Source organism: Streptomyces sp. NPDC051738 (assembly GCF_044453205.1).
Classification (GTDB): domain Bacteria; phylum Actinomycetota; class Actinomycetes; order Streptomycetales; family Streptomycetaceae; genus Streptomyces.
The window spans coordinates 57,210-114,880 of record NZ_JBITCM010000024.1 but is presented as its reverse complement, the minus strand read 5'-3'; the positions used below and the strand labels follow the sequence as shown (position 1 = coordinate 114,880).

The following is a 57,671-nucleotide window of genomic DNA, read 5'->3' as shown; positions in this document are numbered from 1 at the left end:
CGCCTCCAGCGCCACCTTCTTCGGCGTGCACAACGGTCTGGCGATGTACAGCATCTACCGCGGTGGCGACCAGGAACAGCGGGACCGCTGGCTGCCCTCGATGGCCGCGCTGGACACCATCGGCGCCTTCGCGATGACCGAACCGCTCGGCGGCTCCGACGTGGCCGGCGGCATGCGCACCACCGCCCGCCGGGACGGCGAGAACTGGGTGCTCAACGGTGCCAAGCGGTGGATCGGCAACGCGACGTTCGCCGACCTGGTGGTGGTCTGGGCCCGCGACGAGGCGGACGACAAGGTCAAGGGCTTCGTGGTGGAGAAGGGCACCCCGGGCTTCTCCCCGGTCAAGATCGAGAACAAGATCGCGTTCAGGATCGTGGAGAACGCCGAGATCACCCTGACCGACGTCAAGGTGCCCGAGGCCAACCGGCTGCAACGGATCGACTCCTTCCGCGATGTGGCCGAGATCCTCCGCGCCACCCGCAGCGGGGTCGCCTGGCAGGCCCTCGGCGTGATGATCGGCGCCTACGAGCTGGCGCTCGACTACGCCAAGCAGCGCCGGCAGTTCGGCCGCCCGATCGCGCGGTTCCAGATGGTGCAGGACCTGCTGGTCAAGAGCCTCGGCAACATCACCGCCTGCTGGGGCATGCTGGTCCAGCTCGCGCGACTGCAGGACGCGGGCGTCTTCCGGGACGAGCACTCCTCGCTGGCGAAGGCGTTCGTCACCTCGCGGATGCGCGAGGTGGTGGGGTGGTGCCGGGAGATCTTCGGCGGCAACGGCATCGTCCTCGACTACGACATCGCCCGCTTCTTCGCCGACGCCGAGGCGATCTACTCCTTCGAAGGCACCCGCGAGATGAACACCCTCATCGTCGGCAAGGCGGTCACCGGCGAGAGCGCCTTCATCTGACCGTCGGCTCCCACAGGCCCCGCGCCGGCTCCGAGTGCAGTGTCCTCGGGGTCGGCGCGGACCAGTGCGCAGGCGCTGCCGTGGCCATGAGGTGGGCTTGTGCCGGGCCGCGAGGGGGTGCATGTGCCCCCGGTCGCGGGCTGTGCTGTGGTGCTTGGGCCAGGAGCCGCGCATGTGCGTATCCGGCCACGATCCCCTGCTGCCCGCGCGGCCGGAAGTCGCGCTCGAGGCCATCCGGCCGGGAGGTGCACTCTTGCCGTTCCAGCCGGGAAGTCGCGCTCGCGTTGCCGCGCCCCGGAGTGCGCGTGTTCTGCCGCGCCCAGGAGTTGCGCTTGTGCTGCCCGTCCCGGAGTCCCGCTCATGCTGCCGCATCCGGAGCAATGCGGCCCTCGGCGCGGTGCGCGACCGGCGCCGCCCGGCACCCGCCCTGTGCGCTGCGCACAAGTGCCGCCCCGAGCATCGTCGTCCGCGCCCATGGGCCGGGAGCACCGCCGATTCGTACCGTCTCTCCTCACGTACCGGACATCCGTCCCGCCTTCCCAGGGACGCGAACCCCGTCCGGCCGACGTCCGTCGACGTACTTCGAGGAGCCGACATGCACATCGCGGAACTGCCAGATCTGCGAGCCCGGCGGGACGCGGACGGTCCCTGTATCGCTGATGATGTGTCAACTCTCGACAATGCGGCGTTCATTCGCCGCGTCCGGCGAGCCGCAGCGGCTCTGCGGGCGCGGGGCGTCGGACGCGGGGACGTGGTGGCGCTGCTGTTGCCCAACACAGCCGACTTCGTCGTCGCGCTGTTCGCCGCCTGGCGGCTCGGCGCGACGGTGACCCCGGTCAACCCGGCGCTGGCCGAGACCGAGAGGCGCCACCAGCTCGATGACGCGGACGCCGTCGTGGTCGTCACCGCAGAGCCGTCGCCGCTCACCGGGGCGGTCACGGTGGCCGAGCTGGCCACCGGGCCCGAAAACAGGGCCGCGCCGGAGACGGACGCGGACGCGCTCGCCCTGCTGATCTACACCAGCGGCAGCACCGGGCGCCCCAAGGGCGTGATGCTCGACCACGCCAACCTCGCCGCCATGGCGGGGATGATGATCGGCGCCGCCCGGCTGTCCGAGACCGACCACAGCCTGCTGATCCTGCCGCTGTTCCACGTCAACGGGATCGCGGTCGGCGTGCTGTCCCCGCTGCTGGCCGGCGGCCAGGTCACGGTGGCCGGACGGTTCCGGGCGGAGACCTTCTTCGATCTGGTCGCATCGGTCCGCCCGACCTACTTCTCCGCGGTTCCGGCGATCTACTCGATGCTCGCCGAACTGCCGGACCAGGCCGCGCCCGACACGTCCTCGGTGCGGTTCGCCGCCTGTGGCGCGGCCCCGATGCCGCCCGCGCTCATCGAGCGGTTCGAGCGGCGCTACAGCATCCCGATCCTGGAGGGCTACGGACTGTCCGAGGGCACCTGCGCCTCCACCACCAACCCACTGGACGGTCCGCGCAAGCCCGGCACGGTCGGATTGCCGCTGCCCGGCCAGCAGGTCGCCGTGATGGATCCGCAGGGCCGGATCACGCCGCCCGGAGCGACCGGCGAGGTGGTGGTGCGCGGGCCCAACGTGATGCGTGGCTACCTGGGCCGCCCGCTGGAGACCGCCCGCACCGTGGTCGATGGCTGGCTGCACACGGGTGACGTCGGCCGCTTCGACGAGGACGGCTATCTGGTGCTGGTCGACCGCATCAAAGACATGATCATCCGAGGTGGGGAGAACATCTACCCCAAGGAGATCGAGACCGTCCTCGGCGACCACCCCGACGTGCTCGAAGCCGCCGTGGTGGGCGCCGCCGACGAGCGGCTCGGCGAGGTGCCGGTGGCCTTTGTCGCACTGCGCCCGGGCGCGGCGGCAGATACCAGCGACCTGCTCGAACACTGCCGGGCCCGGATGGCCAGGTTCAAGGTGCCCACCGAGATCACCCTCGTCGACCGACTGCCGAGGAACCCCGTCGGCAAGACGGACAAACCCGCACTGCGGGCCAGGGCCGCCGCCACCAGCGCCCTCACCACGGCCGGCTGAACGGGAACGGGAGGCAGTCATGGGATTCCTCGCACCGAACACGGCGGACATCGACGTACGGCAGTGGCGCACCCGCCCCTACCACCAGCGCATCAGGCCGCTGGCCCAGCACTGGGCCATGCACGGCTTCGGCACTCCCGGCGTCGTTCACCTGCTGTACCTGGTGAAGATCACCGCGTACGCGCTCGGCGGCATCGCGGTCGTCTCCGCGACGCCCGGTATCGGCGGCATCGCGGACTTCGGTTCCTGGTGGGCGGAGCCGATCGTCTATCAGAAACTCGTCGTCTGGACGCTGTTGTACGAGGTTCTGGGCCTCGGCTGCGGCTCGGGCCCGCTGAGCTCGCACTTCCTGCCGCCGGTCGGCGCCTTCCTGCACTGGCTGCGCCCGGGCACCGTACGGCTGCCTCCGTGGCCGGGCAGGATCCCGTTCACCTCCGGGACGCGGCGTACGGCCGCCGATGTGACGCTGTACGCCGCGGTGTTGGGCGCGGCGGTGTGGCTGCTGTTCACGCCGGGCGACGGCGGCGGTGGTGGCGTGTTGGCGCCGTGGCGCGTCGCCGTCCTCGCGACGCTGCTCGCGCTGCTCGGGCTGCGCGACAAGACCGTCTTCCTGGCCGCCCGCGCGGAGCACTACGGGCTGACGCTGCTGGTCTTTCTCTTCCCGGTGACCGACCAGACCGCCGCGCTGAAACTGGTCATGCTCGCCTTGTGGTGGGGCGCTGCCTCCTCCAAGCTCAACCGCCACTTCCCGTTCGTGGTGGCGGTGATGATCAGCAACAGTCCGCTGCGCCCGGCCTGGTTCAAGCGCCGGCTGTACCGGCACTACCCCGACGATCTCCGGCCGTCCGCTCTCGCCGCCGCGGCCGCGCACGGCGGCACGGTCATCGAGTACGTGGTGCCCCTGGTCCTGGTGCTGTCGCACGGCGGGCCCGTCACCACGATCGCCCTGACCGTGATGGTCGTCTTCCACCTCCACATCATGTCGACCTTCCCGATGGGCGTGCCGCTGGAGTGGAACGTCTTCTTCATCTATTCCGCGCTCGTCCTCTTCGGCCACGACGCCGCGGTCGGCGCCTTCGCCCTGCACTCCCCGCTGCTTGCCGCGGTGCTGGTGCTGAGCCTGGTGGCGGTCCCGGTGCTCGGCCATGTCCGCCCCGACCTGGTGTCGTTCCTGCCCTCGATGCGCTACTACGCCGGCAACTGGGCCACCAGCCTCTGGTGTTTCCGCAAGGGCACCGAGCACCGGCTCAACGAGCACATGGTCAAGGCGTCCGGTCTGCCCGTCGACCAGCTCACCCGCCTGTACGGTGCCGAGGCCGCCGAGCTGGTGCTGCACCAGGGGCTGGCCTGGCGGGCGATGCACAGCCACGGCCGGGCGCTGGTCGGACTGCTGCCGCGGGCCCTGGACGACGTGGAGGCCTACGATGTGCGGGACGGCGAGACGGTGGCGGGAGCGGTCCTCGGCTGGAACTTCGGCGACGGCCATCTGCACGACGAGCAGCTGATCGCCGCCGTCCAGCAGCGGTGCGGCTTCGCGCCGGGCGACCTGCGCGTCGTCCTGCTCGAGTCACAGCCGACGCACCGTCAGAGCCAGCACTACCGCATCGTGGACGCGGCGACCGGCCTGATCGAGGAGGGCCATGTGAAGGTAGGGGAGATGGTGACCCGGCAACCCTGGCTCGACGAGACGTCGGCGTTTCCCGTCGAGCCCGTCGCCACACCGCGACCGGCGACCGAGGTGGCGGCCGCGCATGAGTGACGCGATCGTGGTGGGGGCCGGCCCGAACGGGCTGGCCGCCGCCGTAGCCCTGGCCCAGCGAGGCCTGAAGGTGACCGTCCTGGAGGCCGCCGACGAGATCGGCGGCGGCACTCGCAGCAGCGAGCTGACCCTGCCCGGACTGCTGCACGACCACTGCTCCGCGGTCCACCCGCTGGGCGTCGGCTCGCCCTTCCTGCGGACACTCGGCCTGGAGCGGTACGGCGTCGACTGGGCGTGGCCCGAGGTCGATCTGGCCCACCCGCTGGACGGCGGGCGGGCCGGGGTGCTGGTCCGCTCCCTGGAGGCGACCGTGCGCGGGCTCGGCGCGGACGGCCCGGCCTGGCAGCGGCTGTTCGCCCCGCTGGCCGCCGACTTCGACGCGCTCACCGCAGATGTGCTGCGCCCGGTGCCTCATCTGCCCGCCCACCCGGTGGCGCTGGCCCGCTTCGGGCTGCGGGCGCTCCAGCCGGCCACGGCGGTGGCCCGGCGCTGGCGCACCGAGGAAGCCAGGGCGCTGTTCGCGGGAGCGGCGGCGCACCTGATGTATCCGCTGACCGGGCCGGCCAGTTCCGCAGTCGGGCTGATGCTCGTCGGCGCCGCCCACCGCTTCGGCTGGCCGGTCGCCCGCGGCGGGTCACGGACCATCACCGATGCCCTGGCCGCACTCCTCGCCCAGCTCGGCGGGACCATCCAGACGGGCGTGCGGGTCGCCTCCCTGGCCGAACTCGCCCCGGCCCGGATCGTCATGCTCGACACCGCGCCCGGCGCCGCGGCCCGCATCTGCGGCGACCGGCTGCCCGGACGGGTGCGCCGGGCCTACCGCGGGTGGCGGCACGGCCCTGCGGCCTTCAAGGTGGACCTCGCCGTTCAGGACGGCATCCCCTGGACCCATGAGGCATGCCGCCGCGCCGGCACCGTGCACCTGGGCGGCACCCTGGAGGAGGTCGTCCGCACGGAGGCGCAGACCGCCGGCGGGCGGATGCCCGAGCGCCCGTTCGTCCTGGTCGGCCAGCAGTACCTGGCCGACCCCGTCCGCTCCCGCGACGACGTCCACCCCGTCTGGGCGTACGCCCACGTCCCGCATGGTTACTCCGGTGACGCCACCGAGGCCGTGCTGCGCCAGATCGAGCGGTTCGCGCCGGGCTTCAGAGAACGGATCGTGGGGCTGGCGGTGCGCTCGACCGCCGAACTGGCCCAATACAACACGAACTTCGTCGGCGGTGACATCGTCGCCGGTGCCAACAGCGCACGGCAGGTAGTGCTGCGCCCCCGCCTGGCCGCCGACCCCTACAGCACCGGCATCCCCGGCGTCTATCTGTGCTCGGCGGCCACCCCGCCCGGCGCCGGCGTGCACGGCATGTGCGGTGCGAACGCCGCCCGCTCCGCGCTGCGGTATCTGGCCCTGTGAACGGCCCCGTGCAGCGGCCGGCGGACGGGGCACCCGATCCGGTCGTCCTCGCGGCCCAGGTGGTGCAGGCGCACCGGGACGAGTTCATCGCCAAGCTGGTCGCCACCACCGAGGCGGAGATATCCCAGCTGGAACACGACGAGCCGCTGCACGGACTCCTGGAAGCCAGCATCACCGAGAACATCGTCACCGCCCTGCACGTGATCATCAACCGGATCGATCCGCTGACCGTGGACGCCCCCGCCTCGGCCGTCTCGTACGCACGCCGGCTCGCCCAGCGCGACGTTCCGCTCTCGGCCCTGCTGCGCGCCTACCGCCTGGGCCATGCGCAGAGCCTGGACCTGGTGCTCGGGGAGGCGGTCCGGCTCGGGCTGCCGGACCCGGCCGGCACCGTCATCGCCCTCGTCCACCTCACCTCCGCCTATCTGGACCGGGTCTGCGACCAGATCGGCCGCGCCTACGAGGAGGAGCGCGAGCGCTGGGTGGACACCCGCGGTGTGCTGCGCCAGTACTGGGTGGGTCAGCTCCTGGACAACCCGCGGGTCGATCCGCGGCAGGCCGAGACCGCCCTCGACTACCCGTTGTCTGGCAGCCACCTGGCCATCGAGGTCTGGCGCCACGACACTGAGGCAACCACCGACAACGCCGTCGTCTTCGACCGGCTGACCTCACTGCTGCACACCGTGCTGCGCGCCCAGGGCCGCCCCCTGCTCGTGCACACCGACGAGGCCCACGCACGGATATGGCTGGCCGTCAGACCCGACTGCCGCGTGGACCCCGACACGGCCGCCGCCGAACTCGCCGCCGCCGCGATCCCGGTCCGGGCCGCTCTCGGCATTGTCCGACCGGGACTCGACGGCTTCCGCCGCAGCACACGCGCCGCCGCCCGCGCCAAGGCCCTCGCCCTCTCAGCGGGGCCCGGCGCCCCGCGGGTGGTCGCCTTCGCCCGCGTCGCCCCCGTCGCCCTGCTGGTCGACGAGCCTCGCGAACTGGCCGACTTCGTCTCCGACACCCTCGGCGACCTCGCCGTGGACGACGCCCGCTGCGAACTCATCCGCGAGACGCTGCGCGTCTTCCTCGCCACCAATCGCAGCTACGCCGCCACCGCGGACCAGCTGATGGTCCACCGCAACACCGTCCACTACCGTGTCCAGCGGGCCGTCGACCACCACCACCTCAACCTGGACGCCGACGCTTTCGACCTCCACTTCGCTCTCAACGTGTGCCACTGGCACGGGGCGAAGGTCCTGCGCCGCAAGCGGCGATGACGGGGCGCGGGCGGCAACACCAGCGGCCTGACCGGCCCGCACCTTCGGTCCCTGGTCGCGGGTCCGCTGGACGAACTCGGCGACGGCCGGGTGACGACGCGTCGGGGCGTATGCAGCCGGAGGGGGCGTCGGGCAGAAGCACCCGGGCGTGTGCGCCGCAGTGGCGCGGCGGGTCCGCCCAGGACTTGCCTGGCGTCCGACGCAGGGCTGTCGGCGACTACTTGGTGCGCAGCATGAGAGCGTGCCGGGTGTTGTCGCCGTAGACGCCGGTCTCGTCCCCGCGAATGCCGTACCGCTCCTGGAACCGGGCCACGGCCTGTTGCACCTCGGTGTCGAAGCGGCCGTCGATGGCACCGCCCGGGTAGGCGTGCGGGATCTGGAGCAGACGTACCTGCAACTCGTACACCCCATGGCCACTGTCGCCGATGCGCAGTACCCCGGTGCCCGGGATCTCGGGGAGAGAGGTGTTGCCAGGCGTCGGCCGGCCCGGTTGCCCGGAAGGCGGGGACGGGACCGCGGGTGCGGGCGTCTCAGGCAGGGGCAGGTCCGGCTGTCCCAGTGAGGCGGGGGGCACTGCCGGTGCCGAATGCCCGTTGCCGAGCAGCGAAGAGGCAACGATCAATCCGCTCACGGCACCCAGTCCGAAGACTCCGGCCACACGGGTGTGCCGCCGGTCGGTGATGCGCCGATGTCCTCGCCTTCCTTTCTGCTCATGCGTGCGAACGGGTTCGGGTCGCTGTGGCGCCAGGGAGGGCGGGGCGACAAGGCGGTCCGCTGACGAAGCCGAGCCTTGGCCGGCGGCCGAGTGGGGGGTGTCCGCAGGTGGGTCGGTCGTGCGGTGCGCGCCGTCCGGGGAAGTCGCCGAGGGCGGGAAGGCGGCCGGCGGCTCGGGGCGCGTCGGGCCTCCGTCGCTCGTGGCGGGAGGCCTTGCCGCCTCTGGTGGCGGGACTGCCTCCGGTCGCCTACCGCGTGACCACAGCGGCTCGACCGCGGCATCCTGCGGGGCCCGGTGCAGGCGACCGGGGTGCGGCAGGTCCGCGACCGACGGTAAGAGGCCTTGCGGGCCGACCGGAACCAGCTCAGGTCGAGGCCCCACCCCCTGTGTCCGTCGGTACGGGGGCGGCGACGGGAACGGGGTGGGATGAGCGGGGCCGCCGTTCCCGCCTGCTTCGCTTTGGTCATCGAAGGACGGCGGCCGGTTTGGCGGGTTTGCGGTCCGCCTGTACTCCTCCTCCATCGCGTACAGGTCGGCGCGTGCGGCATCCAGCGCGTCCAGGACCGTCTGAAAGGAGTCCTGGACTTCTTGCGCGGGGTCACGCCCCGACGTGCGGGCTCGGAGCGGTTCGGCCTCGTTGAATCCCATCGGCAGTCCTCCTCGACCAACCTCCGAGGATTCCGGGCCCGATCACACCAGCAATCTGTGAACTGGCCTGCGTGCCAGGAGCGTTGGGTCGTTGTCGCGTGTTGGGGGAGCCGTGCCGCCAGGGTGCTCACGGTTTCCTTGTGAAGCGATACGCAGTCCGTATGGCGTTGTCTCAATCCGCCGCCGGCTGACGGCCGCATCTCTCCGCTCGGAGTGGGCTTGGCGGTGTGCTGTCAGGGCACGTCGGGGCTCTGTCCAGCGACGACCTTCACCGAGGAGTACTTACGGCGTAGTTCCTTCAGAGGCTGGTACTCCGGCGAGTCCCAGAACTCCTGCAGCGCGGCCTTGGACGCGAACTCGTGGATGACCAGGGTGGCGGGCTCCCAGTCTCCTTCCAGGGCGACGGCATTGTCGTCGATCAGCAGGTTGCGGGCCCCGGACTGCTCGATGAGCGGAGTCACACCGTCGATGTACTGCTGGAATCCGGCGGGATCGGAAACATCAAGGTCTATGACGACGTATGCGGGCACGATCGATACTCCTGCGTGTCGAGGTCGGGATCTGTCGAATCGCGCAGCCCCTACGCCGGCTGGTGCGCCGCGTTGACCGATCCGGCGATCGCCGCTGCGCTCAACCACATTCACCGCCACACGGCGTACCCGTGGACGGTGCAGGAACTCGCCCATCGCGTCGGCATGTCGAGGACAGTCTTCGCGAGGCGGTTCACCCACTTGGTGGGACAGGCACCGATGGCGTATGTGCCCTGGTGGCGGCTGAGCACCGCGGCTCGGATCCTGCGCGGTGGAGACGATCCACTCGCAGCGGTGGCCCAAAAGGTCGGGTACACCTCCGAGTTCGCCTTCGCCAACGCCTTCAAGCGCGCTTTCGGCGTCGCTCCCGGACGCTTCAGGCGCGCACAACACGCGCCGCGACTGGTGCAGTAGGCGCCCCAGCAGTCGTTCATCACCGGCTGTCATCCTGCCGCCGGACAGCCGGTACGGCTGTCCGGCGACACCTCCGATCCGATCATTTCCCAGGGAGCTCCCGTGCTTCCCCAACCCGACGCCGGTGTGCAGCGCAGTACCGAACGAGTGGTTGATCAGGGGCAGTTGACGGCCGTGTCGCCGGTGTCGCGGTTGCAGGTGTCGAAGCCGAGGCCGCCGTCCAGACTGTCGTTGGCGATCATGTTGTCCACGGCGTTGAGGGTGTCGTTGCCCTCGCCGCCGAGGTGCGTGTCGTTGCCGCGGCCCCCGGTGAGGGTGTCGTTGCCGGCATTGCCGTTGAGGGTGTCGTTGCCGGCCAGCCCGGAGATCGTGTCGTTGCCGGGGCCGCCGTTGATGGTGTCGTTGCCCGGCGTCGCCCGCGGTCCGGTGGCAGCCGGGTCGTCGCCGACGAGCCGGTCCGCCCGGGGGCCGCCGTTGAGGCGGTCGTCACCCGCACCGCCGATCACCGTTCCGGCGGCCTCCAGGTTCGGGGAGATGGTGACGCTGTCATCGGCGTCGTCGGCGTTGACCCTTATCGATGTGACGGGCAGCGGACACTCTGCCGTGTGCGTCCCCGTCGACTGACACGGGGCTACGGCGGATACGGTGTCCCCCGCGTCCGTCACCACGACAACGTTGCCCTGACGCCGGACGGTGATGTCGTTCGCCACACCCTGGTCGGCTGTGACGACCAGGGCGTCGCCCACCTCCTGCACGACCGTGGTCCCGGCCAGGCTTGTGCCGGGGGCCGCACCGGGCGCGGCGAAGGCGGCGGTCAGCGGGGCGCAGGTGAGTGCGCCGATCGCCGCCACCGTGGTGCAGATGCTTCGTGTTCTCATCGGGGCCCGCCTTTTCGTGTTGTCTCGCCGTGTACGGGTACTGGCGTGCTGCTCACTCGCGCTGGTCAGGGGCATCCGCTGACGTTGTCGCCCAAGTCGGCGCGGCAGGCGTCCACGTCGGCGCCGCCTTCGACGTAGTCGTTGCCGCTGACGTTGTCCACGGCGTCGATGGTGTCCCGGCCGTTGCCGCCCTCGGCGTAGTCGTTGCCGGCGCCGGTGACGATCTGCTCGTTGCCGCCGCCGTAGATCACGTCGTTGCCGGCACCGCCGTCCACGATGTCCGAGCCGCCGCGTCCCTCGATGGAGTCATTGCCGGAGCCGCCGAAGATCCTGTCCGCCTCGGCTCCCCCGGTCAGCGTGTCGTTTCCTGCGCCGCCGGAGAGGAAGTCGGATCCCTCGTCGCCTTCGAGGGTGTCGTTGGCGGATCCGCCGTAGAGGTTGTCGTTGCCGGCACCGCCGATGAGGGTGACGCCGAGGGCCGCCAGCGAGGAGGTGACGTTGTCGTCCTGGTCGCCGGCGTTGACCACGAGTTCGGTGGTGTCGGCGGCCCTGCAGGCGACTTCGGTCGTGCTGCTGGCGGTGCAGTCGCCGGACGGTGCGACCGTGTCTCCGGTGTCCCTGATTCTGATGCTGCTGCCTGACTGCCAGACGCTGATCGTGTTGCCCCGGCCGACTCCGGCGGTGACCGTGATGGTGGTGCCGGTCTTGTTCACCAGCGTCGTGTCGAGAAGACGTGGCGTCGGTGCGTCGGCCGCGCGGGCCACGCCCGTGAGGCAAAGGGTAAGACCGGACACCGTGGCCAGAAGTGCCACGGTGCGATGGTGCGTTCGCTTCATGACCTGCTCCTGAAATAGGGCGCTGAATTTCGATATCGCAGCTGTGCGCATTGCTTCTCGGCCGGAATTTCCGGTGCTTGCGCAAAGGAGCGCTTCCTTTTGCGGTCTGTCGACCGCAGCCGGGACCGATAGCCGGCCCCGGCGCAGCACCGGGGAAATGGTGTGGCCGCAAGCGCCGAACGTGCGGCTGCGGCCCATCCCGGCGTGACACCCGGATGTCCTTGCTGCATTCAACAGTCCTCAGTCCGCGCAGACTCGTCCCATTCCGTCATGGCCGACGCCCGCTCGACCCGGTGATCGGCACCGGCGCCTGGGCACCCAGAGCATGTCTGAATGCGAAGCAGTGCTGAAGCCGAATTAGCGCCATTGCCGAATACAACGGTCTCCGCGCGTGGATCGTCCCCCTGGACGGTAATGGGATCATCTGCGGGCATGCCGGCCGTTTGATTTGCATCAGTCCCGGCTGTGTCAATTCACGATTCATCCGTAGCGCATTCAATTAGTCGCTGGTAACGCTGATTCGGCCCGCGGTCGATCTGCAAGGGTTCGGCCTGCCCCCAGGGCTTCGGCGTAGTCGCGGCTTGAGTGGGTTTTCGCGATGTGTGCCGGCGGTGGCCCGGACGCAGGACAGGCAAGCTTCCAAGATCATGTGGGTGTCGAGTCCAGTGATCCCTACGGAAGTCCGTGCCTGCCGTCGTATCCTCTCCGATCCCGCCCGTCCTTGACCAACTCCGTGACCAGCCCGACGCCGCGGAACACGAACTGCCCGGGCTGCTGACCCGGTTGGCCGCTGTCCCCGATCCGCGCAAGCCCCGCGGTGTGCGCCACGGCCTGGTGTATGTGCTGGCGCTGGCCGCCTGCGCCGTGCTGACCGGCGCGACCTCGCTCCTGGCCATCAGCGAGTGGGCTGCCGATGCGCCATCGGCGGTCTTGGACCGCATCGGCGCCCGTCGCTGCCCGTTGACCGGCATCCGGCCGGTGCCGTGCGAGACAACGATCCGCCGCACCCTGGCCCGCCTTGATGCCGATGCGCTTGACCGGGCGGTCGGCGCCTGGCTGGCCGATCGCCGCACTCAGCCCGGCCCGAAGACTCGCCGGGCAGTGGCGGTGGACGGCAAGAGCCTGCGCGGCGCCGCCAGAGCCGACGGCCGCAAGATCCACTTGCTGGCCGCACTCGACCACACCAGCCGTCTGGTCCTCGCCCAGCTGGACGTCGGAGACAAGACGAACGAGATCACGTGCTTCCAGCCCCTTCTGGACAACCTCGCCGACCTGGCCGACACGGTCGTGACCAGCGACGCCATGCACACCCAACGCGAGCACGCCGAGTACCTCGCCAGTCGAGGCGCCCACTACATCGTGATCGTCAAAGGGAATCAGAAGAAGCTCCGCAAGCAGCTCAAAGCCCTTCTCTGGCAGCGGATTCCACTCCAGAGCCGCATCCGCGAGAGCGGTCACGGCCGTGGCGAGATCCGCCGCATCAAGGTTTGCACCGTGAACAACCTGCTCTTCCCCGGCGCCCGCCAGGCCGTCCAGCTCAAGCGGCGCCGCCTGCACCGCAAGAGCGGCAAGGTCAGCATCAAGACCGTCTACGCGGTCACCAGCCTGAGCGCCGAGCAGGCCACACCCGCCCAGCTCGCCAACATGATCCGCTCGCACTGGCAGATCGAGGCCCTGCACCACGTGAGGGACACCACCTTCGCCGAAGACGCCTCGCAGCTTCGGACCGGCAATGCGCCCCGCACCATGGCGACCTGGCGCAACCTTGCCATCGGCGCCCTGCGCATCGCCGGCACCCAGAACGTCGCCGCCGCACTCCGGGCCAACTCCCGCGACCCGAAACGCCCGCTCGCCCTACTCGGCCTCACATGATCACGAACCGGACATCACGCGACTACGCCGAAGCCCTGGGCCTGCCCCCACGGCGTCCAGACCCTTGTCCCGGCCCGTGGGCTCCCCTACGGTGATGCGGAACATGCCGACCAGTTGGTATGCCGGACCGGGTGGAGGCCGTCGTGGCGGACAGCGCGCGCGTGCAGGAGTACTTGGCCGATGTACGGGCCCGCCAGCAGCGCGTATGGCCGGACTCGATGCCGAGGGAGGTGGTGCACCCGCTCGGGCAGCGGCAGCTCACCGACCATCTGCGGCACTGGGCCCGGCGCCATCCCGACCGCGTCGCGATCACCTTCTACGGCGAGCAGATCACGTACGCGGCGCTGGAGGACCTGACGGCGCGGCTGTGCGGCTGGCTGCGGCGCAGCGGCGTACGCCCCGGAGACCGTGTCGGGGTGTTCCTGCCCAACTGCCCCCAGTTCATTGTTGCCATGCTCGGCATCCTGCGCGCCGGAGCCGTGCACGTCCCGGTGAACCCGATGTTCCGGGAGTACGAGCTGCGGCACGAGCTGGCCGACGCCGGGGTAGAGGTCCTGATCACTCTGGACACCCTGCTACCGCTGGTCGAGGCGGTGCGGCCCGACACCGCCGTACGGAACGTACTCGTCACCAGCCTTGCCGACATGCTCCCCTCCGCTCCGGTGCTGCCGCTGCCGCCCGGCCTGGCACCCGTCGGCTCGGTCGGCAGCGGGTGGGCGCAGGCCGTCGGCGGCGAGCGCGGCCAGGACCAGCCGGCCGACCTGGACGCGCTCGCCGCCCTCAACTACACCGGAGGGACCACCGGCCTGCCCAAGGGATGCGAACACACCCAGCGGCACATGCTCTACACCGCGGCGACGGCGGCGGCCGCCAGCGGCATGGACCTCTCCGGCGACAACCCCGACGTGCTGCTGATCTACGTGCCGGTCTTCTGGATCGCCGGCGAGGACTTCGGCATCCTGCTGCCGCTGCTCACCGGCAGCGGCATCGTGCTGCTCACCCGGTGGGACCCCGAGGCCGTGCTGCAGGCGATCGAGCGGTACCAAGTGACGCTGATGCTGGGCACGGTCGACAACTACGTCGAGCTGATGGAGCACCCCGGCCTGCCCGGCACCGACCTGTCCAGCCTGGCGCAGCCGCGGGCGATGTCGTTCGTGCGCAAGCTGACACCGGCGATCCGGTCCCGGTGGAGCTCCCTGGTCGGCGAGCACAGCGTGCTGCAGGAGGCGGCGTACGGCATGACCGAGACGCACACGGCGGACTCCTTCACCACCGGGTTCCAGGACGGGGACCACGACCTGCTGACCGAGCCGGTCTTCTGCGGACTGCCCGTGCCGGGAACCGAGTTCATGGTGGCCGACGGGGACAGCGCCGAGCCGCTGCCGCTGGGCGAGCGCGGCGAGATCCTCGTACGCTCCCCGTCCCTGCTCACCGGATACTGGCGGCAGCCGGAGGCCACCGGCCGGGTCCTGCGCGACGGCTGGCTGCACACCGGCGACATCGGAATGATCGATGAGGACGGGTGCCTGCACTACCTCGGCCGCAACAAGGAGATGATCAAGGTCTCGGGTATGAGCGTCTTCCCGTCCGAACTGGAGGCGCTGCTGGCCCGGCACCCGGATGTGCTGACCGCGGCGGTGGTACCGATGGACGATCCCCACCGGGGCCAGGTGCCGCTGGCGTTCGTCCAGCCCCGCCCCGGTGCCGCGCTCGACGCCGAGGGCGTACGCGCGTGGGCGCGGGCGAACATGGCCCCCTACAAGGTGCCCGTGGTGCGGTGCGTCGACGCCCTGCCCATGACCACCACCGGCAAGGTGAAGAAGGGCGAGCTGCTGGAGCAGGCCGCGCGCACCGCCGTGTCTCCGGTGTCCCCGGCCGCTGCCGATGCCTACGGAAAGGACCGGTGACGATGGGTCTGGCCAAGCTGCTGGTCGCCAACCGCGGCGAGATCGCGGTACGGGTGATCCGCGCCGCCCGCGAGCTCGACCTGCTGACGGTGGCGCTGCGCTCCCGCGACGAGGCGGACGCGCTGCACACCCGCATGGCGGACGAGGTCGTGGTGCTCGACGGCGAGGGGCCGGGGGCCTTCCTGGACGCGGCGGCCCTGGTCGGCGCGGCGGTGCGCACGGGCTGCGACGCGGTCCACCCCGGCTACGGGCTGCTGGCCGAGAACGCCGACTTCGCGCAGCGGTGCACTGACGCCGGACTCACCTGGGTCGGGCCACGCCCCGAGGTACTGCGCACCCTCGGCGACAAGACCGCAGCCCGTGAACTCGCCGCGCGCCTTGGCGTGCCGGTGCTGCCGGCGACGTACGGCGACACCGGCATCGAGGAGGCGCGTGCGTTCATGGCCGGCCTCGGCGAGGGTGCCGCGGTGATGGTCAAGGCGGTCGCCGGCGGCGGCGGGCGCGGCATGCGGGCGGTGTACGGGGCAGGGCAGTTGGAGGAGGCCGTCCGGCGCTGCCGTTCGGAGGCCTCGCGCGCCTTCGGCGACGGCGCGGTCTACGTCGAGCAGTTGCTGCGGCGTGCCCGCCATGTCGAGGTGCAGGTGCTCGGCGACGGCACGGGCGCCGTCGTCGGCTACGGCGACCGCGACTGCAGCCTGCAGCGGCACCGGCAGAAGATCGTGGAGATCGCGCCGGCGCCCGGCCTCGACGAGGCGGTGCGGGCCGGGCTGCACGATGCGGCGCTGCGCATGGCCCGGGAGGTCGCCTATGCCGGTCTCGGCACGTTCGAGTTCCTGGTGGACACCGGCGAGGGCTCCTCAGGCTTCTACTTCCTGGAGGCAAACCCGCGCATCCAGGTCGAACACACCGTCACCGAGGAGGTCACCGGCATCGACCTGGTCAAGGCCCAGCTGCGGGTGGCCTCCGGCGAGAGCCTCCACCGCATCGGGGCGGGGCAGGCTCCAGTTCCCCGCGGCTGTGCGGTGCAGGTGCGGGTCAACGCCGAGACGGTCCGCCCCGACGGGACGGTGCTGCCCGCCGCCGGCACGCTGGACGTCTTCTGGCCGCCTGCCGGGCCGGGTGTGCGCGTCGACACCGCCGCGTTCCCCGGCGGCCGGGTCAGCCCGCGCTTCGACTCGCTGCTGGCCAAGCTCGTCGCCCACGACGGTTCCGGCAGCCTGCCCGACACGCTCGCCCGCGCCCGCCGCGCCCTGGCGGAGCTGAGGGTCGAGGGAGTCGCCACCAACGCCGAGGTTTTGCGGCGCCTGTTGGAGGCACCCGAGGTCGTCGCCGGGCGGCTGCACACGGCGCTCTTCGACGAACTCCTGCCCGCACTGGTCCCGCAGGAGACAGACGCGGAGAAGGACGCGGAGGTCCCCGACGCTGTCGAGCCGCAGGGCACGCTCACCGTCACCGCGCCCACGACGGCCACCGTCGTCGACGTCGCCGTCGCCGAAGGCGAGCGCGTAAGGGCCGGAAGCACACTGGTGGTCCTGGAGTCCATGAAGATGGAGCACCTGCTCCAGGCGCCGGGCGACGGCGTGGTCGTCGCCGTACGGGCAGAGCTGGGCGAGCTGGCCGAGAACGGTCAGCCGCTGGTGGTGATGGAGGCCACCGGCGCGGCGGACGGTGAGCCGCACCCCGAGGAGCGGCCGGACCCGGACGCCCCACGCGCCGATCTGGAGGAGGTGCGGGCGCGCAAGCGGTTCGGCGACGACGCCGACCGCCCCGAGATGGTCGCTCGGCGGCACGCCGAGGGTCGGCGCACCGCCCGTGAGAACATCGCCGACCTGTGTGACCCGGGCAGTTTCGTCGAGTACGGCGGCCTGGCCATCGCCGCCCAGCGCAGCCGCCGGTCCCTGGACGACCTCATCCGCCGCACCCCCGCCGACGGCCTGGTCGGCGGCGTGGGCACGGTGGGAGCCGACCGGTTCGGCCCCCGGACCGCCCGCGTGGTGGCGATGTCGTACGACTACAGCGTGATGGCCGGCACCCAGGGGGTGATGGGCCACCGCAAGAAGGACCGGCTCTTCGCGTTGGCCGAACAGGCGCACCTGCCCGTCGTCCTGTTCGCCGAAGGGGGCGGCGGCCGGCCGGGCGATGTGGACGGCACGGTGGTCTCCGGCCTGGACTGCATGGCCTTCGCGCTGTTCGCGTCCCTGAGCGGGAAGGTGCCGCTGGTCGGCATCGGCTCGGGGCGCTGCTTCGCCGGCAACGCCGCGCTGCTCGGCTGCTGCGACGTCATCATCGCCACGCCCGAGGCCAGCATCGGCATGGGCGGCCCGGCGATGATCGAGGGCGGGGGGCTGGGCAGCTACGTCCCGGAGGACATCGGGCCGGTCGAGGTCCAGCGGGCGAACGGCGTCATCGATCTCGAGGCCGAGGACGACGCGGATGCCGTCCGGCTGACGCGCACGTATCTGTCGTACTTCCAGGGCCCGGTGACGGACTGGGAGTGCCCCGACCAGCGTCGGCTGCGCCATCTCATTCCCGAGAACCGGCGGCGGGCGTACGACGTGCGTGCGGTCATCGCCACCCTCGCCGACGCAGACTCCGTCCTGGAGCTGCGACGGCACTTCGGACGCGGCGTCATCACCGCGCTGGCCCGGGTGGAGGGCCGCCCGTGCGGCATCCTCGCCAACGACCCGCGGCATCTGGGCGGCGCCATCGACTCCGACGCGGCCGACAAAGCGAGCCGCTTCCTGCAGCTGTGCGACGCGTTCGGGCTGCCGGTGGTCTCCCTGTGCGACACACCTGGGTTCATGGTCGGCCCCGAGGCGGAGAAGACCGCGACCGTCCGGCATGTCAGCCGCATGTTCGTCCACGCCTCGGCGCTCACGGTGCCCTTCGGAGTGATCGTGCTGCGCAAGGGCTACGGGCTGGGCGCCCAGGCCATGGCCGGCGGCGGCTTTCGCATCCCCCGGTTCACGGTGGCGTGGCCCACTGGCGAGTTCGGGCCGATGGGCATCGAGGGTGCGGTGCGGCTGGGCTACCGCCGGGAGCTGGCGGCCATCGAGGACGCGGACGAGCGCGAGCGGGAGTTCGCCCGCAGGGTCGCTGCCGCCTACGAGCACGGCAAGGCCCTCAACGTCGCCTCGGTCTTCGAGATCGACGACGTCATCGACCCGGCCGAGTCCCGACGCTGGATCACCGCACTGCTGCATGACCCTGACCCTGAGCCCGGGCAGCGCGGCTCGCGCCGCTGCGTCGACACCTGGTGAAGGCCCGCCGACGCCCGGCACACGGCCCGTGCGTCGGAGAACTGGGCGCCCACGACGGACCACACCAGCGGTCCCAGCGTCCCCACGAGCGTCTTGCAGGTCGCCGCGTCGCCCCGGGCAGCCGAACCAGCGCCTCGACATCGGCATGGTCCAGGTGAGTACACGTACGGGCCCCACGAGGCAGCGCCGGCGCAGGTGGCTGGTGGGGTTCCTGGCCTCGTGCGTGGTGTGGACGCTCGGCGCTCTCGCTTGGGCGGCCGTCGCGCTGCTCACGCCGGCCGGTGACGGTCCGAAGGAGGCAGTGGAGCGCAAGGCGGGGATGCACCACGATCAGCATCAACCCGCGGGGCGCTACTACATACCGACGTACGCGAAGGTGGAGAAGGACGGCACCGCGGTGCTCCGGTACAAGGTGGGCAACAGCCAGGACTCGAGGGTCAAGGACTTCCTTCGTACGTACGACATGACCGCCGAGCCGAAGCGCACCGGCCCGTCGAGGGTGACGTACTCCGACCGCTTCGGCGACGTACGGCAAACGTTCGCGATCATCTACAACCCGTCGCCTGAGCCTGGTGGGTACGACCACGCGCGGATCACCGTCCGAGTCAGAGCACCGACGCAAGCTGAAGGGCGCGAAACAGGCCGGCAGATCTGGAGCCGCGAGCGGCGGCCGCGCAGCTTGGCCGCAGCCCTGAACTCTCGTCCAGCCGCACGCATCGCGGCGAGGCCGACGCCCACGGTCGACCTCGCCGTCGAGCAACGCGACGAGGGATTACGAAGTGCCCCTGATGCGGCCGGTGCCGGATCGTATCGAGGTCATGGGAGTGGAGGTCCTCACCCCGGAGTACCGGCGGATCATGGAGATCGTGGAGCGGCTGTGCCGCCGGGGTGTGCTGAACCTCGCCCTGATGGCGGCGGGCGAGCGCAGCGCCGGGCACCGGCTGCTCGCCGCGGACCGGGTGAGCTGCGCGAGCTGGAGGGGGAGCCGTGGGTGAGGTTCGACCGGGACAGTGCGCTCGACGGTGTGCTGCTGAACGTGCTGCGGGACAACGATCTGACTCCGAACGCGGTCGCCCGCGTGTCCCAGACGGCGGCGGCCGTACGCTGGGCCGCCCACGGGCTGGGGATGACGCTTGTCCCGGCCCGCACTGGTCCCGCATCGTCCCCCGCGCCGACGTGGCTGTCGGCGCATGCCAGATGTGGGGTACCGGCCTGGCGGGACTGACCGTTCAGGACCGCACGTTGCGGAAGGGCTGGTGGAATCCGTAGGTCCGGAGCCACCGTTCGTGGCCGTGATGGCCTGCGGGGGAGTGGCCGTAGGGGCCCGTACGGCGACGATCATCTCGAAGACCCCGCGGCCCGTGACCATCGCCTGACGCATCGTTCGATGCCCACGTCCCCGCAGGAGTTCTGGTGCTGCTGACGGGTGCCCAGTTCCACGTCGAACTCTTCGAGGCGGGCCCCGGTGACCGCGGCCTGCCCCGCCCGCGGACCGGCCCCTCACGGGACAACCCCTGCCCGGCAGTGATCCGGTGTGAGTGCCCGCAGTTTGCTCGCCCTCGTCCGGTGGGGACTGGTGCGCGGCGCGGGGGGCGAAGTAATGGGCATCCTTTGGCCACTGGGCCCCCGGGCGTGGACGCGGCGCCGGCTCGAGGTGGGGGATGTGCCTGGAGCAGTGCACATACGCCTCCCCCACCGTGATGTGCACCCAGAATTCGGGCCTGCGTCCTGGGGCGGTTTCCACCGGAAGGCGGGGTAGGCCCGCCGCTGCTCCTCGTCCCGGTGGAGCCGAGCTGCGCCATTGACGTGCAGGCCGACGTGGTCATGGGTGAAGTCGACGAAGAGCAGGCCGATGTGAGGTTCTCGGCGATGTTTCCCGCGCTGGCGAGGACCCCGTTCCCACGGTATTCGGGGTAGGTGAGGGTGCCGTCGTCCAGCACAGTGACGAAGCCCGGGGGGCCGGCACGGAATGTGACGTCGCAGGCTCCGCCGGCGTCCGCCGTGGACAGGAACGCCATGGTCTGCCGCCCTATGAAGTCCACCATCCGCGGTGTGAGACGGCTCTGCACCTGGCGCTCGTACTTCACCACCCCGTCGATCGGGGACGCCCAGGTCACCCGCGTCTTCGACGTCGCCGCGGGCACCGATCTCCCGTACACCCTCGGCACGGACGGCAGGGTGACGATCGCCGGCATCAACCGCACCCGCACCCCCGAGGACGGCGTCGTCGGGGTCACACTGGACGGCTCCGTACAGCCGGCCGACATCGCCACCGGCAAGACCGCGACCGCCGACAGCGAGGAGACGTCCAAGAGCAACACCGCAGCCAAGGCGGTCGACGGAGCTACCGCCACCCGCTGGTGCGCGAACACCGGCAACACCGGCCACTGACTCAAGGTCGACCTCGGCTCGACCCGCCCGCTGACCGGCACCCGGATCGCCTGGGAACTGGACAAGACCAACTACCAGTACAAGATCGAGGGCTCCACCGACAACAGCACGTGGACCACGCTCGTCGACAACACCGCCAGCCCCGGCACGCGCCAGGTCCAGACGGCCGCGTTCCAGGCCCAGGCACGGTACGTCCGCACCGTCACCGGACTGCCCACCGGGGTGTACGCGTCGATCCGCAACCTGGAGGTCTACGACGTCCTTCACCGCGGACCTCGGCACCTACAAGGTGATCAACCGCAAGAGCGGCAAGGCCTAGCCCCGATCGAATGAGTTGTCGTACCACTCGATGGTGGTGCCGATGAGGCTGGCGGCGACGATGCGCTTGAGGCTGGCGGGGGGTGGGGGAGCGGTCGCGGGGGAGGACATCGGTACCACTTCCAAGCGGTTGGCGGACGTATGCGTGCCGCCATACCGTAGGAATCCGCAGGTCAGTGGCACATGTGGTGGGGCACCATAGTTCTGCGCGCGGAGGTGCGTGCGGTCACCATGAGGGCGCCGCCGGAGCCGCCGCGAGAGCCTCAATCGAGCCCGCGAGCGTGCCGCCCGAGTTGCACTATTCGATCACGATTTGAGAGGTGGGATGCTGACTCCCGTGCTGACTTGGTGCTGGCTACGCTGCGTCTGCTGGTGGTACACCGTCTACGTGGCTCTGACCAGCGCAAATCGGCACTCCGGCACGCGCCGGCACCGGTCAGGGCGCGCCGACCGGCTCCGTGGGACGATCGGCCCACTGGATCGTGGCTTCGGTATGCGAGGAGACCGCAGTGTGCGTTCTGGTCTTTGTTGATCGACGCGTCCCTGCCGGTACGTCGAGGCCCTGGCAGAGGTGTGCGGCCCGCGCTTCGGACGGGGGCGCGGCGTTGACTGACCGGGAACCAAGGGGCTCCGGCGCCGCCCCAGCGCCGCGTTCGGCGCGGCTCGTCGCCGACTTCGCGGCCGTCGGCCGGTGCGCTGTGGCGGTCAAAGCCCGCGGCTTGGGGTGGGTGTGAGTTGTGGCGCGTGAACTGGTGGTCGGTGTCGACGCGGGACACACCGTGACCAAGGCCGTGCTGTTCGATGCCACCGGCCGAGCGGTGGCGCGGGGCAGCGGCACACTGCCACTGAAGACCCCTCGGCCTCGCTGGGTCGAGCGGGACATGGACGAGGTGTGGCGGACGGCGCACCAGGCCATCGCCGCCTGTCTCGCCGAGGCCGGTCCGGACGCGGGGCGGGCTGTCGCCGCGGTGGGGGTGGCCGGGCACGGCGACGGACTGTATGCCGTCGACGAGCTCGGCCGGCCGGTGCGCGCCGCGATCGTGGCGATGGACACACGCGCCGAACCGGTGCTGGAGGAGTGGCGGGGCACTCCGGTCTGGTCCCGTGCCCTGGAGTTGTCGGGCACGGTGCCCTTCGCGGGTTCCCCGGCCGCCCTGCTGGCCTGGCTCGCCCGCCATGAACCAGGGGTGCTTCAGCGGGCGCGTTGGCTGTTGTCCTGCAAGGACTGGCTGCGCCTGAGGCTGACGGGTGTGGCGGCCACCGATCCCACGGACGCCAGTGCCTCATTCACCGACATGCGGCGCGGCGGATACTCGCTGGAGCTGCTGGACCTGTACGGCCTCGACGCGCTCGCCGACCTGCTGCCGCCCGTGCTGCCCTGCGACGCGGTGAGCGGAACCGTCACCTGTGAAGCCGCGGCGCTCACCGGGCTCACCGCCGGCACGCCCGTTGTCACGGGCGCCCACGACGTCGACGCCGCCGCGCTCGGGGTCGGCGGCACGACACCGGGCGAACTGTCCCTGATCGCCGGGTCCTTCAGCATCAACCAGGTGATCAGCGAGCGTCCGGTCGTCGATCCGTGCTGGCAGGTCCGTCACTTCGTCCGCCCGGGCCAGTGGATGACCATGTCCACCTCGCCCGCGTCGGTGGCGAACCTGGAGTGGTTCCTGCGGGTCACTGGCGCACCGACCGACCAGCGGTACGGCGTCCACGAGGCGATCGGCCGCGAGGTCGAGGCATGCCTGGACGGTCCGTCGGAGGTGCTGTTCCACCCGTTCGTCTACGGCTCCCCGCACCCGCATCCCGCGTCGGGGACGTTTCTCGGACTGCGTGGCTGGCACGGCCGCGGCCACCTGCTGCGGGCCCTGATGGAAGGCGTGGTCCTCAACCACCGCTGGCACGTCGACGCGCTCTGCTCGAAGCTGCCGGTCACCGGGGCGGCGGCCCGGCTGACCGGCGGGGCCGCACACAGTGCGGTATGGAGCCAGATGTTCGCCGACGCCCTACGGCGGCCGGTCGTGGTGACCGACGTGCAGGAGAGTGCTGCCCGGGGAGCGGCCCTGCTCGCCGCCACCGCCGCCGGACTGCTCGACGACGTGACGGACCCGCGCGCCACCCCCGCCGTACTCAGGCGCCACGAACCCCGTCCCGACCGGGTCGCCGTACTCGACGAGGCGTATGCGGTGTACCGGGAGGCGCTGGAGGCTCTCCGACCGGTCTGGGCTCGCCTGGACACGCCCGAGACTCCGGAGTGAGTGCCGGACGAGCCGGCGACATGAGTGATCGACAGGCATTCGGGCACGGCTGGTGCCGCTACACGGGGATCGGCTCGTCGTCGTGGTGGTACGGCGGCTGGGCGCCCGCGCGGGTGCAGGTGTCGGCAGCGATCTCCACGGCGTAGGACAGCAGCCGGGTGAGGTCGCCGGCCCCGGAGCGGCGACGCCTTCGCGGCTGAGCCGGCCGGCGTGGTGCAGGTGGGCGAGTACCCCGGCGGTGAAGGCGTCGCCCGCTCCCACCGTGCCGACGGCCTCGACCACCGGAGCGGGGCGCCCGGGAGCCGAACGTGATCAGGACGAGTCCCGCCCCGGACGCGATCCAGCGTTCGGCCACCGCCTCGTACGGCTCATGCGGCCGGAGCCAGGCCAGGTCCTCGCCGCTCGCCCTCACCACGTCGGCGAGCGCCACCCACTCGGCGAACCGCCGGAGATAGGCGGCGCGGTCGGGGATCAGGCCCGGCCGCACGTTCGGGTCCAGGGACACCAGCCGCCGGCCGGCCTCCCGGCGAATCAGCCCGTCGAGCGTGGAGCCCAGGGGTTCGAGCAGCAGACCCAGCGACCCGAGGTGCAGAGCCGTCCCCGCGGACAGTGCGCCGCCGTCCGGGAGAGCAGCGAGGTGTACAGAGCACAGGCCGCGGTCGGCGGTGCCGTTCGCGTAGAAGGAGGAGGCGGCCGACCCGTCCTCGCGCAGCTGCACAGCGGCGAGAGTGGTGGGGTCGGACGCAGGCAGCGCATGGGTGAGCCGGGTGCCGAATGCCGCGAGGTGCGCGCGTAGGAGATCGCCGAAGTGGTCGTCGGAGAGGCGCGCGAGCAGTGCCGTAGGGACTCGGAGCCGGCCGAGACCGGCGGCGACGTTGAGGCAGGAGCCGCCCCGACGTGGCTGGAAGGCCGCGGCACCCTCGGCCATGCGGGCGGGGGCGAGCTCCACCAGCGCGTCTCCGGCGACGACGACGGCAGGCTGGTCTGCGGGTTCCTGATCACCGGGTTCCGGTCCGGCGCTCATGTGGGTTCCTCGGGGACGGCGGCGGCAAGGTCGTGGGCTGGGCTGGGCTGTTCGGTGGACACCCGTAGCCCCTCAAAGGCTGCTTGACGATAAGTCCGCAGAGATTTTCTCGCAAAATGTGTTAACAACTGCGCAGTCTCCTGCTAATAATTCGGCCATCGAAACGCGCCCGACTCCCCAAGGACGCATCCACACCCCTGCTCGACCCGCCGCGCCTCAGTCGAGGTCCGGGCGAACCAGCACGAGAGGTCCCCGTCACATGGCATCGACCAGATACGCCCTCATAGCCGGCGCCGCCGCCACCGCCCTGCTCGCCACCGCCTGTTCCGGAGCCGGAGCCGGCGGGTCCTCGGGCGGCGGGAAGAGCATCAACGTCCTGATGGTCGGCAACCCGCAGATGGAGGACATCGCGAAGCTGACCAAGGACAACTTCACCAAGGACACCGGGATCAAGGTCAACTTCACGATCCTTCCCGAGAACGAGCTGCGCGACAAAGTCACCCAGGACATCGCCACCCAGGCCGGCCAGTACGACGTCGCCACCATCGGCGCCTACGAGGTGCCCATCTGGGAGAAGAACGGCTGGCTGCACGACTTGGGCTCGTACGCCGACAAGGACAAGAGCTTTGACAAGGCCGACCTGCTCAAGCCGATGGTCCAGTCGCTCACCGGCTCGGACGGCAAGCTCTACGCCCTGCCGTTCTACGGCGAGTCCTCGATGCTCATGTACAACAAGGACGTCATGAAGGCGCAGGGCATCACGGTGCCCGAACGGCCGACCTGGCAGCAGATCGCCGACATCGCGGCCAAGGTCGACGGCGCCGAGCCCGGCATGAAGGGCATCTGCCTGCGCGGTCTGGCCGGCTGGGGCGAGCTGGGTGCGCCGCTGACGTCCATGGTCAACACCTTCGGCGGCACCTGGTTCACCAAGGACTGGAAGGCGCAGGTCAACAGCGGCGGCTTCAAGGAGGCCACGAAATTCTACGTCGACCTGGTCCGCGAGCACGGTGAGGCGGGCGCCCCGCAGGCGGGCTTCACCGAGTGCCTGAACGCGCTGAGCCAGAAGAAGGTCGCGATGTGGTACGACGCGACCAGCGCGGCCGGGTCGCTGGAGGACCCCGCATCCAGCAAGATCGCCGGCAAGGTCGGCTACGCGTACGCGCCGACCGTCGAGACGGACAGCAGTGGCTGGCTGTGGGCCTGGTCGTGGGCCATGCCGAAGACCACGAAGAACGCGGACGCCGCCTCGCAGTTCATGCTGTGGGCCTCCAGCAAGAAGTACGAAAACCTCGTTGGCGAGAAGCTCGGCTGGTCGCGTGTCCCGGCCGGCAAGCGGGCCAGCACGTACGAGATCCCCGAGTACAAGAAGGCCGCCGCGTCGTTCGGTGACATCACCCTGAAGTCCATTGAGGGCGCCGACCCGGCCAACCCGGGCGTCCAGCCCAGGCCGACCGTGGGCATCCAGTACGTGGCCATCCCCGAGTTCCAGGACCTGGGCACCAAGGTGACCCAGGAGATCTCCGCCGCCATCGCAGGCAAGACCAGCGTGGACAAGGCGCTCGACGACGGCCAGAAGCTGGCCGAGGAAGTCGCCAAGCCCTACCAGAAGTGACCTTCAGCGCCCGGCCGGCCTCGTGTCGGCCGGGCGCCGCTCCCCGCGACCGCGGCCGTTACCGGCAGAGGAACCATTCATGACCACGCTCACCGCACCCCCCAAGACAGCACCCCCACCCGTCCGTATCCGGAAGTCCTCAGGCACGGCCGCCAAGTGGAAGCGCCGCATCCCGCTGCTGCCCGCGCTGATCTTCACCATCGTCGTCACGCAGTTGCCCTTCGTGGCCACGTTGATCATCTCCACCTTCCAGTGGAACATCCTCAGGCCGGGCGAGAGGCACTTCGTCGGTCTGTCCAACTTCTCGTTCGTCTTCACCGACGAGCGGCTGCGCACGGCCGTGCTCAATACCGTCGTGCTCACCGCGTCGGTGGTGGTCATCAGCGTGATCCTCGGACTCGGCCTGGCCATGCTGCTCGACCGCCGCTTCGCCGGCCGCGGGCTGGCCCGCACCCTGCTCATCGCCCCGTTCCTGGTCATGCCGGTCGCGGCGGCGCTGCTGTGGAAGCACGCCATCTACAACCCCGACTACGGACTGCTCAACGGCACGCTCAACGCCGTCTACCGCTTGTTCGGCGCGGACAACGGCCCCACGGTCGACTGGATCTCCTCCTACCCGATGCCCGCCGTCGTGATCTCGCTGGTCTGGCAGTGGACCCCGTTCATGATGCTGATCCTCCTGGCCGGCCTGCAGGCGCAGCCCGGTGACGTCCTGGAGGCGGCCCGCATGGACGGCGCTTCCGCGCTGCAGACCTTCCGCCACATCACGCTGCCGCACCTGCGCCAGTACATCGAGCTGGGCGTCCTGCTCGGCACGATCTACGTCGTGCAGACCTTCGACGCGGTCTTCACCATCACCCAGGGCGGCCCCGGCTCCCAGACCACCAACCTGCCCTACGAGATCTACCTGACCATGTTCCGCAAGTATGAGTACGGCGAGGCAGCCGCCGCCGGTGTCGTCGTCGTCCTCGGCGCGTTCGTCATCGCGACCTTCGCGCTGCGCACCATCGCGTCGCTGTTCCGCGAGGAGGTTTCCCGATGACCCATGCAGCAGTCGCCGCGCCCGGGACCAGGTTCAAGAAGCTCCTGCGCCGTAAGGACGACCATGGCGGTGCGCCGAAGCTGTCGCCGCTGTGGACGTTCGTCGCCTGGCTCGCCACGCTGGCGTTCTTCGCGCCGGTGGCGTGGATGGTGCTCACCTCCTTCCACCAGGAGGCCGACGCGGCCACCAATCCGCCCACCCCCTTCGCCGCCGTCACCTTCGACCAGTACAAACTCCTGTTCAGCCGGGACATCACCCCCTTCCTCCTCAACTCGGCCATGGCCAGCGTCCTTTCCACGATCCTGGTCCTCGCCCTGGCGGTGCCGGCGGCCTACGCGCTGTCCATCAAGCCGGTCGAGAAGTGGACCGACGTGATGTTCTTCTTCCTCTCCACGAAGTTCCTCCCGGCCATCGCGGCCCTGCTGCCGGTGTACCTGATCGTCAAGGACGCCGGGATGCTGGACAACGTGTGGACGCTGGTCATCCTCTACACCGCCATGAACCTCCCGATCGCGGTATGGATGATGCGCTCCTTCCTCGCCGAGGTCCCCAAGGAGATCCTGGAGGCGGCCGAGGTCGACGGCGCGGGCCTGCTCACCGTGCTGTGGCGGGTCGTCGCACCCGTCGCCATGCCCGGCCTCGCCGCCACCTCGCTGATCTGCTTCATCTTCAGCTGGAACGAGTTCATGTTCGCCGTGAACCTCACCGCGACGAAGGCGTCCACCGCGCCGGTCTTCCTGGTCGGCTTCATCACCAACGAGGGCCTGTTCCTGGCCCGCCTCTGCGCGGCGGCCACCCTGGTCTCGCTGCCCGTCCTCATCGCCGGTTTCGCCGCCCAGGACAAGCTCGTACGCGGCCTCTCCCTGGGAGCGGTGAAGTGAGGGCGGCCGTCATCACCCGGCCTGGCAGCGTCGAACTCGCCACCGTCGAGGACCCCGCTCCCGGCGCGCGCGAGGTCGTCGTCGAGGTCGCGGCCACCGGGCTGTGCGGCACAGATCTGCACATCCTCCAGGGGGAGTTCGCCCCGCAGCTGCCCATCATCCCCGGCCATGAGTTCGCCGGGGAGGTCGTGGCCCTCGGTAGCGAGGTCACCGAACTGGCGCTCGGCGACCAGGTCGCCGTGGACCCGTCGCTGTACTGCTTCGAGTGCCACTACTGCCGTCTCGGCCACAACAACCTCTGCGAACGCTGGGCTGCCATCGGCGTCACCCACCCGGGCGCCGCCGCCGAGTACGCCGTGGCGCCCGTCGCCAACTGCGTACGACTGCCCGACCACGTGGACGCCCAGGACGCGGCCCTGATCGAGCCGCTGTCCTGCGCGGTGCGCGGCTACGACGTCCTGCGCAGCCGCATCGCCTCCCGCGTGCTCGTCTACGGCGCCGGAACCATGGGCCTGATGATGCTCCAGCTCGCCAAGGCCACCGGCGCCGCGAGCGTCGACGTCGTCGACATCAACGCCGAACGCCTGGCCACAGCATGGCAGTTGGGCTGCTCCGCCGGTGCCGCGTCCGCCGACGAGCTCGACCGGCCGCCCTACGGATGGGATCTGGTCGTCGACGCCACCGGCAACGCGAAAGCCATTCAGGACGCCCTCGGCCGAGTGGGCAAAGGCGGCACGTATCTGCAGTTCGGGGTCGCCGACTACGCCGCCCGGGCCACCATCGAGCCGTACAAGATCTACAACCAGGAGATCACGATCACCGGCTCCATGGCGGTCCTGCACAGCTTCGAACGCGGCGCGGACCTCTTCGCCACCGGTGTCATCGACCCGCGCGTCTTCATCAGTGACCGCCTCCCCCTGGCGGCGTTCCCGGACGCCGTCGCCCGCTTCCAGGCCGGCATCGGCCGCAAGATCCAGATCCAGCCCGGCCTCGCCACCGCGTGAACGCCCGAACCGAACGGAACCCCCACATGACCGAGCAGATCCGCCGCGTTCTCGTCCGCTCCCTCGACGACATCACCCTCGAGGAGGCGCCCGCCCCCGTCCCCGGAGACGACGAACTCCTGGTGCGCACCACCGTCGTCGGCGTGTGCGGCTCCGACACCCATGCGGCGGGCGGCCACCACCCCTTCATCGACCTGCCCTACCGCCCCGGCCACGAGGCGGTAGGTGTCGTCGCCGCAGCAGGGAAGGGAGCCGAGGACTTCGCGCCCGGAGACCGGGTGATCATCGAGCCCAACCTGTACTGCGGCCGGTGCCCCCAGTGCCGCTCCGGCCGCTACAACATCTGCCAGGAGTTGAAGGTGTTCGGCTGCCAGACGCCCGGTGCCATGGCCGACCTGTTCACCATCGCGGCCGACCGCGTCCACCGCGTTCCCGACGGCATGACCGACATCGAGGCCGCTCTCGTCGAACCTCTGGCCACCCCGGTGCACGCCGTGGCGAAGGCAGGTGACCTCGCCGGACGCACGGTCGCCGTGCTCGGCGCCGGGCCCATCGGTCTGCTCGTCCTCGCCGCCGCCCGGCACGCGGGCGCCGCGAGGATCGCCGTCACCGACCTGCTGCCGGGCAAGCGGGACCGCGCCCTGCGTCTCGGAGCCGACACGGCCCTGCCCGCCGATGCCACCGACCTCGCCGACCAGGCCCACGCGGCGCTCGGCGGACCGGCCGACGTGGTGTTCGACTGCGTGGCGCGCGAACAGTCCATCGCCCAGGCCACCGACCTGGTCACCAAGGGCGGCACGATCGTCGTCGTCGGCGTCGGCGCCGCAGGGACCACCCCCGTCCGCCTCGATCTGATCCAGGACCGGGAGATCCGCATCGAGGGCACCCTGATGTACACCGGCGACGACTACCGCACCGCGATGTCCCTGATCTCGTCCGGCGCCATCGACAGCGCCGAGATCGTCACCGCCACCTACCCGCTGGAGGACGCCGCCAAGGCGTTCGCCGCTTCCGTCGACCCCGAGCAGGTCAAGGTGCTGGTCACGGTGGACGGACCGTAGCCCACGGCCGCGCGGGCAGGGACGCAGACATGGACGCGGACACGCACACGCACGTCGTACGCAGCAGCCGCCGCCGCACGAGCGGCCCGAGGCCCGCGAGCCGGACGGGCCCCGACCCGCACCGGCCCGTGTGGGAAACTGCGAGACCGGAGCCAGCGGGAAGGAGGGGCGCATCCGTGACCGCCCGTACGCGACTGTCCCAGGCGGCCGTCGAGGAGCGGCGCCAGGCCGTGCTGCGGTACGTCGCCGAACACGGCGAGACCCGCATCGACGACCTCGCCCGGCACTTCGCCGTCAGCCTGATGACGATGCACCGGGACCTGGACGACCTCACCGGGCGACATCTGCTGCGCAAGGAGCGCGGGCGGGCCGTCGCCTTCCCCGCCCTCACCATGGAGACGGCCACCCGCTTCCGCGAGAACAGCGCCCTCGCGGCCAAGAACGCCATCTGCGCGGCCGTCGCCGGCCGGATCAGGCCGGGCAGCACCGTGCTCATGGAGGACTCGACCACACTGTTCCCCCTGGTCCCGGCGCTGGCCGAGGTGGATCAGCTGCACGTCGTCACCAACTCGGTCGGCCTCGCACAGCGCCTCGGATCCGCCGCCCCCGTGGTGAACGTCACCCTGCTGGGCGGCCACTACCGCGGCGACTTCAACTCCTGCACCGGCCCCACCGTCACCCGCGCCCTGTCCCACATCCGGGCCGACCTCGCCTTGATGTCCGCCACAGCCGTCCTGGAAGGACGCCTCTTCCACCCCCTGAATGACTACGTCGAGGTGAAGCTGGCCATGCTCGCCTCCGCCGAACAGGCGCTGCTCCTGGTGGACCACTCGAAGTTCGGCAAGACCGCCACGTACGCGTACGGCACCGTTGCCGACTACCACACAGTCATCACCGACACCGCCACCCCCGACGCGGAACTCGCGGCCATACGCGACCTCGGAGTCCCCGTCGAGACGGTCGAACCCGAAGAGCCTTCCCTGTGACCCGCACCCTGTTCGAAACCCCGAGCGCCTACCGCCCCAGCGACGCCGAGATGGCCGCGCCGGTGCCCCCGGTCAAGGCCGTCCTGTTCGACTTCAGCAACACGCTCTTCCAGATGATCGACCTGGAGACGTGGCTGCGCCGGGTCGGCTCCGCCGCCGGCCGCCTGGTCGTGCTGGACGAGCCCGGCGCAGTGGCCAAAATCTCCGACCAGTTGCGCGCCGCCTTCCGGCTGCCCTCCGTCGTATCCCTCCAGGAAGGCCGTGATCTCTCTTCCGCACAGCACCGCCGCGCCATGTGGGGATGGTGGGAGCAGGTGGACTTCCTGCATGGCGCGGAGGAGGCGGCCTACCGGGAGCTCACCGCTCCGGACACCTGGGTTCCCTTTCCCGACACCGCACCGGTCCTGCGTACCCTGCACCAGCGCGGACTGCGCGTCGGCATCGTCAGCGACTTCGCCTGGGACCTGCGCACCCACCTAGCCCACCACGGGCTGAACGCCTTGATCGACACCTGCGTGATCTCCTACGAGCAGGGCCGCGAAAAGCCCGACCCGCAGCTGTTTCTCAAAGCCTGCGCCGATCTCGGCGCGGACCCCCGCGCCACCCTCATGGTCGGCGACAACCCGGTCCGCGACGGCGGCGCGGCCGCCTGCGGTCTGCGCACGTACATCCTGCCGGCGGAACACCGCACGGGAGAGCGCGGCCTGACGGATGTGCAGCGGCTCGTGATCTGAGGGTGGAGCCGTCTCCTTGAGGCGTGCCAGGAACCTGCCTGTCGCGCGGGGCCGGGCTTCGGGTAGCCGCGTGGTTTCGCGGGATGTCAGCGCTCACAGGACAGCACCGTCAGCGTTCGGAATAACTCTTCCAGCCGCCTTCATGGCGGCGGCCCGTCGAGGTCAGCTGACGGGGGAGGAGGCCGGCAGGTGCTGGTCGGCGGCCCAGGAGGCGAGGATGCGGAGCCGTTCGTGGGTGGGGGAGCCGGGCCCGGCGGTCCAGACGGTGAGGTGCTGGTCGGGGTCGGTGTTGGCGGTGAGGGTGTCCCAGTCCAGGACGAGTTCGCCGACGACCGGATGGTTGAGGGTCTTCGTTCCCACGGTGCGGGCGGCGACGTGGTGATCGCCCCACCAGCGGGCGAACTGCTTGTCACGCATGGACAGTTCACCGACCAGCTCGATCAGGCGCGGGTCTTCGGGATACTTCGCGGCCTCCATGCGCAGTTGGGCGACGGCGATGTGCGCGGAGCTCTCCCAGTCGGCGTACAGGGTGCGCATGGCGGGGTCCGTGAAGATGATCCGCGGGTAGTTGCGGTGCCTTTCCGCGAGGCGGGAGAAGTCGGTGACCAGGGCGGCGGCCAGCGCGTTCCAGGCAAGAATGTCCCCGCGCCGGCCCTGCACGATGGCCGGAGTGGCGGTGAGGTCGTCCAGGACCCGCTGCAGTTGTGGCTGGACCTTCTGCCGGCCGCGGCGCCGGGTGCGGGTGGTGGTCTTTCCGGCGAGCTGGAAGAGGTAGCCCCGCTCGTCGTCGTCCAGGTGGAGTACCCGGGCGAGGACATCCAGCACGGGCGCTGACGCCTGCATACGGCCCTGTTCCAGACGCGTGTAGTAGTCGGTGCTGATGCTGGCGAGCTGGGCGACCTCCTCGCGGCGCAGCCCCTCCACCCGGCGGGGCCTGTCGCTCTCGGGCAGTCCGACGGTGCGCGGGCTCAGCTCGGAGCGGCGCTTCTTGAGGAATTCTCCCAGCTCATTGAGGGGAACGTTGGCGGTCATGCTTCCCAGCATGACACCGATCGCACCTGTGTAAGGGGGGAGAATTTCCTCCCCGGATGTTTCCCTCCCGGGATAGTTCTCTCCGCTTTTCGCGCCTGCCCTCGCGTGTGAGGCTCGACCGTGAGCAGTCGCATTCCTCACCACGGCTGCGGTCCACAGACCCCCCACTGAAGGAAGCACCCCATGCGCGGAGCAGTCATCCACGCCCCCGGCGACGTGCGCTTCGAGAACCTCGACGACCCGAAGATCATTGAGCCGACCGACGCGGTGATCCGTACGGTCGCCACCTGTGTGTGCGGCTCGGACCTGTGGCCGTATCGCGGTCTCGAGCCGGTCGGCGACCCGCACCCGATGGGGCACGAGTACGTCGGCATCGTCGAGGAGGTGGGCAGCGAGGTCGCGGGCGTCGCGCCGGGCCAGTTCGTGGTCGGTTCCTTCGCCACCTCGGACAACACCTGCGTGAACTGCCTGAACGGCTGGCAGTCCTCCTGTCTGAACCGTGAGTTCATGAGCACCTGCCAGGCCGAGTACGTGCGCATCCCCAACGCCCACGGCACCCTGGTCGCCACGGACGAGCACCCGGACGCCGAGATGGTGCCCGGCCTGCTCGCCGTGTCCGACGTGATGGGCACCGGCTGGTACGCCGCCCTCGCCGCCGAGGTGAAGCCCGGCTCGACGGCCGTAGTGGTCGGTGACGGTGCGGTCGGCCTGTGCGGTGTCATCGCGGCGAAGGAACTCGGCGCGGAGCGGGTCATCGCCATGAGCCGTCACGAGTCCCGGCAGAGGCTCGCCCTCGAATTCGGCGCCACCGACATCGTGGCCGATCGCGGCGATGAAGGCGTCGCTCGCGTCAAGGACCTCACCGGCGGCATCGGCGCCGACTCGGTCCTGGAGTGCGTCGGCACCCCAGAGGCCATGCGACAGGCCCTGCACTCCGCCCGCCCCGGCGGCAACGTCGGCTTCGTCGGCGTCCCGCACGAGGTGGCCATCGACGGCGAGGAACTGTTCTTCTCCCACGTCGGCCTGCGCGGCGGCCCCGCCCCCGTCCGCCGCTACCTGCCCGACCTGATCGACCGCGTGCTGACCGGCCGCATCGACCCGGGCAAGGTCTTCGACCTCACTCTGTCCCTGGACCAGGTCGCCGAGGGTTACCGGGCGATGGACGAGCGCCGCGCCGTCAAGGCCCTGCTCAAGCCCTGAGCGCAGACGCGTCCACACCCGGGGCCGCACCGAGGAGGTGCGGCCACAGGACGGCAACCACCCCCGCTCACACAAGGACTGACCATGACGACCTTCGCCCTCGTCGGCGCCGGCCCCGGTCTCGGGCTGGCCACCGCCCGCCGCTTCGGAGCCGCCGGCCACACCGTCGCCCTCATCGCCCGCGACGCGGAGAAGCTGGACGGCCTGACGGCCGAACTCGCCCGTGACGGCATCCAGGCGCGCGGCTACACGGCCGACGTCCTCGACATCGAGTCCCTGACCGCGGCCCTGTACGCAGCCGCGGCCGACCTGGGGCCCATCGAGATCCTCCAGTACAGCCCGGTGCCCTAGGCCCACTTCATGAAGCCGGTCCTCGACACGAGCGCCGACGACCTCGACGCCCCGCTCGCCTTCTCCGTCAAGGGCCCCGTCACGGCGGTGAACACCGTCCTGCCCGGCATGCGCGAACTCGGCCGCGGCACCCTGCTCTTCGTCAACGGCTCCAGCGCCGTACGTCCCAACCCGAAGGTCGCCGGCACCTCGATCGCCTTCGCCGCCGAGAGCGCCTACGCCCGCATGCTCCACGACACGCTCGCCCCGGCGAACATCCACGCCGCCCAGCTGATCATCCCCGGAGCCATCCGGCCCGACGCCGAGCACAGCAGCCCCGACGTCCTGGCCCAGCGCCTGTACGACATCCACACCAAGCGGGACGGCTTCCGCCACTACTCCGAGCCTCTGCCCGACTAGCCACAGGACGATCCCGTGAACCCCGCCCCCCTCCGCGCTCTCGCCCGCGTGGTCCCGGCCGCCGCCCTGCTGCTGGTCATGACCGCCTGCGCCGACGATTCCCCGCCCCCCTCTGCCTCCTCCGCCGCCGCATCCTCCGAGCCCGCGTCGGCGCAGGCTTCGACGGCCCCGGCAGCCACCACACCGACCGGCAGGACAACCGCGATGAACATCCGGCTCACCCTCGACGGCCACCACATCGCCGCCACCCTGAACGACAGCCCCACGGCCCGCGACTTCGCCGCCGAGCTCCCCCTGACCCTCTCCCTGCGCGACCTCAACCAGGCCGAGAAGATCGCCGATCTGCCCCGGAAGCTGTCCACCTCCGGCGCCCCGGAAGGCGCCGATCCCGAGGTCGGTGACCTGGCGTACTACGCTCCCTGGAACCAGCTCGCCACCTACTACCGCGACGCCCCCTACGCGACCGGCCTGGTCATCCTCGGGCACATGGCCGACGGCGGCGCCGAGCAGCTCGCCACCGCCGACGAGATCACCATCGAAGCCGCGCCCTGACCCGCCCCACCGCTCGCCCGTGCATGAAGGGGGGAGGAGATCCTCCCCTTTTCGTCCGGTTCGCTGCATGGAACCGTCGAAGACGTGGCCGCGCCGTCCACTGTCCGCCGCGACGGCTTCAGCCGCCACCAAGATCGCCCGTTTTCCATGCAAGGAGAGACCACACGTATGCCTTCCGCGTCCGGGACCACCTCCGGCAAGCTTCCCTTCGTCGTCTGGGTGCTCGCCGCCGGCACGTTCCTGATGGGGACCACCGAGTTCGTCGTCGCCGGCCTGCTGCCGGAGCTGGCCGGTGACCTCGGTGTCAGCGTCTCCCGCGCCGGCCTGCTGATCACCGCCTTCGCCATCGGCATGATCGTCGGCGCGCCGACCATGGCCATGGCGACCCTGCGCCTCCCTCAGCGCCTGACGCTGATCCTGGCCTTGTCCGTGTTCTGCCTCGGACATCTCGTCGCCGCCCTCAGCACGTCCTTCATGATCGTCCTCGCGGCCCGCGTCGTCACGGCCCTGGCCACCGGAGCGTTCTGGTCCGTCGGCTTCGTCGTCGCCACCACCGCCGCAGGCCCGCACAACGCCACCCGCGCCACGGGCGTCATGATCGGAGGGCTGACCCTGGCCAACGTCGTCGGCGTGCCGATCGGCTCGTTCGCCGGCCAGTTCACCGGCTGGCGCGGCCCCTTCTGGGCCCTGGCCGTCCTCTCCGGGCTCGCCGCCGTGTTCATCGGCCGCTTCATCCCGGCCCGGGAGCAGCGAGTCGAGGTGTCCGTCCGGGCCGAGGTCCGGGCTCTGCGCCAGGGCCGACTGTGGCTGGCGCTCGGCGCCGCGATGCTGATCATGGGCGGTGTCCTGGCGACGTACACCTATGTCACGCCGCTGCTGACCGACCGCGCGGGCATCCCCGCAGGCGCCGTACCGCTCGTCCTCATCGCCTTCGGCGTCGGCGCCCTGGGCGGCACCACCACGGGCGGCCGCCTGGGCGACCGGCGTCCGATGGTCACCACCATCACGGCCGCCGCGGCTACGGCTCTGGTCCTGTTCCTGATGATCCCGCTGTCCGGCAATCCGGTGACAGGGACCCTCCTGGTCTTCCTCATGGGCCTGACCGGCTTCACGGTCAACCCGGTCGTCACCGCCCTCGCCATGCGCTTCGCGGGTGACGCGCCCACCCTCACCTCGGCGCTGACGACCTCCGCCTTCAACACCGGCATCGCCGCCGGTTCGGCGATCGCGGGTACGGCCCTGGACTCCTCCCTCGGCCTGACCGGCCCGCCCCTGGTCGGCACCGTCATCGCCCCCCTCACGCTGCTGCCCCTGATCGCCCTCGCCGTCCACGGCCCGTACCACAAGGGCCGGATCGTGGCCCGGAGCAGCGCTCCCGCGCAACAGCGACGCGACGAACCCGCGCAGGTGCCGACGCAGCACTGACTCAAGCCTGGATCCGCGTACTGCCGACGACGTACCAGCAAGCGAGAGGACTCCGCACATGACTGTGAGCAGCACGGGCTTCACCGGGAAGGCGGCCTTCGTGACCGGAGCCGGCTCCGGCATCGGCCGCGTGACTGCCGGCGCCTTCGCCCGCGCAGGTGCCCGCGTCGCCCTCGCCGAACTGTCCGCGGACGGCCTCCAAAGACCGCACGGCTCATCAAGGAAGCGGGCGGACAGGTCCTGGCCCTCGCTTGCGACGTCACCAGCGAAGACGATGTGCGGTCCGCGCTGGACGACACCACCCAGGCGTTCGGACGACTGGACGTCGCCTTCAACAACGCCGGCATCGAGCAGCCGGTCAAATCGGCCGCGGACATCACGAAGGACGAGTGGGACCGTGTCGTCGGCGTCGGCCTGACCGGAAAGTTCCTGTGCATGAAGCACCAGATCCCCCTGATGCTCCAGCCGGGGGGCGGCGCGATCGTCAACGCCTCGTCAGGCGCCGGCGGCAAGGGCTTCAAGGGACAGGCGGCCTACGCCGCCGCCAAGCACGGCGTCATCGGCCTGACCCGCTCCACCGCCCTCGACTACGCGGCGTCCAACGTCCGCGGCGACGCCGTCTGCCCCGGCATCATCGACACCGAGATGATCGAGCGCTTCGCCGAAAGCACACCCGGAGGGCGGGACGCCCTGGTCGTGGACGAGCCGATCGGACGCCTGGGCACACCGGAAGAGATCGCAGCCGCCGTCCTCTGGCTCTGCTCGGACGCCGCCTCCTTCGCCACCGCTCACGCCATGGTCGTCGACGGCGGACAAACCGTCTGACGGCGTCGCGGCAAGGCGTCGTGCCGCCGAGCAGTTCATCCAGGCACCCCTGACATCAGTCGTGCCGCCACATCTCCCCACCTGAAGGGACAACACCACGTGAATCCCACATACGACTTCAACGGCCAGGTCGCCCTCGTTACCGGCGCCGGCGCCGGTATGGGCCTGGCGACCGCCCGCGCGTTCGCCCGGTCCGGAGCCGCCGTCGCCCTCACCGACATCGACGAAGCGGCCCTGAACGCCGCCGCGAAGGAACTCACCGACGCCGGCCACCAAGCCCTCGCCCTCACCTGCGACGTCAGCGACGAGGACCAGGTCGCCGCCGCCGTCGACCGTACGGTCGAGACCTTCGGCCGCCTCGACATGGCCTACAACAACGCCGGCATCCAGATCCCGCCCAGCGACGCCGCCGACGAGCCCGCCGAGCGGTTCGACCGTGTCAACGCCGTCAACCTGCGCGGCGTGTGGGCCTGCATGAAGCACGAACTGCGACACATGCGTGCCCAGGGCAGCGGCGCGGTCGTCAACTGCTCCTCCCTGGGCGGCCTGGTCGGCCTGCCCGGCCGCGCCTCCTACCACGCCTCCAAGCACGGAGTCATCGGCCTGACGAGCAGCGCGGCACTCGAATACGCCCCCCGAGGCATCCGCATCAACGCCGTCTGCCCGGGCACCATCGACACCCCCATGGTCAGCGACATGATCGCCATGGGAGAACTCGACCGCGCCGAGGCCGAGGCCAACCAGCCCATCAACCGGCTCGGCACCGCCGAGGAGATCGCCCAGGCGGTCCTGTGGCTGTGCAGCCCCGGAGCGAGTTTCGTCGTCGGTGTCGCCCTCCCCGTGGACGGTGGCTACGTCGCCCGCTGAAGACAGCCCACGCAGGAAGGAGAGCTGAGAGACATCATGGAATTCATCAAGCAGCGGCCCAGCAGCAAGGCGCCGGCGGACTGGTTCACCGGCGACGTGTGGTGGGACGTCATCGTGGCCGGCCAGGAGCCGTCGAGGATGCGCGCCAACCTGGTCCGCTTCTCGCCTGGTGCCCGCACCAACTGGCACTCCCACGCCCTGGGCCAGACCCTGCACGTCGTTTCCGGCATCGCCCTGATCGGCACCCGGGACGGCACCGTCTTCGAGGCCCACCCCGGGGAGACCGTGGCCTGCCCGCCGAACGAGGAACACTGGCACGGCGCCGCCCCCGACCGGTTCATGGAACACATCGCCCGGTGGGAGGGCACAGGCGACGGCACCCCCGAGACCACTTGGGCCGAGCCGGTCACCGACCAGCAGTACAACGGCCGCCGCACCCGCGACCAGTAGCCCGGGCCCATCCATCACGCAAACCGGGGCTCACTCAGGGCATCACGGCGTCCCCGGGAGGGCCGCCTGCCTCGCCTCGCGCGCCAGGGCCCCGAAGACGTCGGTCAGTCGCTCCTGATGGGTTTGGTCGAGGCCGCCGCCAGACACTGGTCCAGCCGTGGAGGACCGCCATGCTGAACATCGCGGACACTTTGCACGGCTGGTGCCGCGAGGCACGCCCCTTCGCCCTGGCCACCGTCGTCGGCGTGCACGGCAGCGCCCCTCTGCCGATCGGTACGTCGGTCGCGGTGGACCAGGACGGCAACGCCGTCGGCAGGCGCCGTGGCACAGGTCGTGGACGGCTCGTGCTCTGTCGGTCCGCGAGCGTGACCGGCTGATCGCGCGTGGGACGAGCCAAGCGCCGCGTCAGCCAATGGCCGTAGTGCCGCACCCGATCGACTGGTCTGCGGCTGCTCGGAGTTGAGGCGGGGGCGTCTCGGAGCGGGTGGCGCGCATCAGCGCGAGTGCTGTCAGCGGTATGAGGGTGAGCGCGGCCGCCACTGTGCCGACCAGCGGGGGCCCGGCTTGCCCCAGTGGTGAGGCCAGGGCGACGCCCGCCGTCCAGGAGCCGATGGCGATGCCCACGTTGGGTGCCGCGCCGCTGAGGCCGGAGGCGAGGGTGGGCGCGGAACCGGCGAAGCCCAGGGTCAGCGCGCCCAGCACCGGGGTCGCGGCGAAGCCGGTCATCGCCATGAGTGTCACCAGGACGACGGCCGCCACGGGGCTCGGGGAGAGCAAGGTCAGCAACAGTAGGACCAGCGTGGTCGTGGCGGCGGCCGTGATGAGGGTGGCAAGGGGGCGACGGTCGCCCAGGCGCCCGCCGACCGTAGTGCCCACCAGGGCGCCCAGGCCGTAGCCGGTCAGGACCATGGGCACGGCTCCAGCGGAGATGCCGGCCCGCTCGGTGAGCAGGGGCGAGATGTAGGTGTACGTCGCCAGGACACCGCCCATCAGCAGCGTCATGGCACTCAGCGTCAGCCAGACCCGGACATCCCGCAGCGCGGCGAACTCGGCCCGGACGGAAGGCGCTTCGCGCCGCTCCTCGGCAGGGATGTACCGGCCGATGACCGCCGCCGCGCCGGCTGACAGCGCGGCCAGCACCCAGAACGGCCCGCGCCAGCCCGACAACTGCCCCAGCCACGCGCCCAGCGGCACGCCGGCCACGGTGGCCACGGTCGCACCTCCCAGGAGCATGCCCAGGGCCCGTGACGTCGCCGCCGGTCCTGCCGCGGTCGTGGCCACGACCGCGCCGACGGACCAGAACGTCCCGGTGGCCAGTGCGGTCACCACGCGGGCCGCGAGTACGAGCGCGAAGGACGAGCTGAGTGCGGCGACCAGGTGACCCAGGGCGAAGACGACCAGCGCGAGGATCAGCGTGGAGCGCCGGGGCAGGCGCAGCGTCGCGACAGCCATCACCGGCGCACCGGCGATCATGCCTGCCGCGAACGCCGTGATCAGCAGACCTGCCTGAGACAGGGAGACATTCAGATCATCGGCGATCTCGGGCAGCAGGCCCGCGATGACGAATTCGGTGGTGCCCATGAGAAACGTTCCGGCGGACAACGCCAGGACGACGAAAGGCAGTTTGCGGGGTCGGCCGTCGGTCGTGGGTGACATTCGGTGGGATTCTCTTTTCAGGGCGACGTGCGACCGCGGCGGGGTGGGAACGCCGTAGAGCATCGCACCGCACGGGCGTTCTGTGAGGGGGAGGAATTTCTCCCTGCTAGATGCGGTAGAGGGCTGCGTCGGCTTCAGACTGCCCCCGACATCGAAGGGCCGGACACTCACCAGTCGTCAGGACGCCGAGCGGGGGAAGTCCTTACGTCTGCCGGAGCCGAAGCCGGGCCGCGGAGCCTGCGCCGGGCGACCAGGGTCGAGCCTGCGACAAGCCCGAGGGAGACAAGGGTGAGCCGGCCGGCGATGGACGGGCAGTCCGACGGCGTGTCGTAGCCGCCGTCATCGAGCCCGGCCTGACGTTCGAAGTGGTTGAACGCACCGAAGAAGAATGCCTCGTCGAGGGCATACAACAGCGCGGGGAAGGCGGCAGGCCCACCGGCGAGCGAGAAGGCCGCCCACGGGTCGGCGTGCCGGGCCTCGTGTTCCGCCAGGCGCTGCGTGCGCGGCGAGTCCACCTGCATGCGCTGGTCGGTCAGGAAGACCGTGCCGAACATGGTGCCGGCGCGGACGACTCCGTCGTCCAGAACCACAGCGGTCGTCCCGTTGTCGCCCCGACGCACCTCGCCGCCCTTGCCGACGCCGTAGAGCAGGGCCGCTCCGGAGACCGGCGCGTTGACCACCACGCGGGTGGTCTCCCACAGACCTCCGTCACCCTCGGATCCTGCCACCGCGAAGGCACCGCCGGACGCCAGCTGCACCGCCGCCCCGGCCGTGACCACCCCGCGCCGCAGCCGGGACGGCGCCCGCCCGCGCAGCGTGCCGACGAGGGCGAGGACAAGGCCCACGAGGCCGCCACAGATCAGGCACGCCGCCCACCACAACGCCTGCGGGCTCTCCGGTTCCCCGGCCGCATGGCAGGCACCTGTTGCTCCGGGACGGCCGGCCGGCGCTCCGGCGCAACCGCGGGAGCGGGCATGGCGGTCAAGGTGTACGGGGATCCCAGGGTCGCGTTCCCCGTGATCCATACGACGCCGAGAAGCGCGGCGGCACCGGCCGACGCGCCGCCCCAGGCCTCGGCCCAGCACAGCGGACCGTTCGTCAGGAGCCGGCCGCGCAGCCAGTACGCGGGCCGTCGGCCCAGTGCGGCACCGAGGGCGGCCGGGAGGAGCACGGTGAGCAGGGCAGCCGTGTTCACGGTCGCCGAGGAGTGGCCGACTCCGTCGAGGACCCAGAGCAGAAGAGCCAGGTCGCTCCGGCGGAATCCAGGAAATGCAGCGGCGAGCAGTGGGATGTTTTCTCCCAGGAGCGCTTTTGTCCCAGGAGAGAATTGCTCAGCCTCCGATCGCTGACATCGGGCGGTCCGGCTGGACGAAGGTCGGGGCGTCCAGGCCCGCGCCCGCCTTCTTGCCCCACATCGCCTCGCGCCAGAGCCGCGCGATCTCCTCGTCCGGGGCGTCCGCGCGCAGGGCCGCACGCAGGTCGGTCTCCTCGCGGGCGAAGAGGCAGGTTCGTATCTGGCCGTCGGCGGTGAGCCGGGTGCGGTCGCAGGCGGCGCAGAACGGGCGGGTGACCGAGGCGATGACGCCCACGACGTGCGGGCCACCGTCGACCAGCCAGCGCTCCGCCGGGGCCGAGCCGCGCCTCTCCGCGCCCTCCTCGGTGAGCTCGAAGCGGGTGCGCAGGGAGGTCAGGATGTCGCCTGCTGTGATCATGCCTTCGCGCTTCCAGCCGTGCTGGGCGTCCAGCGGCATCTGCTCGATGAACCGCAGTTCGTAGTCGTGCTCGACCGCCCAGGCCAGCAGGTCGGGCGCCTCGTCGTCGTTCAAGCCCGGCATCAGGACCGAGTTGACCTTCACCGGGGTCAGGCCCGCCTGACGGGCCGCGTGCAGGCCCTCGATGACGTCCTTGTGGCGGTCACGGCGGGTGAGGGTCTTGAAGACGTCGGGGCGCAGGGTGTCCAGGGAGACGTTGACCCGGTCAAGGCCCGCCGTCTTCAGGGCGGCCGCCGAGCGCTTGAGGCCGATGCCGTTGGTCGTCAGGGACATCTGCGGGCGCGGGGCCAGGGCGGCGACCCGCTCAACGATGCCGACCAGGCCGGGGCGCAGCAGGGGCTCGCCGCCGGTGAAGCGGACCTCCTCGACGCCCAGCGAGGTCGCCGCGATGGTGATCAGGCGGACGATCTCGTCGTCCGTGAGCAGGTCGTTCTTGCCCAGCCACTGCAGGCCCTCCTCGGGCATGCAGTACGTGCACCGCAGATTGCAGCGGTCGGTCAGCGAGACCCTCAGGTCGGTGGCCTGCCGACCGTAGGTGTCGATCAGCACGTTCCTGAGACCATTCCTGCCACGTGCCGCGCTGTGTCCGGTACCGCCCCGGAAACGTGGTGGATCGGCCCGCTGACCCGGACCAGAGGCAAGCCACTCCCTCGGCCGGCGTGGGCGATGATCTCGGCGGTGATGGAGATGGCCGTCTCCTCGGGGGTGCGGGCGCCGAGGTCGAGGCCGATCGGGGAGCGCAGTCGGGTCAACTGCTCCTGCGTGACGCCGACTTCGCGCAGACGGAGCAGGCGCTCTTCGTGGGTGCGCCGGGAGCCCATCGCGCCGACGTAGCCGACGGGCAGGTCGAGTGCCAGTTGCAGCAGGGGGATGTCGAACTTGGCGTCGTGGGTGAGCACACAGACGGCGGTACGGGCGTCCACGGCCGTCTGTGCCAGGTAGCGATGGGGCCAGTCGACGACCACCTCGTCGGCGTGCGGGAAGCGGGCCTTGGTGGAGAAGACGGGGCGGGCGTCGCACACGGTGACGTGGTAGCCGAGGAAGCGGCCGGCCTGGGCGAGGGCGGCGGCGAAGTCGATGGCGCCGAAGATGAGCATGCGTGGGCGGGTGGCGGCCGCGTGGACGAGGACGGAGAGCGTCTCGGGGCAGGTGTCGGCGTCTCCGCCGAGGGCGAGGCGTGCGGTGCGTCCGGTGCGCAGTTGGGCGGTGGCCCGGTCAGCCATGGCCCGACCGGTCGGCCCGTCGCCGAGCGTGCTGTCGGCGATCCAACTGTCGCCGAGGACGCTCAAAGTGGCGCCGACCAATCCCTCAGGCCCGTCCACGACCTGGGCGACGGCGGCGGCCCGGCCCTCAACCACCTCGGCGAGCGCCGCGCCGAGATGCGGCTCGACGGCCGGATCGACACACTGCACGAGCACGTCGAGTTCCCCACCGCAGGTCAGGCCCACGGCAAAGGCGTCGTCGTCGGAGTAGCCGAACCGGGCACGCTGTGGAGCGCCTTGCTCCTGGAGGACCTGCTGGCAAAGTTCGTACACCGCTCCTTCGACGCACCCGCCGGAGATGCTGCCGATGGCGTTGCCGTCCTCGTCCACGGCCACCGACGTACCGATGGGCAGGGGTGCGCTGCCGGTGACGTCGACGACGGTGGCCAGGGCGAAGGGGCGTTCCTCGCGGCACCAGCGGTGCAGTGTGTCGGCGATGTTGAGCATGGAGGGCCTCCAGAGCAGACGGTCGCTGTCGCAGAAGGTGGGCCGGGCCGCCGCCGCGTCGACGGGGGCACATGCGCGGCGGCGGCCCGGGGAGGGGCCGGCAGCCGTACGGGGGGTTCGGCTGCCGGCCCCGTCTGGGGAGGCGGTGGTGTCAGAGCAACGCCTCGGCGGTGATGGGAAGTTGGCGGATGCGTCGGCCGGTGGCGTTGTAGACCGCGTTGCCGATCGCGGCCGCCACGCCGACCTGGACGACCTCGCCGAGTCCCTTGACGCCCAGCAGGTTGCCGGCGTTGTCCTCGCCGTCGAGGTAGATCGCCTTGATCTCGGGGACGTCGGCGTTGACCGGGACGAGGTAGTCGGCGAGGCTGGAGTTCACGATCCGCCCGTCGCGGTGGTCGGTGACCGTGTGCTCCAGCAGCGCCTGGCCGATGCCGCCTACGATGCCGCCGATCGCCTGGCTGTCGGCGAGCTTGGGGCTGATGATCCGCCCCGCGTCGTAGACGCCGAGCATCTTGCGCACCCGTACCAGTCCCAGGTCCGCGTCCACCGAGACCTCGGCGAAGGTCGCGCTGTAGGCGAAGTAGGCGGACCGCTCGGAGCCGGGTCCCTCGTAGGAGCCGTTCGCCTCCAGGTGGGAGCGGTCGTGGCGGGCCAACAGGCTCTTGTACGTCTCCCCGCGCACTGTGTTGTTCCGGTCGTGCAGTCGGCCGCTGCGCACGACCACGTCGTCCGCGTTCACCCCGTACAGCGGCGACTCGCGGTCCTCCACGGCCAGCTTGATCGCCTGCTGGCGCACTTTGTTGCAGGCGTCGACGACGGCCGAGCCGACACTGGCCATGGTCGACGAACCGCCGTGCGGCGAGGTGAACGGATACTCCGAGTCGCCCAGCCGGAAGGTGACCGTGCGCATGGTCAGCCCGAGGGCGTCGGCCGCGACCTGGGTCTGGGAGGTGTACGTGCCCGGCCCCATGTCGGTGGTGGCCGCCTCCACGACCGCCGTGCCGTCGGCATCCAGCCGCGCCCTGGCCTGCCCCGGATACCGCCCGCAGTCGTAGGCGCCGGCGGCCATGCCCAGGCCGATCAGCAGGTTCCCCTCCCGTGTGGAGCGCGGCTTGGGGTTGCGGCGATCCCAGCCGAACTCGCGGGCGCCGACCGTGTAGCACTCGCTCAGCCGGCGGGTGGAGAAGGGCTCGTTGGTCGACTCGTCCTCGGCCGGTTCGTTGCGGCGGCGCAGCTCGATCGGATCGATGCCGAGTTCGGTGGCGAGCTCGTCCATGGCCGACTCGATCACGAACGACGCGGGGGCGAAGCCGGGTCCGCGCATCCAGATCGGGGTGTTCACGTCCAGCGGGACCTGCCGGTACGCCTGGCGGACGTTGGGCATGCTGTACATCATCTGGCCCGTGCCCAGGACGGCCTCGAAGAACGTCTCGTACGACGAGGTCTCGTGGTCGATGTCGTGGATGGCGGCGTTCAGTCGACCGCGCCGGTCGCTGCCGAGGCGCAGCCGGTACTCGTAGGCCGGCCGGAATCCGGTGCCGTGGTACATCTGCTTGCGCGACAGCACCAGTTTCACCGGGCGCCGGGTCACGCGGGCGGCCAGCGCGGCGACGATGGTGTGCGGCCAGCAGCGCAGCCCGCTGCCGAACCCGCCGCCGACGAACGGGTTGATGACCCGCACCGCGTCCGCCGGGAGGTCGAAGACCGCGGCGATCTCGTCGTGCGTGCCTATCACCCACTGGGTCTTGTCCCACACCGTGAGCTTGTTGCCGTCCCAGCGGGCGACGGTGGCGTGCGGTTCCATCGGGTTGTGGTGGTTGCGGGCCAGTTCGTACTTCAGGTCCAGCCGTACGGCCGAGGAGCGCAGCCCTGCTTCCGCGTCTCCGCGCGCATAGGGCGTCGGCTCGCCCGGCTTGGCCTTGGTGATGTCGGTCGAGGGCTGTTCGGCGTCGTAGCGGACCTTGACCAGGCTCGCCCCATGCTGGGCGGCCTCCAGCGTGGTGGCCACGACGACGGCGACGGGCTGGCCGTGGAAGAGGACCTTGTCGTCCTGGAAGGCCCGGAGCCTGCGTCCGGCCGGGTTGTTGGACCCGGCGTTGTCGCGGTACGGGAGTTTCGGCGCGTTGCCGTGGTGGATCACCCGCAGCACACCGGCGTGTTTCTCGGCGGCGCGCGTGTCGATGGACCTGATACGGCCGCGGCCGATGCTCGCGTCGACGATGACGGCGTGCACGACACCCTTGAGGTCGTGCTCGGCGGCGTACTCCGCCTTGCCCGTGACCTTCAGCACGCCGTCCACCCGGGACAGCGGTGCGCCTACGGCTGCCTGCGGCTGGGGGCTCATTCCATCTCTCCTACGGTGCGCAGCTGGCGTTCGACGGTCCGCTTCAGGAGCTCGACCTTGAACCGGTTGTGCTGAAGGGGGCGGGCACCGTCGGCCGCGTGGCGGGCGGCCTCGGCCCACAAACCGTCCGAGGGGCGCTCGCCGATCAGGGCCCGCTCGACGGCCGGCAGCTTCCACGGCACGGTGGCCACACCGCCGGCGGCGACCTTCGCCTCGCGGATCACGCCGCCCCGGATGTGCAGGGCGACGGCCGCCGAGGCGAGCCCGAACGAGTAGGACTGCCGGTCGCGGAGCTTCAGATAGGCCGACTTCAGCGGACGCGGATAGGCCGGGATCTCGACCGCCGTGATCAACTCGCCCTGCCGGAGGTTCTGTTCGCGGTGCGGAGTGCTGCCGGGACGGAGCAGGAAGTCGGCGAAGGGGAGGCTGCGCTCCTTGCCGTCCGGGGCCTGCAGGTGGACCGTCGCCTCCAGGGCGGTGAGCGCGACGGCGAAGTCGGAGGCGTGGGTGGCCACGCAGTGGTCGGAGCCGCCCAGGATCGCGTGGCCGCGGTTGTAGCCGCCCAGGGCGGCGCAACCGGAGCCGGGCTCGCGCTTGTTGCAGTCGGCGGTGACGTCGCGGAAGTAGGTGCAGCGGGTGCGCTGCATGATGTTGCCGCCGATGGTGGCCATGTTCCGCAGCTGGGCCGAGGCGCCCCGCAGCGCTTGGGCGGCCACCGGGAAGAGGGAGTTCAGCTTGGGGTCGGCGGTGGCCACGGCCATCGGGACCAGGGCGCCGATGCGGATGCCGCCGCCCGCGGTGGCGGTGATCTCACTCAGGGGCAGGGCGCTGATGTCGACGAGCGTCTCGGGGGTTTCGACGCTCTCGCGCATCAGGTCGACCAGCGTGGTACCGCCGGCGATGTAACGACCGCCGCGTCTGCCGGCGGCCAGGGCTTCCCGGACGCTGTCGACGCGGGTGTAGGAGAAGGGGTGCATGCTGGCCGCTCCTTACTTGCGGGCGGCGGTCTGCTCGACCGCGCGCACGATCTTGGCGTAGCAGCCACAGCGGCACACGTTGCCGCTCATGTACTCCCGGATCTCCTCCGGCGAGCTGGTGTGGCCCTCCTGGATACAGCCGACGCCGGACATGATCTGGCCGGGCGTGCAGTAGCCGCACTGGAAGGCGTCCTCGTCGATGAACGCCTGCTGCAACGGGTGGAGTTCGCCACCCTCTGCAAGGCCCTCGATCGTGGTGACCTCGGCGCCCTCCAGACGCACCGCCAGCGTCAGGCAGGAGTTGACCCGCTGCCCGTCGACCAGCACCGTGCATGCCCCGCAGGCCCCGGCGTTACAGCCCTTCTTCGAGCCGGTCAGGTCAAGGTGCTCGCGCAGCAGATCCAGCAGCGAGGTCCGGTTGTCGACCGTCACCGTCCGCCGGGTGCCGTTCACCGTCAGGGACACACGGCTGGAGGGGGCCGCACCGGTGGCGGTCGCTTCCTCGGCGCCGGCCAGGAACGTTCCTCCGGCCACCACGACACCGCCCACCGCGACACCGGTGGCGATGACGGCGCGCCGACTGGGCCCCGAGGTGGACTCACCGGTTCCGGTGGGCGGGGAAACAGCAGAATCAGGGAGTTCAGAGGACATACATTCGCCTTTGCATCACGGACGGATCAGTCGTGTACACCAGCGGGAGACCAGGCACGGGATCGACGCCACCGCGGGAACAGGGTGACCGCTCGCCTCGACCGGGCGGCTGATCACGCGGAAAGTCTTGCACCATAGGCGTCACCCATGGCAGGGAGAGTTTTGTCCCCCCTTGCATTTCCTTGGCCGTCTCTTGGTCGGATGAGAAGGCGCGAACTGCTCTCGAAGGCCGTCGGTGTCTCGACCGGCTGCCAAGACGCCGCTTGAGGTCTTCACGCTCTGCGTGTCCACCGCTGACGAAACCCGGCACCGCGACCGCGCGCTTCGTCGCTCACCGGGTCGTGGACTCACCGGGAGGCCGAGATCGGGTGGCTGAGCGGCGCCGGCGGCCTGGGGCGCAGGGAACACCCCCGCCAGACACCGATGCCCATGGACCTCGCCACCGCCCTTGAAGGTGGACTTACCGGAACCATTCGCTCCGGCGAGGACGCTGAACCCGCTGGGCAGATCGCAGATCATCGGATGCTATGCGCTCGCTCGCAGACCGCTCACCGTGACAAGACTCAGAGGCACGACTGCCTCACCCTGACCGTCGACCAGGTCGCGGAGCGCCTGGAGAACCGCATCGCCCCGCTCACTGGCGGTACCGCACCGCGGCTGCTGTGGAACCGGCTGTCGGTGTTCGCTGGTGGCTTCGGCCTGGACACGGCCGAGCGTGTGGGTGCGAAGGTGAGCGTCGCGCGCCAAGATGCCTTCGATCTTGTCAATCGCCTGGTGGCACGGTCTGTGGTCCTCATCAACGAGCGCAAGGGACAGCCTTGTTGCTGGAGGCCATCCGCCAGTACGGCGCTCAGAAGCGCGCGGCGGGCGGTGTGGAACAGCACGTCCGGCTGCTTCACTGCGACTTCTACCGCTTCCTCGCCGAGCGGTTCGCCGAGGACTGGCACGGCTCTGGCGAGGAAGAGGGCCTGGAGTTGACGCGGGTCGCTCCTCGACATCCAGCGCGGCGCCCGCAAAGACCAGGTGGCGCCGACGGGCGAGACGCTGCCGGACCAGGCCCACCTCGAAGAACTCGGTCTCCGCTGGTGGCTCGGAGTTGCGAAGCCAACCGCGACCCGGATCCTCGGCGGCGGAGGCGAGCCTGTGCGACTGACTCGACGCGGTGATCCGTTTGCCTTCGGGAGGCAAGGATCCACGACGTTGGACAGCCTGGAGGCGGCGGCTGGGTTCGCGACGCTGTGCAACGGCGCCGTGGAGTCAACGGGTTCAGCGGTGCGCGCTGGGAAGCAGGTCGACCAGCCCTGAGTCAGCACGCCACCGTCCCTGTGCTGGTTCCGTGCTGACTTCGGCAGTCGGAATCGTGGAAACCGCAGGTCCTAGCCCCGATCGAATGAGTTGTCGTACCACTCGATGGTGGTGCCGATGAGGCTGGCGGCGACGATGCGACGGAGGTTCGCGGGTGGTGGGGGAGCGGTGGTTCCGGAGGCCATGTGCGCCACTTCCTCGTGTGCGGTGGGGACGGGTAGGTGTTCGCACACCGTAGAAACGTGCAGGTCAGGCGCACATGTGGTGGGACACCATAGTTCCGGGGCCGAGGGTGCGTGCGGCCCCCATGTCCGGCCACTGTGGCCCAACTCAAGGTCCCTATCGGTGGCGGAACCTGGGGTGTCTGTGATGCGTTGTTCGGGGTGTTTTGACGGTGCCGTGCTGACTTGGTGCTGACTACGCAGCGTTGAACTCCGGCCTGTGGGGCTGATCGGGCGAGCCTGAGTAGGCCACTGCCCGTCGTGCGGCCGCTCCCGTGGCCCACCGATGAGTAGCCTGGGGATGAGACCCCCACAGCCGCTTCGCATTGCGGGGGCACGTGCAACTTCGTCCCAGCAGATTCTTGGTCTGCTGGCGGTACAGGCGTCACGCGTCGCTGACCTGCGTAAAACGTGGCCAGGTATGGCTCGTTGGAGCCGTCGGCCCGGGAATGGTCCGGATCTTGTCCTCGGCAAGACGGGCCTGGTCATCTGCCGATGCCGCATCCCTCCGCTCGTGGACTGCTCCGAGCGGATGTGTTGGCCCGCCCAGTGCTACGGCGAGGTGGGCAGGTGCGGGGAGCGGAGCACGAGCAGGGTGATCTCGCTGGGGGCGAAGACGCGGAAGGGTGGGCCCCAGAAGCCGGTGCCGCGGCTGGTGTAGAGGTGGGTGCGGGTGCCGTGGTGGCTGAGGCCGGCGAGGGCGGGTTGGTCGATGCGGACCAGGTGGTGGAAGGGCCAGATCTGGCCGCCGTGGGTGTGGCCGGAGAGCTGGAGGTCGATGCCGGCGGCTGCCGCGCGGTCGATGAACTTGGGCTGGTGGGCCAGGAGCAGGACGGGGTGGTCGGGGTCGGTGCCGTTCAGGGCTCCGGCGAGGTGGGCGCCGTGGCCTGCCAGGCCGGAGGATTCGGCGGTGACGTCGTCCACGCCGGCGACCACGAGGGTGTCGCCGTCGCGTTCGAGCAGGAGATGGCGGTTGCGTAGCGGCTGCCAGCCCAGCTCGTCCATCAGGTCGACCCAGTCCTGGGCCTCGCTGTAGTACTCGTGGTTGCCGGTGACGTAGACCCGGGCCCGGGTGGCCTGCACGGTGCCGAGTGGGGTGGCCTGGGCGCGGCGGCGTTCGGCTGTGCCGTCCGCGATGTCTCCGGTGTGGCAGACCAGGTCGGCTTCCAGCGTGTTGACCTTCGCGCAGACCTGCGCAGACCAGCGGGCGCGGTCGAGCGGGCCGTAGTGGGTGTCGGTGATGAGGGCGACGCGGATGCCGTCCAACCCGGCACCCATCCGTGGGAGTTGTACGTCGAGTTGGCGCACGCGCGGCACGCGGCGGGCTTCGGCGTACCCCCAGGCGAGCAGCACGGTGGTTATGCCGAGGACGGCCCAAGTGACGATTCGGGCCCGGTCCTGACTCTCGTCGACGCCGGCCACGGTCAGGGCGAGCCGCAATGGGACGCCGAGCAGAATGGACCAGGTGAACAGGACCCAGATGGTGCCCAGCAGGGTGTCCCCGACGATCGCCGCCCGGTCCTGCTGGCGCCGGCCGTGGCCGCGCACCATCGCGAGCGGCATACCGACGAGGCCTAGGGCGAACAGGGCGGTGCCGACCAGGGTGACGGGCAGTGGCCAGTGCTGGCCGGTGTGCAGGAGCACCCAGCAGGGCACGGTCCACAGCAGGACGGGGGCGATCAGGGGGAGGTAGCGCATCAGGCGGTGCAGTCGGCTCTGTCGCGGAGCTTGCGCTTCGCTTTCGGCGGGTCGGGTGTTGCTGGTGTCGGTCACGCTTCTCTCCCTGACCAGGCTGCCGTCTCGCGCACTGTATCCGGTCGCCCTCGGGCCGGCCGGACCGGCGTTCATGGGCGCGGCCCCTTGGGGCGAAGGTTCTCTGCGGGATGGCAAGACTCCGCCGCAGACACCTCCCTTGGCATGAGCCGCGATCAGGGCGCTACGGCCCCGGCTCGGTATCGCCGCCAGTGGAGCCTCCTGGCTGGTCCGCGACGACGTGTTGGGTGAGAACTCGCATCGGTGCGGACCGGGGAGGCCACCGTCCTCCCGGGACTTGTCCAGGCCCACCACCTGGGCACTCAAAGGTCAACCAGCTGTGCGATCGGCGTAGGACAAACCCGACGCTCGTCAGGCGCGGATTCCCCCCACCGGACGCGCCGGGCGGGCTGGGTCGCCTTCCACGACGTCATCATGCAGCCGTCGGGAAACCGCATCGCCCGTGGGGTGGTCCGCGCGCTGGAGAGCCAGGTCGTCAACACCACGCGGTACATGGGTCGGCCCGAGTGCGCCATGTGCGTCGCCTCCAACCGCGGCCATCGCCGTGTGCACGAGCGCATCACCGCCCACGACCCGAGCGGTGCGGCCGAGGAGATGTTCACCCACATCACCGAAGCCTGGCTCATCCGCCGCAGCGCACCAGGCGACCCGGTGCGCCCGGACTGTTGGCAAGCGCCACCGGCGGCGGCACCGCGTTACGGGATGGCCCTCGGGCTGGTGAGCGTTGCCCGACCCGCGCTCTGTCGCCGTATGAGCGCTGACGTGGTCGCGTGACCCGGGCGGGCTCGGCCTTCCGCCGAGCCCGCCACGCCGGCTCCATACCGGAGCCGGACTCGTGCCACGCCGTCAGCGCTGCAGTGTCAGCAGACCCGGACGGTAGGGCAGGAGGCCGTAGTCGCCGCCGGAGTTGGGGCTGCGCCCCTGGTAGAGCAACTGCAGATTGCAGGGATCGACGGTCATGGTCTGATCGGCGCTGGTGCGGATCAGTTCGCCATGGCTGATGTCGTTGGTCCAGGTGGCGCCACTGTTGGCCTTGCCGGCGAAGGGATTGCTCTCGGTCGCGGCCTGGGGTGTCCATGAGCCGTTCAGACTGGTGGCCGTGAACGAGCGGAAGTAGCGGCCCTGCGAGCCGATCGCCTCGACGATCATGAGGTAGCGGTTCTGGCCCTGTAGCTTGTAAACCTGCGGGGCCTCGAACAGGTTGTTCGTCGTATCGCTCATGATCACTGTCGAGGTCGTGCCGAAGCTGCCCGGGAAGTTCCCGATCGGCATACTGGCCCGGTAGATCTTGCCGTTGTCACCGGCGAAGAACAGGTACATGTTCGTCCCGTCACCGATGAGCGTCTGGTCGATGGGTCCTGTTCCGGAGTCGCTGATGGTGGCGGTGGAGAGCACCTGCTGGGATGACCAGCCATTCGGGTTGGTCGGGTCGCTCGACGTCCGGTAGGAGAAGGCGGTCCCGCCCCACTGGTAGGCGAGCACCCAGATGTTCTTCGGTGCGAAGTAGAAGAGCGTGGGCGCGACGGTGGAAGCTGACATCGTGTTCTGGCTGGCCGAGGCCATCTCCGACCAATTGGTGAACAGGCCGAAGTTCATCGAACCCCAACTCGTCCCAGTGTCGTGCGTCGTCGCATAGACGAGTTGCCTGCCGTTGTAGGGGACGACGGTGAAGTCCTTGAGCGAGACCCACCCAGGCTTGGGCTGCGCCAGTGCGCCCGTTGATGCCCAGCGGTATGTCGACGGAAGATCGCACGGGCCGGGGTTGTCGCCGCCGACCTTGACGAGCTGCCACTGCTGGTTGGTGCCGCCCCAGTCGTCGTACTGGACGGTGTTCGCGTTGTCGGCGGTGGAGGCGCCTTGTATTTCGAGGGCCTTGTTGCTGTGGCGCGAGATGAACCTCACGTAGCCGTCCGAGCTGTCGGCCAGCCGCCACTGCTGGTTGGTGCCGTTCAGGTCGGCCCACTGGACGATCGAGCCGCCGTTCGCGGTGGACCAGTTGTGGACGTCCAGCACCTTGCCCGAGTGGCGGGACTTGATGCGGTAGTAGCCGCCCCCGGAATCGACGAACTGCCACTGCTGCTGGTTCTGATCGTTCCTGGTCCACTGGGTGATGCGGGCGCCGTCGTTGGTCGCCATGTTGTAGACGTCCAGGGCCTTGCCGCTGTTGCGGTTGACCAGCACATACGAGGCGTTGGGGTCTACGGTCGCCGCGGCGGCGGGCCCGGCGCCGAGGAAGGTAGCCACGAGCAGCAAGGGCGCAAGGACGGCGAGTAAGCGTCTTGGGCGGACCGGGGACGGGTGGCGAAACCACATCAGAGGGCCTCCTTGGGGGCGGGGGTGAGGTGACCCCGATGAACCGCGGGGCGGACGTGCCGAGGGCAGGGAAAATCTCGAAACATTCGAAGAATTCCCGGATGCTTCGACGGCACAAGCTAGGAATGCGGAGCCCTCTGGTCAAGGCCTGTCGCCGATCTGTCCACAAACAGCGCCTCCCCTAAGCGGCGTCCGCACATTCGTCCCGGCCCTTGCCCTGGCCCTACGAGCTCCGCCGACGGCGGCGCCGGGTTCGCCGTCCAGCTCTCCGTGATACCGAATGTTTCGGACGAGGGGCCGAAACTTATCTTGGCGGGGAGTATTGACCATTCATCGTCAATACCTCAATCTCCCTGTCTGAGGGCCGGGCATGGTTCGAGATATCGAACCACGTCGGCCCTGAGCAATCTGTCCTGCACGGCAGATCCACGCACAGCTGCACGACAGATCCGCGCACCAAAGCACCTGCGCCACCCCGTTTCGTTCCGGTGAGATTCGCACCAGCGCATCCTGGCTCTTCGCGCAGTTGGAGAGGTACGCGACGCCGCGTGGCGGTCCCCCGGCTGAGCCGCGATGGAGTACCCCCATGCCTGTGTCGAAACACCGCCGCCGGCTGTCCGGTGATTCCGTGCTGCCCGGGTTCCGGCCCGCCCCGTCCGTCTGCCGAGTGGGAGCGGATGACGCATTCCCCTGCGCTTCAGTCCTTCCGTGATTTCTACCTTGGAGGCACAGTCATGGGCTCGTATGCCCTCCCCAGACCCGTTGTCCGCCGCAAGATCCGCGGCCTGCTGCTGGCGCTGGTCGTCGGCGTCCTCGGTACGGTCGCCGCACTGGTCGCGCCGCCGACCGCACACGCCGCCGAGAACACGCTCGGCGCCGCGGCGGCACAGAGCGGCCGCTACTTCGGCACCGCCATCGCCTCGGGCAGGCTGGGCGACTCGGCGTACACGACGATCGCGGGCCGTGAGTTCAACTCGGTGACGGCCGAGAACGAGATGAAGATCGACGCCACCGAACCGCAGCGGGGCCAGTTCAACTTCACCGCCGGTGACCGCGTCTACAACTGGGCGGTGCAGAACGGCAAGCAGGTGCGCGGCCACACCCTGGCCTGGCACTCCCAGCAGCCCGGCTGGATGCAGAGCCTCAGCGGCAGCACGCTGCGCCAGGCGATGATCGGCCACATCAACGGCGTGATGGCCCACTACAAGGGCAAGATCGCCCAGTGGGACGTCGTGAACGAGGCCTTCGCCGACGGCAGTTCGGGAGCCCGGCGCGACTCCAACCTGCAACGCACCGGCAACGACTGGATCGAGGTCGCCTTCCGCACCGCGCGCGCCGCCGACCCGGCCGCCAAGCTCTGCTACAACGACTACAACGTCGAGGACTGGACCTGGGCCAAGACCCAGGCCATGTACGCCATGGTCCGAGACTTCAAGCAGCGCGGCGTGCCGATCGACTGCGTCGGCTTCCAGTCGCACTTCAACAGCGGCAGCCCCTACAACAGCAACTTCCGCACCACCCTGCAGAACTTCGCCGCCCTCGGCGTCGACGTGGCCATCACCGAACTCGACATCCAGGGCGCCCCGGCCACGACCTACGCCAACGTGACCAACGACTGCCTGGCCGTCCCGCGCTGCCTCGGCATCACCGTCTGGGGTGTGCGCGACACCGACTCCTGGCGTCCGGAGCACACGCCGCTGCTGTTCAACGGCGACGGGAGCAAGAAGCCCGCCTACACCGCCGTCCTCAACGCGCTCAACGGCGGCTCCTCCACGCCCCCTTCGGATTCCGGACCGATCAAGGGCGTCGGTTCGGGCCGCTGCCTGGACGTGCCCGGCACCAGTACCACCGACGGCACCCAGCTCAACCTGTGGGACTGCCACAACGGCACCAACCAGCAGTGGACGTACACCGCCGCCGGTGAGCTCAGGGTCTACGGCAACAAGTGCCTGGACGCCGCCGGCACCGGCAACGGCACCAAAGTCCAGATCTACAGCTGCTGGGGCGGCGACAACCAGAAATGGCGCCTCGACTCCGACGGATCCATCGTCGGCGTCCAGTCCGGCCTCTGCCTCGACGCCGTCGCAGGCGGCACCGCCAACGGCACCCTGATCCAGCTCTACTCCTGCTCGAACGGCAGCAACCAACGCTGGACCCGCACCTGATGGGACCTGCCACAGACGAAAGGGTGAGTCGATGAAGACCTACGGTGCGGCTTCCCCCGCCCCTCCACGCAGACTTCGCTGGTGGTGCCGGGTCGCCGCCGTGGTGGCGGCGACCCTCGCGATCGGCATGCTCGCCGCGGTGAATCCGGCGCCCGCCGAGGCGGCGACGGTGGACACCAATGCCTGGTACGTCCTGGTCAATCGCAACAGCGGCAAGGCGCTGGACATCTCTGGCGCATCCACCGCCGACGGGGCGCGGGTCAGCCAGTGGACGCGCAGCGACGGAGCCAACCAGCAGTGGCAGTTCGTGGACTCCGATGGCGGCTTCTACCGCCTCAAGGCCCGGCATTCGGGCAAGGTTCTCGACGTGGCCGGCGCCTCGACCGCGGACGGTGCCGCGATCCAGCAGTGGGCCGACCACAACGGGGCCAACCAGCAGTTCCGCCTGGCCGACTCCGACGCGGGCCACGTCCGCCTGATCAACCGCACCAGCAGCAAGGCGGTGGAGGTGCAGGGCGCCTCCACCGCCGACGGCGGCAACGTCGTCCAGTACTCCGACTGGGGCGGCGCCAACCAGCAATGGCAGATGATCAAGCTGTCGTCCGGTGGCGGCGGTGGATGCGGCAGCGCCCCGACTCTGGCGAGCGGTACGCACACGATTCAGAGCGGCGGCAAGAGCCGCAGCTTCATCCTCAGGGTTCCCGCCAACTACGACAACAGCCACCGCTACCGGCTGATCTTCGCGTTCCACTGGCGGGGCGGAACCGCCGGCGACGTCGCCTCGGGCGGCACGAGCGGGAACGCCTGGTCCTACTACGGCCAACAGGAACAGTCGAACAACGACGCGATCCTCGTCGCCCCCCAGGGCCTCGGCAACGGCTGGGCCAATTCGGGCGGTGAGGACATCACCTTCGTCGACGACATGATCCGGCGAATCGAGGGCGGCCTCTGTGTCAACCCGGCGCAGCGTTTCGCCACGGGATTCAGCTGGGGCGGCGGTATGAGCTACGCACTCGCATGCAGCCGGGCGAACGTCTTCCGGGCCGTCGCGGTCATGTCCGGCGCCCAGATCAGCGGGTGCAGCGGCGGCACCCAGCCCATCGCCTACTTCGGAATCCACGGCACCAGCGACTCCGTCCTCGACATCGCGCAAGGACGGTCCCTGCGCGACAAATTCGTCAGCAACAACGGCTGCACCCCCCAGAGCCCGCGCGAGCCCGCGCCGGGCAGCCGAACGCACATCACCACCACCTACTCGGGCTGCCGTGCCGGATACCCGGTCCAATGGGCCGCGTTCGACGGAGGCCACATACCCGGTCCGGTCGACGGCTCCTCCGGCGAAAGCGGCGTCACCACCTGGACCAAAGCTGAGATCTGGAGGTTCTTCGCACAGTTCCAGTGACACGCCCGCACCACGGAGTGGAGCCAGGATGATCCTGGCTCCACTCCGTCGATGTCTGTCCCAGATTGAAGGACGGAGAGGTCTTTTCTTCTGCGTGGGTTACCTGAAGCGCAACGGGCCTCCAGGCAACCGACTGTGAGCTCTGGAAGAACCCAAGCTTCCTAGGGCTGTAAGAACGAAGAATGTTCTTCGTCTGCTGGTGGTACAGGGCTGGCACGTCGTTGACCATCAAAAACGAGGCCAGGTTGGGATGTGTGACAGGTCGCTGGCCCGCGAATGGTCCGGATCTTGGTCTCGGAAACGTTGGCCAGACTGTGCCCCAGTATCCAGCAGAAACAGTTTGAGGGTGGCGCGGTGGTGCAGCGAACTCCGCTTCGTACAGGTCCAGGATGACGCTTGCGTGGCTGTGACCTGCAGTTTCGTCTCTGTGTACTGTGGGAGTGCCGAGGTGCGGTCCCACCCGCTCCACCTGCACTTGGCAAGGTCGCTTATCACGGGGAGAACCTCTAC

47 protein-coding genes and 5 pseudogenes (2 of these 52 cut by a window edge) are annotated in these 57,671 nt (G+C 70.2%); 34 read left to right on the top strand and 18 right to left on the bottom strand.

Annotation, left to right across the window (positions count from 1 at the left end; all coding sequences use genetic code 11):
* The 5 genes from ACIA8X_RS39685 to ACIA8X_RS39665 form a co-directional block, all read left to right on the top strand.
* On the top strand, nt 1–907 hold the 3' portion of the coding sequence (locus ACIA8X_RS39685) for an acyl-CoA dehydrogenase family protein (RefSeq protein ID WP_393461620.1). The gene continues 317 nt to the left of window position 1, outside the view; 907 of the gene's 1,224 nt are visible here — the last part of the coding sequence; its start codon lies beyond the left edge, outside the window; its stop codon occupies nt 905–907.
* Between the two features lie 595 nt (nt 908–1,502).
* Nucleotides 1,503–2,969 (top strand): class I adenylate-forming enzyme family protein, encoded by a 1,467-nt coding sequence (locus ACIA8X_RS39680; protein WP_399460351.1) that lies wholly within the window; start codon nt 1,503–1,505, stop codon nt 2,967–2,969.
* A gap of 19 nt (nt 2,970–2,988) precedes the next feature.
* A complete protein-coding gene (locus tag ACIA8X_RS39675; RefSeq protein ID WP_399460350.1) occupies nt 2,989–4,728 on the top strand; it encodes a DUF3556 domain-containing protein in 1,740 nt (579 codons plus the stop codon).
* Nucleotides 4,721–6,136: a phytoene desaturase family protein gene (locus tag ACIA8X_RS39670; RefSeq protein WP_393461626.1), complete on the top strand. Its 1,416-nt coding sequence runs from the start codon at nt 4,721–4,723 to the stop codon at nt 6,134–6,136. Before ACIA8X_RS39675 ends, ACIA8X_RS39670 begins: the two co-directional genes overlap by 8 nt.
* Nucleotides 6,133–7,404: a helix-turn-helix domain-containing protein gene (locus ACIA8X_RS39665; RefSeq protein ID WP_399460349.1), complete on the top strand. Its 1,272-nt coding sequence runs from the start codon at nt 6,133–6,135 to the stop codon at nt 7,402–7,404. The genes ACIA8X_RS39670 and ACIA8X_RS39665 overlap by 4 nt, the downstream gene beginning before the upstream one ends.
* A gap of 217 nt (nt 7,405–7,621) precedes the next feature.
* Here ACIA8X_RS39665 and ACIA8X_RS39660 read toward each other — a convergent pair whose 3' ends face one another.
* Together ACIA8X_RS39660 and ACIA8X_RS39655 are read right to left on the bottom strand one after the other, a co-directional pair.
* Nucleotides 7,622–8,035 carry a peptidoglycan-binding protein gene (locus ACIA8X_RS39660; protein ID WP_393461630.1) on the bottom strand — a complete coding sequence of 138 codons (414 nt, stop codon included), beginning with the start codon at nt 8,033–8,035 and terminating at the stop codon, nt 7,622–7,624.
* Nucleotides 8,036–9,000: 965 nt separating this feature from the next.
* The gene (locus ACIA8X_RS39655) at nt 9,001–9,297 is read right to left on the bottom strand and encodes a DUF1330 domain-containing protein (protein WP_328419408.1); all 297 of its coding nucleotides are present in this window, start codon (nt 9,295–9,297) and stop codon (nt 9,001–9,003) included.
* A 72-nt stretch (nt 9,298–9,369) separates the two neighbouring features.
* Here ACIA8X_RS39655 and ACIA8X_RS39650 point away from each other — a divergent pair, with 72 nt between their 5' ends.
* Nucleotides 9,370–9,711 carry a helix-turn-helix transcriptional regulator gene (locus tag ACIA8X_RS39650; protein WP_399460347.1) on the top strand — a complete coding sequence of 114 codons (342 nt, stop codon included), beginning with the start codon at nt 9,370–9,372 and terminating at the stop codon, nt 9,709–9,711.
* A gap of 155 nt (nt 9,712–9,866) precedes the next feature.
* Here the strand turns inward: ACIA8X_RS39650 and ACIA8X_RS39645 are convergent, their stop codons facing one another.
* Nucleotides 9,867–10,589, bottom strand: coding sequence for a calcium-binding protein (locus ACIA8X_RS39645; protein ID WP_399460346.1), 723 nt, complete (start codon nt 10,587–10,589; stop codon nt 9,867–9,869).
* Between the two features lie 65 nt (nt 10,590–10,654).
* Nucleotides 10,655–11,425 carry a calcium-binding protein gene (locus ACIA8X_RS39640; RefSeq protein WP_399460345.1) on the bottom strand — a complete coding sequence of 257 codons (771 nt, stop codon included), beginning with the start codon at nt 11,423–11,425 and terminating at the stop codon, nt 10,655–10,657.
* Nucleotides 11,426–12,109: 684 nt separating this feature from the next.
* On the opposite strand from ACIA8X_RS39640, the gene ACIA8X_RS39635 reads away from it, so the two are divergent.
* The 3 genes from ACIA8X_RS39635 to ACIA8X_RS39625 all read left to right on the top strand — a co-directional run bounded on the left by ACIA8X_RS39635 (nt 12,110) and on the right by ACIA8X_RS39625 (nt 18,464).
* On the top strand, nt 12,110–13,297 hold the full coding sequence (locus ACIA8X_RS39635) for an ISAs1 family transposase (RefSeq protein WP_393461637.1): 1,188 nt from the start codon (nt 12,110–12,112) through the stop codon (nt 13,295–13,297).
* Nucleotides 13,298–13,440: 143 nt separating this feature from the next.
* Nucleotides 13,441–15,204, top strand: a complete 1,764-nt coding sequence (locus ACIA8X_RS39630) for an AMP-binding protein (RefSeq protein ID WP_393461639.1) — start codon at nt 13,441–13,443, stop codon at nt 15,202–15,204.
* 2 nt (nt 15,205–15,206) lie between these two features.
* The gene (locus ACIA8X_RS39625; protein WP_399460344.1) at nt 15,207–18,464 is read left to right on the top strand and encodes a carboxyl transferase domain-containing protein; all 3,258 of its coding nucleotides are present in this window, start codon (nt 15,207–15,209) and stop codon (nt 18,462–18,464) included.
* A 354-nt stretch (nt 18,465–18,818) separates the two neighbouring features.
* On the opposite strand, the gene ACIA8X_RS39620 is transcribed toward ACIA8X_RS39625, so the two are convergent.
* Nucleotides 18,819–19,013, bottom strand: coding sequence for a hypothetical protein (locus tag ACIA8X_RS39620; RefSeq protein WP_328419399.1), 195 nt, complete (start codon nt 19,011–19,013; stop codon nt 18,819–18,821).
* A 248-nt stretch (nt 19,014–19,261) separates the two neighbouring features.
* Here ACIA8X_RS39620 and ACIA8X_RS39615 point away from each other — a divergent pair, with 248 nt between their 5' ends.
* Both ACIA8X_RS39615 and ACIA8X_RS39610 read left to right on the top strand, forming a co-directional pair.
* Nucleotides 19,262–19,459, top strand: a complete 198-nt coding sequence (locus tag ACIA8X_RS39615; RefSeq protein ID WP_393461690.1) for a hypothetical protein — start codon at nt 19,262–19,264, stop codon at nt 19,457–19,459.
* A complete protein-coding gene (locus tag ACIA8X_RS39610) occupies nt 19,429–19,689 on the top strand; it encodes a LysR family transcriptional regulator substrate-binding protein (RefSeq protein WP_399460363.1) in 261 nt (86 codons plus the stop codon). Before ACIA8X_RS39615 ends, ACIA8X_RS39610 begins: the two co-directional genes overlap by 31 nt.
* Nucleotides 19,690–20,058: 369 nt before the next feature.
* On the opposite strand, the pseudogene ACIA8X_RS39605 reads toward ACIA8X_RS39610, so the two are convergent.
* Nucleotides 20,059–20,554: pseudogene (locus ACIA8X_RS39605) on the bottom strand (pyridoxamine 5'-phosphate oxidase family protein); the annotation flags it as partial.
* Between ACIA8X_RS39605 and ACIA8X_RS39600 the strand changes: the two are divergent.
* The 3 genes from ACIA8X_RS39600 to ACIA8X_RS39590 all read left to right on the top strand — a co-directional run bounded on the left by ACIA8X_RS39600 (nt 20,517) and on the right by ACIA8X_RS39590 (nt 23,428).
* On the top strand, nt 20,517–20,855 hold the full coding sequence (locus ACIA8X_RS39600) for a hypothetical protein (protein ID WP_328430732.1): 339 nt from the start codon (nt 20,517–20,519) through the stop codon (nt 20,853–20,855). The pseudogene ACIA8X_RS39605 and the gene ACIA8X_RS39600 overlap by 38 nt on opposite strands.
* Nucleotides 20,856–20,885: 30 nt before the next feature.
* Entirely contained in the window at nt 20,886–21,188 is a 303-nt protein-coding gene (locus ACIA8X_RS39595; RefSeq protein ID WP_399460362.1) for a discoidin domain-containing protein, read from the top strand.
* Between the two features lie 722 nt (nt 21,189–21,910).
* Nucleotides 21,911–23,428, top strand: a complete 1,518-nt coding sequence (locus ACIA8X_RS39590) for an FGGY-family carbohydrate kinase (RefSeq protein ID WP_393461644.1) — start codon at nt 21,911–21,913, stop codon at nt 23,426–23,428.
* A 58-nt stretch (nt 23,429–23,486) separates the two neighbouring features.
* Here ACIA8X_RS39590 and ACIA8X_RS39585 read toward each other — a convergent pair whose 3' ends face one another.
* Nucleotides 23,487–24,452: a PfkB family carbohydrate kinase gene (locus ACIA8X_RS39585; RefSeq protein WP_399460343.1), complete on the bottom strand. Its 966-nt coding sequence runs from the start codon at nt 24,450–24,452 to the stop codon at nt 23,487–23,489.
* Nucleotides 24,453–24,711: 259 nt separating this feature from the next.
* Between ACIA8X_RS39585 and ACIA8X_RS39580 the strand changes: the two genes are divergently transcribed.
* The 7 genes from ACIA8X_RS39580 to ACIA8X_RS39550 all read left to right on the top strand — a co-directional run bounded on the left by ACIA8X_RS39580 (nt 24,712) and on the right by ACIA8X_RS39550 (nt 31,772).
* Nucleotides 24,712–26,064, top strand: coding sequence for a sugar ABC transporter substrate-binding protein (locus tag ACIA8X_RS39580; protein ID WP_328419393.1), 1,353 nt, complete (start codon nt 24,712–24,714; stop codon nt 26,062–26,064).
* A gap of 79 nt (nt 26,065–26,143) precedes the next feature.
* Nucleotides 26,144–27,106 carry a carbohydrate ABC transporter permease gene (locus tag ACIA8X_RS39575; protein WP_393461650.1) on the top strand — a complete coding sequence of 321 codons (963 nt, stop codon included), beginning with the start codon at nt 26,144–26,146 and terminating at the stop codon, nt 27,104–27,106.
* The gene (locus ACIA8X_RS39570) at nt 27,103–27,987 is read left to right on the top strand and encodes a carbohydrate ABC transporter permease (protein WP_328419391.1); all 885 of its coding nucleotides are present in this window, start codon (nt 27,103–27,105) and stop codon (nt 27,985–27,987) included. The genes ACIA8X_RS39575 and ACIA8X_RS39570 overlap by 4 nt, the downstream gene beginning before the upstream one ends.
* A complete protein-coding gene (locus ACIA8X_RS39565) occupies nt 27,984–28,991 on the top strand; it encodes a zinc-dependent alcohol dehydrogenase family protein (RefSeq protein ID WP_328419389.1) in 1,008 nt (335 codons plus the stop codon). Before ACIA8X_RS39570 ends, ACIA8X_RS39565 begins: the two co-directional genes overlap by 4 nt.
* A 26-nt stretch (nt 28,992–29,017) precedes the next feature.
* The gene (locus tag ACIA8X_RS39560) at nt 29,018–30,052 is read left to right on the top strand and encodes a zinc-binding dehydrogenase (protein ID WP_393461653.1); all 1,035 of its coding nucleotides are present in this window, start codon (nt 29,018–29,020) and stop codon (nt 30,050–30,052) included.
* Between the two features lie 176 nt (nt 30,053–30,228).
* Entirely contained in the window at nt 30,229–31,038 is an 810-nt protein-coding gene (locus ACIA8X_RS39555) for a DeoR/GlpR family DNA-binding transcription regulator (RefSeq protein ID WP_328419385.1), read from the top strand.
* Entirely contained in the window at nt 31,035–31,772 is a 738-nt protein-coding gene (locus tag ACIA8X_RS39550) for an HAD family hydrolase (RefSeq protein WP_399460342.1), read from the top strand. Before ACIA8X_RS39555 ends, ACIA8X_RS39550 begins: the two co-directional genes overlap by 4 nt.
* A gap of 162 nt (nt 31,773–31,934) precedes the next feature.
* Here the strand turns inward: ACIA8X_RS39550 and ACIA8X_RS39545 are convergent, their stop codons facing one another.
* Nucleotides 31,935–32,816: a helix-turn-helix domain-containing protein gene (locus tag ACIA8X_RS39545; RefSeq protein ID WP_393461656.1), complete on the bottom strand. Its 882-nt coding sequence runs from the start codon at nt 32,814–32,816 to the stop codon at nt 31,935–31,937.
* 171 nt (nt 32,817–32,987) lie between these two features.
* On the opposite strand from ACIA8X_RS39545, the gene ACIA8X_RS39540 reads away from it, so the two are divergent.
* The 8 genes and pseudogenes from ACIA8X_RS39540 to ACIA8X_RS39505 form a co-directional block, all read left to right on the top strand.
* Entirely contained in the window at nt 32,988–34,004 is a 1,017-nt protein-coding gene (locus ACIA8X_RS39540) for a zinc-dependent alcohol dehydrogenase family protein (protein ID WP_328419378.1), read from the top strand.
* 84 nt (nt 34,005–34,088) lie between these two features.
* Nucleotides 34,089–34,754 (top strand): annotated as a pseudogene (locus tag ACIA8X_RS39535) (SDR family NAD(P)-dependent oxidoreductase).
* Between the two features lie 15 nt (nt 34,755–34,769).
* Entirely contained in the window at nt 34,770–35,306 is a 537-nt protein-coding gene (locus ACIA8X_RS39530; RefSeq protein WP_393461658.1) for a cyclophilin-like fold protein, read from the top strand.
* 168 nt (nt 35,307–35,474) lie between these two features.
* Nucleotides 35,475–36,731 (top strand): MFS transporter, encoded by a 1,257-nt coding sequence (locus ACIA8X_RS39525; RefSeq protein WP_393461660.1) that lies wholly within the window; start codon nt 35,475–35,477, stop codon nt 36,729–36,731.
* 58 nt (nt 36,732–36,789) lie between these two features.
* Nucleotides 36,790–37,556 (top strand): annotated as a pseudogene (locus ACIA8X_RS39520) (glucose 1-dehydrogenase).
* Nucleotides 37,557–37,655: 99 nt separating this feature from the next.
* Entirely contained in the window at nt 37,656–38,423 is a 768-nt protein-coding gene (locus ACIA8X_RS39515) for an SDR family NAD(P)-dependent oxidoreductase (protein ID WP_393461662.1), read from the top strand.
* A gap of 36 nt (nt 38,424–38,459) precedes the next feature.
* Nucleotides 38,460–38,873 carry a cupin domain-containing protein gene (locus ACIA8X_RS39510; RefSeq protein ID WP_393461664.1) on the top strand — a complete coding sequence of 138 codons (414 nt, stop codon included), beginning with the start codon at nt 38,460–38,462 and terminating at the stop codon, nt 38,871–38,873.
* 170 nt (nt 38,874–39,043) lie between these two features.
* Nucleotides 39,044–39,199 (top strand): annotated as a pseudogene (locus tag ACIA8X_RS39505) (XdhC family protein); the annotation flags it as partial.
* A 79-nt stretch (nt 39,200–39,278) separates the two neighbouring features.
* Here ACIA8X_RS39505 and ACIA8X_RS39500 read toward each other — a convergent pair.
* The 8 genes from ACIA8X_RS39500 to ACIA8X_RS39465 form a co-directional block, all read right to left on the bottom strand.
* A complete protein-coding gene (locus ACIA8X_RS39500; protein ID WP_393461666.1) occupies nt 39,279–40,529 on the bottom strand; it encodes an MFS transporter in 1,251 nt (416 codons plus the stop codon).
* 167 nt (nt 40,530–40,696) lie between these two features.
* The gene (locus ACIA8X_RS39495) at nt 40,697–41,374 is read right to left on the bottom strand and encodes a hypothetical protein (protein ID WP_393461668.1); all 678 of its coding nucleotides are present in this window, start codon (nt 41,372–41,374) and stop codon (nt 40,697–40,699) included.
* 14 nt (nt 41,375–41,388) lie between these two features.
* Nucleotides 41,389–41,724 carry a hypothetical protein gene (locus ACIA8X_RS39490; RefSeq protein WP_328419363.1) on the bottom strand — a complete coding sequence of 112 codons (336 nt, stop codon included), beginning with the start codon at nt 41,722–41,724 and terminating at the stop codon, nt 41,389–41,391.
* A 136-nt stretch (nt 41,725–41,860) separates the two neighbouring features.
* Nucleotides 41,861–42,850, bottom strand: a complete 990-nt coding sequence (gene moaA / locus ACIA8X_RS39485) for a GTP 3',8-cyclase MoaA (protein ID WP_393461670.1) — start codon at nt 42,848–42,850, stop codon at nt 41,861–41,863.
* Nucleotides 42,844–44,010, bottom strand: coding sequence for an XdhC/CoxI family protein (locus tag ACIA8X_RS39480; protein WP_328419359.1), 1,167 nt, complete (start codon nt 44,008–44,010; stop codon nt 42,844–42,846). Before ACIA8X_RS39480 ends, moaA begins: the two co-directional genes overlap by 7 nt.
* Before the next feature lie 151 nt (nt 44,011–44,161).
* Complete coding sequence (locus tag ACIA8X_RS39475) at nt 44,162–46,354, bottom strand: xanthine dehydrogenase family protein molybdopterin-binding subunit (RefSeq protein ID WP_399460340.1); 2,193 nt, start codon at nt 46,352–46,354, stop codon at nt 44,162–44,164.
* A complete protein-coding gene (locus ACIA8X_RS39470; RefSeq protein WP_399460339.1) occupies nt 46,351–47,331 on the bottom strand; it encodes an FAD binding domain-containing protein in 981 nt (326 codons plus the stop codon). The genes ACIA8X_RS39475 and ACIA8X_RS39470 overlap by 4 nt, the downstream gene beginning before the upstream one ends.
* 12 nt (nt 47,332–47,343) lie before the next feature.
* Complete coding sequence (locus ACIA8X_RS39465; RefSeq protein WP_393461676.1) at nt 47,344–47,982, bottom strand: (2Fe-2S)-binding protein; 639 nt, start codon at nt 47,980–47,982, stop codon at nt 47,344–47,346.
* Nucleotides 47,983–48,411: 429 nt separating this feature from the next.
* Here ACIA8X_RS39465 and ACIA8X_RS39460 point away from each other — a divergent pair, with 429 nt between their 5' ends.
* Nucleotides 48,412–48,960 carry a hypothetical protein gene (locus ACIA8X_RS39460; RefSeq protein ID WP_328419351.1) on the top strand — a complete coding sequence of 183 codons (549 nt, stop codon included), beginning with the start codon at nt 48,412–48,414 and terminating at the stop codon, nt 48,958–48,960.
* A 1,100-nt stretch (nt 48,961–50,060) separates the two neighbouring features.
* On the opposite strand, the gene ACIA8X_RS39455 is transcribed toward ACIA8X_RS39460, so the two are convergent.
* Nucleotides 50,061–51,281, bottom strand: a complete 1,221-nt coding sequence (locus ACIA8X_RS39455; protein ID WP_393461678.1) for a metallophosphoesterase — start codon at nt 51,279–51,281, stop codon at nt 50,061–50,063.
* Between the two features lie 243 nt (nt 51,282–51,524).
* On the opposite strand from ACIA8X_RS39455, the gene ACIA8X_RS39450 reads away from it, so the two are divergent.
* Nucleotides 51,525–52,055, top strand: a complete 531-nt coding sequence (locus ACIA8X_RS39450; RefSeq protein ID WP_399460338.1) for an FCD domain-containing protein — start codon at nt 51,525–51,527, stop codon at nt 52,053–52,055.
* A 72-nt stretch (nt 52,056–52,127) separates the two neighbouring features.
* Here the strand turns inward: ACIA8X_RS39450 and ACIA8X_RS39445 are convergent, their stop codons facing one another.
* Nucleotides 52,128–53,594 carry a non-reducing end alpha-L-arabinofuranosidase family hydrolase gene (locus tag ACIA8X_RS39445; protein WP_399460336.1) on the bottom strand — a complete coding sequence of 489 codons (1,467 nt, stop codon included), beginning with the start codon at nt 53,592–53,594 and terminating at the stop codon, nt 52,128–52,130.
* Between the two features lie 734 nt (nt 53,595–54,328).
* Here ACIA8X_RS39445 and ACIA8X_RS39440 point away from each other — a divergent pair.
* From ACIA8X_RS39440 to ACIA8X_RS39430, 3 genes and pseudogenes are all read left to right on the top strand, one after another.
* Nucleotides 54,329–55,759, top strand: a complete 1,431-nt coding sequence (locus ACIA8X_RS39440; RefSeq protein WP_399460335.1) for an endo-1,4-beta-xylanase — start codon at nt 54,329–54,331, stop codon at nt 55,757–55,759.
* 100 nt (nt 55,760–55,859) lie between these two features.
* The gene (locus ACIA8X_RS39435; protein ID WP_393462043.1) at nt 55,860–57,161 is read left to right on the top strand and encodes an RICIN domain-containing protein; all 1,302 of its coding nucleotides are present in this window, start codon (nt 55,860–55,862) and stop codon (nt 57,159–57,161) included.
* A 453-nt stretch (nt 57,162–57,614) separates the two neighbouring features.
* A pseudogene (locus ACIA8X_RS39430) lies at nt 57,615–57,671 on the top strand (phosphate ABC transporter ATP-binding protein); its annotated part runs 467 nt beyond the window's last position; the annotation flags it as partial.

Bases quoted from the DNA above. Each gene is read 5' to 3' on its own strand.
- ACIA8X_RS39680 (WP_399460351.1), top strand. From the start codon at position 1,503: ATGCACATCGCGGAACTGCCAGATCTGCGAGCCCGGCGGGACGCGGAC.
- ACIA8X_RS39675 (WP_399460350.1), top strand. From the start codon at position 2,989: ATGGGATTCCTCGCACCGAACACGGCGGACATCGACGTACGGCAGTGG.
- ACIA8X_RS39670 (WP_393461626.1), top strand. From the start codon at position 4,721: ATGAGTGACGCGATCGTGGTGGGGGCCGGCCCGAACGGGCTGGCCGCC.
- ACIA8X_RS39645 (WP_399460346.1), bottom strand. From the start codon at position 10,589: ATGAGAACACGAAGCATCTGCACCACGGTGGCGGCGATCGGCGCACTC.
- ACIA8X_RS39640 (WP_399460345.1), bottom strand. From the start codon at position 11,425: ATGAAGCGAACGCACCATCGCACCGTGGCACTTCTGGCCACGGTGTCC.
- ACIA8X_RS39625 (WP_399460344.1), top strand. From the start codon at position 15,207: ATGGGTCTGGCCAAGCTGCTGGTCGCCAACCGCGGCGAGATCGCGGTA.
- ACIA8X_RS39620 (WP_328419399.1), bottom strand. From the start codon at position 19,013: ATGATCGCGAACGTTTGCCGTACGTCGCCGAAGCGGTCGGAGTACGTC.
- ACIA8X_RS39585 (WP_399460343.1), bottom strand. From the start codon at position 24,452: ATGAGCGCCGGACCGGAACCCGGTGATCAGGAACCCGCAGACCAGCCT.
- ACIA8X_RS39580 (WP_328419393.1), top strand. From the start codon at position 24,712: ATGGCATCGACCAGATACGCCCTCATAGCCGGCGCCGCCGCCACCGCC.
- ACIA8X_RS39575 (WP_393461650.1), top strand. From the start codon at position 26,144: ATGACCACGCTCACCGCACCCCCCAAGACAGCACCCCCACCCGTCCGT.
- ACIA8X_RS39570 (WP_328419391.1), top strand. From the start codon at position 27,103: ATGACCCATGCAGCAGTCGCCGCGCCCGGGACCAGGTTCAAGAAGCTC.
- ACIA8X_RS39560 (WP_393461653.1), top strand. From the start codon at position 29,018: ATGACCGAGCAGATCCGCCGCGTTCTCGTCCGCTCCCTCGACGACATC.
- ACIA8X_RS39545 (WP_393461656.1), bottom strand. From the start codon at position 32,816: ATGCTGGGAAGCATGACCGCCAACGTTCCCCTCAATGAGCTGGGAGAA.
- ACIA8X_RS39540 (WP_328419378.1), top strand. From the start codon at position 32,988: ATGCGCGGAGCAGTCATCCACGCCCCCGGCGACGTGCGCTTCGAGAAC.
- ACIA8X_RS39525 (WP_393461660.1), top strand. From the start codon at position 35,475: ATGCCTTCCGCGTCCGGGACCACCTCCGGCAAGCTTCCCTTCGTCGTC.
- ACIA8X_RS39510 (WP_393461664.1), top strand. From the start codon at position 38,460: ATGGAATTCATCAAGCAGCGGCCCAGCAGCAAGGCGCCGGCGGACTGG.
- ACIA8X_RS39500 (WP_393461666.1), bottom strand. From the start codon at position 40,529: ATGTCACCCACGACCGACGGCCGACCCCGCAAACTGCCTTTCGTCGTC.
- ACIA8X_RS39480 (WP_328419359.1), bottom strand. From the start codon at position 44,010: ATGCTCAACATCGCCGACACACTGCACCGCTGGTGCCGCGAGGAACGC.
- ACIA8X_RS39475 (WP_399460340.1), bottom strand. From the start codon at position 46,354: ATGAGCCCCCAGCCGCAGGCAGCCGTAGGCGCACCGCTGTCCCGGGTG.
- ACIA8X_RS39470 (WP_399460339.1), bottom strand. From the start codon at position 47,331: ATGCACCCCTTCTCCTACACCCGCGTCGACAGCGTCCGGGAAGCCCTG.
- ACIA8X_RS39465 (WP_393461676.1), bottom strand. From the start codon at position 47,982: ATGTCCTCTGAACTCCCTGATTCTGCTGTTTCCCCGCCCACCGGAACC.
- ACIA8X_RS39460 (WP_328419351.1), top strand. From the start codon at position 48,412: ATGGACCTCGCCACCGCCCTTGAAGGTGGACTTACCGGAACCATTCGC.
- ACIA8X_RS39445 (WP_399460336.1), bottom strand. From the start codon at position 53,594: ATGTGGTTTCGCCACCCGTCCCCGGTCCGCCCAAGACGCTTACTCGCC.
- ACIA8X_RS39440 (WP_399460335.1), top strand. From the start codon at position 54,329: ATGGGCTCGTATGCCCTCCCCAGACCCGTTGTCCGCCGCAAGATCCGC.